Genomic DNA, 55974 nt, shown 5'->3' with positions numbered 1-55974 from the left:
TGACCGGCGTAAAGCCCTTTGTTGTTATCGTCGTATGAGCGGGTGTAATACTCATGATCGAAGATATTTTTCACCCCCAGTGCGAGATTGAGATTCGCCATCTGTGGGCCAAAGTCGTAGGCCACGCGCGCGCCCCACAGCATATAGCCAGGGATACGCCCGGTGCTGCCGTCGGCGCTCTCCTCCACGGTGTTGGCGTTATCCGCAAACTGGCTGGACTGGAAGTCGCTATTGAGGTTAAACGTCCAACTGCCGGGTTTGTAATCGACGCCAAAGGTACCTTTGTGCTTCGGCGAGAAGGGAACCTGGTTACCGTAGGTATCGCCTTTTTCACGGATTTCGGCGTTGACGTACGCATAGCTGGCGTAGACAGAGAGGTTATCCAGAGCCGGGGAAAACTCGCCGAGGTTGTAACGGGTTTGTGCTTCCAGACCGCTATGACGGGTTTTACCGCGTGCGGTAACCGTGTCATTGGTCTGGTTGGAGTCGTACTGATTATTGAAGTTAATCAGGAACAGCCCCATCTCGGCGCTTAACGCGCCGTCGTCGTAGCGGGTGCCGAGTTCCCAGGTGCGTGCTTTTTCCGGTTCCACATTGCCGCTTTGCACAGCCTTGCCAATTTGGCTGTACTGTACGGTGCCGAATGAGCCTTCTGTGTTGGCATAAAGATTCCAGCTGTCGGTGAGGTGATAAAGAACATTCAGCGCCGGGAGCGGGGCGTTATAGCTGACCTGTTCGTGGGTACCTTTTATATTGTTGTCCTGATAAGACTCGATGTGCTCAAAGCGCATACCCGGCGTAATCGTCCAGTTGCCGATATCAATACGATCGTCGATATACCAGGCGTGGGCTTCGGTGCCGGAGCGGGTATCGCGATCGTACGGGCTGGCGGTGCTGGGCAGTTCGCCGCTGGTGGTTGCGGTGTAATAACGCATCTCGTGGGTCGATTCGTTTACATAGCGATAGCCAACGCCGACTTCATGGGCAGAGGGGCCAATCATAAAGCTCTGGCTATAGCGCGGTTCGATGCCGCGGACCCAGTATTCGCGCGGAGAGAGGGTAATACGCTTGCCCTGTTCCAGATAACCGCTGCGCAGGGTGTGGGTATAGAACCCCTGAATATTAAATTTATGCTGCGCGTCCGGTTGATATTGGTAGCCAAGACTGGCGAGCTGGCGGCGTCCCCAGAAGCGGTCGTAAGGGCGGGTGGATTGCCAGCGGTCGGCGTTATAGTCGGCGCGGGAGAGGCCGCCGGGCATATCGGCTTCGCCGTCGTAGTATTGCAGCAGGCTGTTAAAGGTATGCACTTCGTTGGGCGCATATTTGCTTTTCAGCATCACATCGTCGATGCGTGTCGCGCTGTGTTCGCGCCAGTCGCTGCCGCGGGTGCCGGAGTAGAGCAGGGCGGAGCCGAAACCGTTATCCGCCGTGCCGCCGATCATTAAGTTATGCGTTTCTTTCGGATTGTTTTGCGAAGAGGTAGGGCTGAGTTGCCCCTCAATGCCGCCCTCTATACCGAAATCCTGAGGAATGGCGCGGGTCACGAAGTTCACCACGCCGCCAACGCTTTGCGGCCCATAGCGCACCGCACCGGCACCGCGTACCACATCCACCGCATCCATATTGCCGAGCGAGACCGGTGCCAGCGAAAGCTGCGGCTGGCCGTAAGGCGCAAAAGGCACTGGGATGCCGTCCATCAATACCGTGGAACGGCTGGCAAGGCGCGGATTGAGGCCGCGAATACCAAAGTTCATCGCCAGATCGTGACTGCCGGTACCGGTATTTTCCGGTGCATTCACGCCGGGAATTCGGTTCAGAACTTCGCGCATGGTGGTCGCGCCGGTTTTGGCGAAATCTTCCCGGCGGATAACATCACGGGCACCTGCGTGCTCAAAGACATCGTTTTCCCGGGCATCGCCGAGCCAGTCGCCCACTACGGTTAAGGTAGATTCGCTACTGATGGGCGCGGGTTCCAGCGTCCAGACGTTATTACCCAGCGCTTTTAACTGTAATCCGCTACCGTCCAGCAGCGTGTGTAATCCCTGCTCGGTTTCAAAACTGCCGTGCAGGCCGGGGCTGAGCTTACCGCGCGTCAGGCTGGCATCGGCGGAGAGCGTGATGCCGCTGCGGGCGGCATATTGGTTAAGTACGTTGTCTAAATCCCCGGCTGCAATATCAAACTGCGTGGCGGCAAATACCGGCACGGCAGTCAACCCCACTAACGGCAGCAGACTGATACGGATTGCCATCACCAGAGGCAGCGGTTTGCGTAAAACGCGTAAAGGCGTCATGAGTTCTCCATGATCGTTTTTGGTTGTATTCACCTAATAAGTCGAACGAGCAGGGGAAAAGGGACAATGGAGAATGAGAATTTTTTTGATTTTTTTTCTCAAGCCGGAATCACGGTGATCCAATAGCGGGTGACAAACTGCAATTTTATCGGCAGGGTTTGTGCGATGACCTTAAGGATGGCGTCAGGATCCCCTAACGGGAAGGTTCCGCTGAGGCGTAAATCAGCCACGGCGGGATCGCAGCGCAGTACGCCGGAGCGATAGCGGGCTACGCTGGCGACCACCTCGCTCAGTGGGGTATTACGGAAGGTTAATATTCCTTGCGTCCAGCTATCTTCACCGCCGTTAAGTGCGACCAGGGCGGCGAAGCTATCGCGGGTGAACCACAGGCTTTCTCCGGCGTTGACTCTTTGCTTGCTGCCTGATGCTAAAACCGCCTCTACGGCATGTTGCTGTACCGCGAGCTGCGTTCCGCCAGCAAACTGGCGTACGGTAAATTCGGTGCCCAGTGCCGTCATCATGCCTTCACGCGTTTGTACCCGGAACGGTCGCTGCTGGCTGTCGTGCGCGGTCTGAATGGCGATTTCGCCATAGCGCAGATGGACGAGGCGCTGATGAGCGTCAAAACGGACATCAGCAGCGCTTTCGGTGTTAAGTGTGAGCAGCGTGCCATCGGCAAGCCGCTGCTGGCGCGGCAGGCCCTTTGCCGTGCGGTAGTCGGCGCGTAGCCCATCAGCCAGTTCGGAATCCCATAGCTGCCAGCCGCCACCGGCAACCAGCAAAAGCAGCAGCCCTTTCAGCACCTGGCGGCGAGCCAGACGGCTATCGTGCAGCGCCCGGCTGGCCAGTCCGCCGGGCAATTGCCCCATCTGCTGACGCAGGTTTTCCACCTGTTGCCAGGCCCACTGGTGATCATTGTTCTGCTCATACCACTGTTGCCAGCGGGCTTCCTGCGTTGGGCTGACGTGACCTTCGCTCAGAACGGCGTACCAGTGCGAAGCCGAACGCAACGCCTGACGACGGGAGTCGCTCAACGCCGGGTTCACAGGCCGTTCTCCAGGCGAAAAAGCAGGCAGTGCTCGGTAGCTCTCGCCATATATTTTTTGACAGAGCTGACGGATACCGACAGACGGCTGGCGATTTCGGCGTAGGTCAGGCCTTCGAGCTGCGAGAATAAAAATGCCTCCCGGGTTTTTACATTGAGCCCATCCAGCATGGCGTCAATTTGCTGTAACAGTTCAAGCTGGCTTTGCCGCAGCTCGGGCGAGGGGACCAGCTCTTCCGGTAGCTGCGAGAGCATGTCCAGCCATGCGCGCTCCAGCGCATTGCGGCGGAACAGGTCGATCATCACTCGTTTGGCAATAGTGCAAAGGAAAGACTTTGGATCGCGAATCGTTGCCAGCGGCTCGCCGCCCATAATTCGCACGAAGGTATCCTGCGCGACGTCATCGGCGTCAAAGGAAGATTGCAGTTTATGGGTAAGCCAGTTTTTCAGCCAGCCGTGATGGTCGCTATAGAGCGAGGCAAGCGTCAGCGAAGAAGCGGTGGCGGAAGGTTGGGACATGGGCAGGTTCAAAGCAATTCATCAATATTTTGCATATTAATATGAGAATGGTTCTCATTTTCAATTAAAAGCCGATCGTTACAGCGCGGCACAGAACAATAGTCACAGTAAGTAATTGTTAAATATTGAATAGATTTTTTTGACCTGGGCACTACATTTTCTGCACCTGGAGCTTAATGCAAATGAAATTCATTATCGTTATTCCCTCTATGATTTTAATGTTGTATTTATAATGCATCTTAAGGTGATGGTAAGGGGATTATGATGAACGCAAGCGAAAAAGCCGGACATACGTTTTTGGCAAGCTTGGGGAAAACGCGCTTACGCCCAGGCGGCATAGAGGCCACGGAGTGGTTGTTTCAGCAGGCAGGTTTTACTGCACAGAGCAAAGTTCTGGAAGTGGCCTGTAATATGGGTACGACCTCAATCGAGCTGGCGCAACGTTTTCGCTGCAGCGTCTACGCCATCGATATGGATAAAGACGCGCTGGCGAAAGCGCGGCAAAATATTGTCCGCGAAGGGGTGGATAATCGGGTGATAGTGATGGAGGCTAATGCCAATCGGTTGCCATTTCCCGATGGAACATTTGATGTGGTGATAAATGAAGCGATGCTCACCATGTACGCCGATAAAGCGAAAGAGAAGCTGGTGGCAGAATATTTCCGCGTTCTTAAGCCCGGCGGTTGTTTGCTGACGCACGATATTATGTATACACAGGATGCGTTGGAAGAGGGGGCGCGACTTCAACTGCAGGGGGTGGTGAAATCCAACGTAAGCCCGCTGAGCGGTGCCGCCTGGCAGGCGCTTTTTCAACGGACAGGTTTTGATTCCGTTCGTTTTCATCATGGACCGATGTCGTTGATGTCGCCGCGTGGATTGATTAAAGATGAAGGATTTAAACAGGCGGTAAAAATTGCCTGCAATGGTTTACTGAAGAGCGAGAATCGTCCGAGATTTTTATCTATGATGCGTTTCTTTCAAAGCCAGAAAAAACGCCTGAACTTTATTGCCTGCTGCTCTATTAAGGGAATGGAGGTAAAAAGTCCGAAATAACGATAGCGATATGAATAACTGTCGATAAATATTAATTATTGTCAGGGAATTAAAATAAGGTGATTCTTATTTTGGCAATAATTTATAGTCTGTCCTTTCATATCAGCGCAGCCTGTAACCAATAGAAGAATATCGTGTCCTGAGCGTTGCTTATAAGATACCCGTAAGGAGAGGCTTCCCCGGTTTCCGGTGGTCGCATACCCATCCCGACACGTTGCTGGCCGCGGTGTGCAGGGTACCGCAGCGGCAGATTGGCTTGAAAACACACTGCTGCATCATGAATGATTAGCGTGTTAATCATTCTTGTTGTGGATGTCTGTAATTATTTATTCATTTTTATTTTACATTTTGTTACAGGTGTGCTGATAATGTGTTTTTTCCTTCTGGCGTAGTTTTTTACTTGCCGGAGGGAATTTACCAGGATTATTATTGTCCGAATTGCTACACGTACCGCCTAATGACAGATGAAGGGACTCGTTTTTTCCTTAAGCGTTACCTCATGTTCTAATGTTTACAGGAAAAAACATGTCTTGCGCTTTTAATAAACGTCTTCTCCATCCCCGCAATTGGGGGACCTGGTTTGGCCTGGGCATACTCTGGCTCATCGTTCAGCTCCCTTATCCTGTTTTGCACCTTATCGGCACCAGCGCCGGTCGCGCCTCACGACGCTTTCTGAAGCGCCGGGAGCATATCGCCAGACGCAACCTCGAACTTTGCTTCCCGGATATGTCGCCAGCGGCGCGTGAAAAGCTTATCGAGCAGAACTTTATGTCACTAGGGATGGGCCTGATTGAAACGGGTATGGCATGGTTCTGGAGCGATGAGCGGGTTAAAAAATGGTTTGATGTCGAAGGCATGGTCAATCTCAACAATGCCCTGAGCGCAGGAAAAGGCGTGATGGTAGTTGGCGTCCACTTTATGTCCCTTGAACTGGGTGGTCGCACTATGGGCCTGTGTCGCCCGATGATGGCAACCTACCGTCCGCACAATAGCCCGTTAATGGAATGGGTGCAGACCCGAGGACGTTTGCGTTCGAACAAGGCGATGATTGATCGCCGTAATTTATCCGGTCTGGTCCATGCGCTGAAATCCGGAGAAGCGGTATGGTTTGCTCCTGATCAGGACTACGGCCCGAAAGGCAGCGTATTTGCCCCGTTTTTCTCAGTACAGCAAGCGGCAACGACCAACGGTACCTATGTGCTTTCTCGTTTGTCTGGTGCGAAGATGCTCACTATCAGCATGGTGCGTAAAGCAGACCGCAAGGGCTACAGCCTGCACATCAGTGACGTGATGAGCGATTATCCGGGCGAAGATAAACAGGATGCGGCCAGCTATATCAATAAGGTTATTGAGAAAGAGATCCTGCGTGCTCCGGAACAATATCTATGGGTTCATCGCCGCTTCAAGACTCGCCCGCTGGGTGAAACCTCGCTGTATTAAGACATCCGCACTCTCAGTACTTTCAAAATGGTCCCGGTTGCGTTAACGTGCGCGGGATCATATTTTTTGTTGTAAGCGAAGGAGTGCGTTGTGTTCGCTGAGTTCGGTGTTTTGAATTACCTGACCTATCTGGTTGGGGCTATCTTTATCATCCTGGTGCCTGGTCCAAATACCTTTTTTGTCCTCAAAACTGGCGTCGCTCACGGCGTTAAGAAAGGGTATCTGGCGGCGGCTGGCGTGTTTATCGGTGATGCGGTGCTGATGTTTCTGGCTTTTGCTGGTGTCGCGACGCTCATCAAGACCACGCCGGTGTTGTTCAATATCGTTCGCTATCTGGGGGCAATTTACCTGCTGTGGATGGGCGGTAAGATGCTCTATGCGGTGTTAACCCAGCGCGATGGTCATTCGTCTTCTGATTCAGAACCGGGAAGCGCGATTCTGAAACGTTCGCTGACGCTCAGCCTGACCAATCCCAAAGCGATTCTTTTTTATGTCTCATTCTTTGTGCAGTTTATCGACGTCAATGCGAAAACGCCCGGACTGGCGTTCTTTATTCTGGCGCTGACCCTGGAAGCGATTAGCTTTATCTATATGAGCTTCCTGATCCTCTCAGGCTCTTTCGTGACGCGCTACGTGAAAACGAAAAAGAAACTGGCGAAAATTGGCAACAGCCTGATTGGTCTGGTTTTTGTCGGTTTTGCTGCTCGTCTGGCGACGCTTCAGTCGTAATCGTTGGGCCGGTACGCGCGACCGGCCCGATAGTGACCGTCACTGTTTCGTAACAAAATCCCTTCAATTTTGATTGCATTGGTGTTACATATACAGCCGATTATCGCTCAGAAAAAAGGGAACCCGGATGATTCTGCAGAAACTCACCAGCAATAAAAACAGCAAGAAGTTCTTCTTGTCGATAGCAACCATATTTGCCATCGCGCTTTTCGTGGTTGGACGGGCGACCTTTGGCGGCGTGGTAAGCGAATACAATATGCCGTACTCTGAATGGACGACCTCAATGTTCTTCCTGCAAGGGGCGATGGTCACGGTTTATAGCATTGTGTTTACGCTGTTGTTTTCTATCCCGCTGGGTTTTCTCTTTTTAGGTTCCGATCGTCGGGATTAGCCTAATGCAATAAGGCGAACCGAAGTTCGCCTTATTCCGCGTTCTGCCACCCGCCTTACCACCAGCCGAATTGCGTACCAGCCACCACCACAACGGCGACGATAAGCATAATAATGGTACTTTTTTTCATTATGCCCCGCCCGGTGACGCATAGCCGCCGACAAAAAACCAACCCAGAAAAACAACGGCGACGATAAAAATAGCCACCGGAAATAAAATACCCAGTCTCATTATTGAGCCCCTGTAGGTGCGAGTCGTGCTTAATATCATACGGTATTTCACCGTACATTAGTCAATATGAAAGAATGTCTCCTGACGGCGGGACTTCTTGTCCTGATACATCGCATCGTCGGCAGCCCGTAGCGCCTGTTCGACGCCCATCTGCTGCGGGTCAGCCTCAATCACGCCAAAGCTGGCGCCGGGATAGTTAATTCGGTGTCCGGCGAGGAAATAGGTCCCCATTAGCTCTTGGCGTAAAGCTGCGATATATTCCTGCTGCTCTGCCAGTTCAAGGCCTGGACCGACAATTAAAAACTCATCGCCGCCGAGACGACCAATGACATCGCCGCTGCGTACGCTGGCATTCAGTCTTTCGCCAACCTGAATCAGAAAACTGTCGCCGCACGGATGGCCGAACCGATCGTTTATCGCTTTGAAATCATCGAGATCGATAAAAATGAGCAACACGCTGCGCTGTCGTTTACGGGCCAGCGGAAACTGCGCGGCAAGATGCTTAAACAACGAGCGGCGATTTGGCAAGCCGGTCAGCTCATCGGTGTAAGAGTGCATCTCAAGCGCGACGTTGGCGGCGCGAAGCTGCTGCACCAGCGTCTCTTTCTCAACGTAGTGGGAGATGAGTTTGGCAAACAGATTCATGACCTGCTCGCCCTCAAGGTTATAGGGCTGTCTTTCCCGGCTGGTCGCGCATAGCGTACCGAATAATGAGCCGTCGGTCAGATGCACAGGAATGCTGAAAAAGGTGGCAATACCCAAATCTTGAGCGGCGATACAGGAACGCCAGCGCTCGGCGACATCGTTGCTGAAAAGGCAATGATCGTCCAGCGCACGCTTGCACAGGGAATCGTTCCACGGGACGGAGAAACCTTCCGGGATCTGCATTTCGCTGCTGTTGTGCGCATACATAATCAGCTGTCGCTGCGCTTCGAAGTCGATACGCGTCAGGTAGGTGGATTCCATTCTGGTGACCAGCTCCAGCATCTCAAGCAGCTGCCGCACCAATGTTTCCAGAGAGTGCTCATTGGCGAGCGTTTGAGAAACGCGGGCGAGAATAAAATCGGACATGAATAATACGGCTCCCGAACGCTAATCGTGACTACCAGCAAACTATGCGAAAAACGACAATCAGCGCAGAATAAACAGAGATACACAAAATTTAACACATCTGTCGGGAGAATACCTGCATTCGCGGCGGGAAAAAAAGCCCCGTCGGGTGCGTTGGAAACACCCGGAACAAGGGGCTTTCAACGGTACAATGCGGGGTTGCGCGGCACGCAAGACCATTGAAAGCCATAACTAATTACCCATCTGTGGACATTATGTGGACGTTTCACACATCAGCGCTACCTCTCAGCGGGTTAAGCGAGATCGCGTCCTGAAGATATTCCGGTGCAAAGTGAGCGTAGGCCATAGTTTGCTCAATTCGCGCATGTCCTAAGATCCTCTGTAATGTAATTATGCTCCCCCCATTAATCATAAAATGCGTCGCGAAACTGTGGCGTAGTGCATGCGTCGCCTGGCCGGTCGGAAGATCAGGTTTTACCTCCCTGAGTATCTGCCTGAAGTCAGAATATGACGCCTTACCAAATAACAACCCTCGCTTACCATCCGCTATGAGTTTTGCCACTTCCGCTGAAACTGGAACAGTCCGCTGCTTGTTACTCTTGGTTTTAACGAACGTCACACGGTTCTGTATGATATGTTCCGCCTTGAGTCGAGCCGCTTCTCCCCAGCGAGCACCAGTGCTTAAACAGAGAACAGCTATCTTCTTGTTGTCACCATCCAGTTTAAAGAGCAAGTGCTTGATTTCGTCCTCTGTCAGATAGCCAGTTTCGGGGACTTCTTCTTTCAACTTCTTCCGCCCTCTGATCGGATGTTCACCCGAAAACAACTCGGCCTCGATAAGCGCTGTGAACATACCACTGATGCTGTTGAGATCGCGGTTAATGGTGGAAGCTTTAATGCCCAGGCTTCTTCTTGCCGCGTAATACTGACTAATCAGTGCTTTTGTAATCTGAAAAGCACAAGGATCGTCGGTAATCCTGCAAAAAATATCTAACTTGTTGCGGTTTATCCGACCGTGCTCCTCATGCTTGCCTTTCAAATTCCACCAAAGCTGTATCAGTTCAGACAGATGCCGCTTATCCGTCGGCTTTGATAACCATTCTTTGGTGTGGTGGTTGAACTGCGTGTGCTTCTCGAAAGCTACCGCTTCACTTTTCTTATCAAACTTCCTGCGGATACGCTTTCCATTGCGACCAGCAGGCCTGATGTCCACTTCATATCGACCATCATCGAGTTTCTTAATAGTCATAAGAAAACCCTCCGATGGGTGCGTTTGCCTTTAGGCCTTAACGAGTTGCAATTATGTGATGAATACTTTTCGACCAATAATAGACATTTGAAATGTATGTAAGCCTGGTTAATTGTTAACCAGTCTTTTGGTCTGAGTGCTGCGAGGTTGTTAAGTCTTGCCCAAAGTGTGCGAGTGCCGGTGCGATTTGACCGGCTTCAGGCGAAACCTGATCGGTCATAAACCACAGTGTGTATTTCACAAATCTAGGGTGTTGGAAGATTTTCATGATTGGTTCAAGGCTCGCACTTTTTGTACCAGCCTCATAGCCAGAAAGTGTGCTGTAAATTACTCCTGTTAACTCGCTGAATTGCCTACGATTAAGCCGTTCTGACTCCCTGATAAGCTTCAACTTCTCTGAAATAGGGATTGACATAAAAACCTCTTTGGGAAAATATTACGCGTATGGATAATAAGTTTTCATTTGAGTAAGTGTCTTAACGGGCAATTAAAACCCATTAAGAGCAATTAATTACCTTAAAGGAGAATGTAACAGATGAGCAAACAGCTTGTAAGTAGCACGGATGCTGTGCCTTATCAGGAGTTCGCCAGACTCATCGGGAAAACCCCTGCTGCGGTGAAGGGCATGATCGAAAAAGGTAAGCTACCTGTAATCGAGATGACCGATCCCCAGTCTACTTCTGGCCGTGCGGGCGAGTACTGGGTTTACCTTCCAGCCTGGAACAACGGCATGAAACTGGCCTACGAAAGTCGTCCAAAGGAGATCAGGGAAGGGTGGTTGATGTGGCTTGGTCTCGGTGAGCCAGGTCGATAGCCGGTTTCAGGAGAGGAAACATGAAGAACGGTAGCCGCGGATCAGTATTACAGCTCAATAGCAAAACCAGCCTCTACTGTGGTTTTACTATTCTGAAACTCCCACGCAAAAAACCGTACAACCGCCAGCGCTATCAAATTACGCACACAGGCCATTATTACGGCATTGACTTTGCTTTATCAGAAGCATGCCGAACGATTGACAGAATCATGAGTAAAAAGCGGTTTATTGCTTTTTAATCTCTGGGGGCGAAAAATGAAACTCGAATATGCAGACAAAATTAACTCGCTTTTACAATGCTTCCATTTCAATAAAGAGTTTCTGGAATGGAATCATGATTACTCTCTCCAGCTTTTACGTCATGGCGTATCCCACCTTTATCATTTCGCAATGCTTCAAGGCGAGAATGATGAATGCACCCTTGAAGAACTCCGCAACATCATTATTTCCGTCACCGATGGTGAGATCCCTAAACCATATGACCTGCTATCTCTTGGCGCTGAGCAACTGAAGAGGGCTATGACGTTTGTTCAGCCGCAAGCGGTAACCGTAGAGGTTACACCGGAGATCCTGGAACACCTGAAACTGGGAGCTAGAGCCTCCTGGCGGCTGGAGCCCCCTCGCTTTAACTGATCATCGGAGTACGCCATGTTCACCGAAGAAAAAACATCTTGGGAACAGGAAATGCTGATACGCGAGGCGATAGAAAATGCTGAGCAGGGTTTCACTGTCCACCTGAGAAATGGTGCGCGTATTACAGTCAGCTCTAACAGCCCATCAATTGATATAATTATTTACGGTCTGGAGAGAGCAATTCGCGGTAATCACGATCGCGCGCGAATGACCTTTATTGATTTCATGTATTACTGGCATGAAAGGATATTTAAGCAGATTAAAAGAAAGCCGCGCCCTAACCACTAATTAACCAGCATTAAAAACAACGGCATTCATTTTGCCGGGGATTCGTTTTGCCTTTTTTAGGAGGTTGCATGTCGGTTACGTCAATAAAGCCGGAAGGCGGAATAAGCGATCCAGAGTTTATGGGTATCAGCACCAATGCGCGCAAAGGCGAGCGCGCCCACTTACTAGGATTGCTGCGCATCCGTATGGGCCTGCTGAAAGAGCAAGACCTTACCCCCGAAGAGATTTATTCAGCACTTGAGCAGTGGATAGCCAACCACGAAACAATCACCAGCGAGGGCAGTAGACCATGAATCACGTAATGATCGATTTGATTAACGTTAGTAAGAAACCGTCATCACCTCTGTGTGCCATTGAAGCTGTGTTTTTTGAACCCTCAACAGGGCAGATCGGAAAGGTTTTTTATTCTTCGATAGACATTCGTAAATCTGAAAGCTTGAAGGGCCGTATCAGCATTAGTACGGCATTCGATTGGATGAAAAAAGACTCTCACTGGCGCGCCGAAGTAATGAGCGCAACCGAAGCTGAAGAAGATGCACTTTGCAGCCTTGCTGCTTTCATCGCCGACAACACCTGTCCCCGGAACGCGGCGTTAGTCGTATGGTTCAAAGATGCCCCGGAAAAACTGGTTTCACTTCGTTATGCCGTGGATCGCTTAGAGGTGTCAGGCATTTTACCTGATGGCACAAAATACCGCTGCATTCGTTCACTTCTCGACCTTGCTGCTGCCACAGACTATGCGCCTCATGCGAGAAGCGCACTGGCACGTTACACGCTCACTGACGCGCGATATCACGCGGAGCAAGTCTGCGAAATCTGGCAGCGCTTGACCTCTCCACACATTGGAGCGCTGTGAGGGCCGCCATGCATTCGCATCTGTCTGTTGTTTGTAACGCGCCGTTGCCGGTTTGTAAGAGGGCGCTTGCCGCCCTGAATTGCTTTGCTCGTGGACAGCGTAATTACACCCGCGTCAAGCCACACGCCTATCTCGTGATCCGCATTGGCCTCCGTTGGCGTTTGCTCAGCAAAAACGGTGGTAAGCAGTGGCGACTGATGACCCATGAAACCTATAACCAGGAATGCCGCAAATGATTAAGTCACCTCTTAAGTGGGCTGGCGGTAAAACCCGCGTGTTGCCGGAGCTGCTGAAGCACTTACCTAAAGCCGATTGCTTGATTGAGCCCTTTGTAGGCAGTGGCACAGTCTTTATGAATACGGAATACCGCCGCTATGTGCTTTGTGACAGCAATCGCGCATTGATCAATTTCTTCCTCGCGCTCAGGGAAGACCCTGAAAGATTGATACTGATCGCCAAGAACGTATTCAGAAATGGCAATAACGAAGATAGCTATTACGAAGAGCGCAAGTTGTTCAACCACCTGTCGTGGGATGACGAGTGTGCAGATGATTACGTTGTACGGTGGGCTGCATCATTTTTATACCTGAACCGCCACTGCTTTAACGGGCTTTATCGCACCAACAGGGATGGCGGTTTCAATGTTCCATTTGGCAGCTATAAGGCGCCTTATTTTCCAGAAGCAGAAATGCGCCTATTTGCCGAAAAGGCGCGGGATACTCACGCGCTCTTTCTTTGTAATGATTTTCGTACTTCCATTCCGTACGTCGCCAGGAATCGCCTGGACTCCGTGATTTACTGCGATCCACCGTACATCCCGACTAGCAAAACAGCCAATTTTACCGCTTACGGCAAGCCATTTACCCTGGATGATCACCGCGCTTTGGTTACGGCGTTGCTGGACGTTAATCGCCAGCATGGAACGCGATCGGCCATCTCGAATAGCGACACACCAGAAACACGCCAGATCTACTCCGCTTTCAATCTCCACGCCTTCAGAGTTCGACGTTCCGTTAGCGCCAAAACCCGCGATATGGCCAGTGAAGTGATTGGCGTTCTTCGCGTGTGTGGTGGTTGCGGTCGTTCTGGTGGTGGAGGTTGCCCGGACTGTGGGGCGGTGATGGGTGATGCGACATATGCCGAAATGTTTGGCGCGCCGGCTTGTTAAAGCGTTGGCTTTGCAAAATAAGATTCGAAGGTGAGTTATGCCTGACTCCACATCCCTGGCATGGAGCTGGAATGCCAGAAAGCAGCCAGTAAACCCTTATGCTGTTGATGTGCCTGCACGGAAACCCTCTGCGCTGGCCGTCTGGATTGCGCTTTATGAGCAGGATAAAAGCGATCAACGCGAGCAGGCTGAAGCAATGAGTCGTGCAGCAGAAGAGTACCTCTTTTCTGTTGCACATTGCGATCCCTGGCACTATGACGAATTGAATGATGCGCTGATTGAGAAGGCTAAGCGACATGCAGAACTCCATCGTGTTGATCCTCTTACCCTGATTCGTGATGACGTCGCCAGCTTGCCTGGTTTCCTGCGCAAGCCGCTGGAAACCAGGATTAAGTATTTGGAAAAATCAGAAGATCCGCGCCATTTGCCTACCTATCTGAATGAGGTCATCACTCCCTCATTAGTGAGAATTGACAAGGTCCGTGCTAACCAGGCGTCGCTGTCATTCCAGGCTATGGCTGGCAGGGATAGCCTTGATCAACTCCTTCGACTTGCTGAACTGAATCAGCGGGAGGTTAAGCGGCTTTCAACGCTGGTCGCAGCGCACATTGATATGATTTTTATCCAGCTTTGCGGTGAGATGCTGACCGATGAATTAGATTCTCCCATCGTAATACTGGAGCTCTATCGTCGTGTGGCGGCCGAAGTGTCACGCCTTGATGTTATCCCGCCGGGTTATGAAGCGCTCCGCAGCAAACATAATCGCCGCAACCCGATTAATTACGAGCTGATACCGGGCGCGCTTGCCCGTATGCGTTGTGCTGACTGGTGGCAACGTAAGCTGTGGCAACTCCGCAACGAATGGCGGGAAGAGTTACTTCGGGCTGCGTGCCTTGTTCATCGGCACGCATCACCTTATGTCAGCCATGACATTCTGTTGCAGAAGCGGGAACAACGCCGTAAGGCGATGGATTTTTTCCGCAACCATGATCTGATTAACGAAGATGGCGACACGCTCAGCATGGAGGATGTGGTGCTTGCAAGTGCCAGCAATCCAGCGCACCGTCGTAATGAGATGATGGCCTGTGTCAAAGGCCTGGAATTGATAGCTGAAATGCGTGGCGACTGTGCCATGTTCTATACCATCACCTGTCCTTCTAAGTACCACGCCACACTGATGAACGGGAAGCCTAACCCTACATGGGATCACTCGACAGTTAGGAAAAGCAGCGACTATCTGGTTGATACGTTTGCGGCATTCCGTAAGGCAATGCACAAAAAAGAGCTGCGCTGGTACGGCGTCCGCGTAGCCGAACCACATCACGATGGCACTGTGCACTGGCATTTATTGTGTTTTATGCGCAAAAAACATCGACGTGCAATCACGGAGCTGCTGCGTCGTTTCGCTATCCGAGAAGATCGCGCCGAACTTGGCAATAACACTGGCGCTCGTTTCAAGTCAAAGCTGATAGACCCGCGAAAAGGGACTCCGGCCAGTTATATTGCAAAGTACGTCAGTAAAAACATCGATGGGCGTGGGCTGGGTGACACCGTCAGCAAGGAGACGGGTAAATCACTACGTGATAGTGCCGAGCACGTCACTGCGTGGGCATCGTTGCACCGTGTTCAACAATTTCGTTTTTTTGGGATTCCAGGCCGCCAGGCGTACCGCGAGTTACGATTGTTCGCATCGCAGGCAACTCGTGCAATGAAAACCAGCAAACCGGGTGCTCCGGTACTTATGGATCCAAAACTGGACGCTGTGCTCGCTGCTGCTGATGTTGGCTGTTTTGCCACTTACATCATGAAGCAGGGCGGTGTACTTGTTCCCCGCAAAAATTACCTCATTCATACCGCCTACGAGCCGACAGTCGAACCAGGAACCTATGGCGATCACGGGATTCGTATTTATGGCATTTGGTCGCCCATCACCGGTAAGGAAAACAAAATATGCACGCATGTCCATACCTGGAAGATGGTGAAGAAGGCTCCCGCTAACCCAGGCGCTGAAAGCGCCGCCCAGGGCGACCCCGTCGCCCCTTGGACTCGTGGCAATAACTGTCCCTTAAATTTAAAAAAAGGGGACGGAAGGGGAGCAATTGACACCATGGGATGGGGGCAACTAGAACAGGATGAAGAGTCGGGGCCGTTAGATGTGAGCTCTCTACCAACCAAAGAAAGAAAAGCCATTCTTCGACGTCTACGAGAAGTTTGTAGGGCGAAGAATTCGCCAATGAATAATACAAAAATGAGAGATACTTCAAGTGATTGTGTTTCCTTGCGCGAGTTTGCTCTTTCAATAGGGCTTGAGCTCTGCGAGTCTCAGGCTGAGCATTTACTTCAAGGAAAGCAATTACGAATAAACGATCGCATGATTTATCACACTAGTGATGGTGCGCTAAGCAGTACAAATGTTGGTAACTATGACATAACCTTAAGAAAATTAAGGTCATTTTTGATGGTAAAAAATAGGAGCTATGCCGAGAGCATAACTAGAAATCCTGTCGCTTTTTACAAAAACATGCTTAAGACATTGAAATCCAAAGCCTAGATTATGAACTTGCACTCTTTGCTAGTAGCCGTAGCAACAAATGTGTGGAAAAATCACGTCCAGATATTAACTTCAGATTGAGGGGGCGTTATGTCTGGTTTGCAGGAATGGCTACTTGATAAGGCTGGCAGGAATTTTTACCTTTATATAAAACGTCTTTCGGCAAACGATACCGGAGCTACGGGAGGGCATCAGGTTGGTTTATATATTCCTTCTGTTATTGTTGCCGAGCTTTTTCCGTCTATAGATCATATCTTGGAAAAAAATCCTTCAGTACTGCTACACGCAACATATTCTTCACATGCATGCGCAGATAGTGAGGCTCGTGCGATATATTATAACAATAAATATTTTGGTCAAACTAGGAATGAAAAACGTATAACCCGATGGGGTCGTGGAAGTCCTCTTCAAGATCCAGAGAATACAGGCGCCTTGACTATCCTCGCATTTGAGCATGAGCCAGGAAATGACAGTAGAAGTGTTGATGTTTGGGTTTGCTCGAATCCTGACGAAGAAGATGTTCTTGAATCAGTCCTTGGCGAGGTTATACCAGGTACATTTGTTTTTGGTCCTGCAAATGAAATGCTTGGAATATTGTTATCAGTTAGCCATACAAGGCGCAGAGAATATAAAATCCCTGAAAGTTGGGTAAGTCAATTTCCTACTGGTAGTGAGATTATTCAGTACGCAGCAGACTATTATAAAATTGGAACTTCTAACCCAGATGAACAACTTTTAGAGCGACGGAGTGTTGAATTCGATCTTTTCCTAAAAGTTGAGGAAATACACGTTCTCGATATTATCCGTAAGGGTTTCGGGTCCGTTGATGAGTTTATTGCGATGGCAAATTCAGTTAGTAACAGAAGAAAATCCCGTGCCGGAAAGTCGCTTGAACTTCATCTGGAGCAGCTTTTTCTTGAGCATGGTCTTAAAAGTTTTGAAACACAATGTATAACCGAAGGGAAAAAGAAACCTGATTTTATATTCCCCTCTTCAGAAGCTTATCATAACGATAAGTTTCCCGATGAGAAACTGCGAATGCTCGCAGTTAAAACAACATGTAAAGATAGATGGCGTCAGGTTCTAAACGAGGCGAATAGAATTACCTGTATTCATCTATTCACTCTTCAAGAAGGTGTATCTCTTACTCAGTTTAAAGAGATGCAAGAGGAGGGTATTAGGTTGGTTGTGCCCTCGCCTTTACATTCTAAATATCCCGAATCAATTAGAGGTGAGTTAATAACTTTAGGAGGCTTCATTGCTGAGTTAATCGGGATTTACCAAGGCTAACCATATAATCTCCGGCGAAAATACCGGAGATTATCTGTTAACTGGCTATCTTATTTTTACGTGCTACTACAGCTTTGAGAATGTATGGCTCTGTAAGACGAGCAACGGCTTCGAAGACCGGAACAACAACAGAGTTTCCAAACTGTCTGTAGGACTGTGTATCTGATACTGGAATTCTGAAAGGTTTTTCACCGGGTTTTTCGAATCCCATTAAACGAGCGCATTCTCGTGGAGTTAATCGTCTTGGACGTCGCTCTAAATTATCCTGATTAGCAAAATCAGTCTCCCCAACAGCTTTATCCCAACCGCGATCAATTAATATCTCTGACCCATCCTTGTGGTAACGCGCTGAAAGCGTGCGAGCAACACTATCAGGATTTTTGGGGTCAACTAGACCAAAACCAAAGCCATTTCCTTTAGCTGCATGCTTTTTGGCATAGTTATAAAGGTACTCCCATAACCTTGGTGTCAGAATGTACTTGCTGTCTACGACAGGCTCTAATAACTCACCAAATGTAGGCCTTTTCTGGGGATAAAAGCGATTAATGTCCCGTAATGAAAATCCTTCGTGGATGTTAAGATCTCTTCTAAATCCGACCAAAACAATACGCTCTCGGTGCTGCGGCAGAAAATGCTTACCGTCGATAATCTTCGGATCGTCTGAACCCGATGCCATCGAATCAGCAACTTCGTATCCCAGCTCATCAAGAGTTTCCATGATAACCTTAAAAGTCTTACCTTTATCATGACTTTTCAGGTTTTTGACATTCTCGAGAACAAAAATGGCTGGCCTTTTGGACTTGATAATCCTCGCAACATCGAAGAAAAGTGTTCCTTGAGCCTCACATTCAAAACCGTGGGCGCGCCCAAGGGAGTTTTTCTTACTAACACCAGCAAGGCTGAAAGGCTGACAGGGGAAACCTGCTAGAAGCACATCGTGGTCTGGAATGTTGTTGTCGATATGCTGATAGGCTTCAACTTCAGAAACATCGCTCTTATCACTGAGGGTTATCTCGCGAATATCAAGGTTAAATCGATGCTCATGTTCATCGTTATACCAGTTAGCTTTGTAGGTTTTAACTGCTTCTTTGTTCCATTCACTGGTAAAGACACATTGCCCGCCTATAGCTTCAAAGCCCTTACGTATACCACCGATGCCAGCAAACAAATCGATAAAACGAAAAGCATAGTTAGGGTGATGTTTAGGGGGTTCTGGAAGCATCTTTTTGAGTAAAAGCTCTTCTACAGATGTTAGTGATTTGGGACTGCATTTACCGTTTACCCAGCGGTTCAGTGTTTCTCTACTCCATTCACTTTTGCCGACTTTTCTTAACAATTCTGCAACGGTTTTTTGATCGTAAATTTCCAGAACCTTAGTAATCAGTTCCTTATCTTTCTCTTGCCGCTTTTTCTCATCTTCTTCTGATTGTTGAAGAAGACCTTGCGCGATTAATTCAAATTCTGACATAGCGCCTCCATTGGGTCTTGTTGGTGACACTCTATCACTCATTTGACCCAGATTAAATCATTTTTATCTGTTTATTTAAACAGTGGTTGTTGTTTGTTCACTAAACATGTGACAAGGAAGATCTGCGACAGATATCTTTAGGTGCGGGCGGGAGTATCCCGAAACATGATGCAGTCACGTACTGATCTGATAGTCAAAGTGTGATATTAGGTGGCTATCCGAGTGCCAGCTTCCGAAAGTTTCTACGGTTTTAATATTAATTAACGAAGTGATCAACATGATGAATTATAGTAACCAAGAATTTAAAAGTTAGCATGATTTATAATCTGCATTTTTACTTGCGAAACGATTGATTTTCAATTATATAATGTCAATAAATCAATTAACAAGAGACATATAGATGGTACAGCAGGCATGGTCATTTAAAACTATACGACAGGATGAATTAAGGTATTGGGGAAATGATGGTTACCATGATGACTCCTCCACATTTTATCGCTATGACAGTTTTGTAGCTAATCATAAAAATGTCAAAGCTGGAGATATCGTAATAATCACAAGCAGAGATAAAGTATTGGGTATTTCCATTGTTAAAGCAGTTTCTGAGAAGAATATAAATAAAAAACGTAACAAGTGTATTCATTTAGATTGTAATGCAAAGAAAATACTTCATCGGAAGACAATAAAACCCGAGTGGCGATGTGACAATGGCCATGAATTTATTGAGCCTCGGGTTATATATGAACCTGCTATAGAGTTTGTGGCAAATTATGGTGAAAGCTATAAGGAAATAGAAAATGTTTCTATGGATGAGCTTATGCATCAAACCCCACGCTATAATGGGCAAATGTCAATTCAAGAGGTTAATCTTGCTTGGGCAATGGGAATACTTAATTATCAGTCTAATATGGTAATAAGTATTGAGAGTAGAGCTGCTGATGAAGACACACCAATTTTGTCTGCTGAAGATCAGAGAAAAATAGTTGAGAGACAAATTAAACAGCGCCGAGGACAGCAGAGGTTTCGAAACCAACTTTTAGATTTAAATCCTGTCTGTGCTGTTACTGAGTGCAGCTTGGTTGATATACTTGAAGCAGCTCATATTGAAGCTTATCGAAATGATAGTCATAATCATATTAGTAATGGGTTATTATTGCGTAGTGATATTCATACATTATTTGATTTAAACTTATGCGCTGTAAATCCTGACACTAAATGTATTCACTTCTCGCAAGGCCCTTTGGAACATGGTTATCAACAGTTTGAGGGGGGCTCCATAAACGTAACACATAAAATATCGCTAGAGGCATTGAAGAAAAGATGGGGGGAGTTCAGTAAGTTATTTAATCATGCAGAATGCTGAAACAGTGGAAAGATTGAATAGAGAGAATTGCATATGCATAAACCTGCGCAAATCCGCACAATCTTGTCTTGTACCTCATCTTACAGTGTCACTCATAATTGAAGGCTTTAACGACTTTTGTTCATGCACGAAAAACGACATGATCGTTGCGCGCAGGTGACGGGGGGCAAGCCCCCGCAAACGGGTCTGGGTAGGGAAGGCGGCAGAATACGCATGTTCCTCTTTCCAGCGCCGGATGAACCAGTATTGATCGAGATCTGTGCTCCCACGCCGGGTGTACTTCGCAAGAGAGTGTTTGAAGGGAAGCGGGCCGCCCAGGCGATTACGCGGCAATTCGAGATAGGCATTGCCAAACGTGAACCAGTCCAGCGCAAACGCGGAAAAGGTCTGGCGATTGAGCAGTTTGTGCGGGATAAAACAGCCGGTGAGCACATTACGTTTGAAATACAACGCCGACTCATGCCAGGCGCTCTGACGCGGAGCTTTAGCCAGTCCGTAAAAGTCTACTGGCGTCTCATAGTATCGCCCGTTGTCCATGCAATAGAGATTGTCCAGCAAATCGGCCATATCCCGCACGGGATAAGGGCCGTCAAAGCTGAACGCTGTCAACGCGGGATCGGCCTTCAGTGACTCCACAATGTCAGGGCCGGCGGTGGTGGCTATCGGCTTTTTACCGTATTTCTTTTTCAAAGTTACCATCCCATTGCGAAACCACCGCCGCCACTTTCCTGGCCCAACGGTTCATTAATAATCGAAAGCATGGTTGCCCACGCCATATCACCATGGCTTACGCCGCGCGATCGGTCCGTTTCGTAAGTGATGAAACCGCCGGGCGTAACAACTTTGCGAACAGCGTTGAAGGCTCTGACCAGACCCTGCTCGCTGCGGTCATATTCCCAGCGGCCGGCGCGTATGACCTGCAACATTTTGAGGACAAGGGCGCGCTTGGAAGAGAGGCTCATCTGGTAGCAAATAGCCGCCGGGAACCAGTTTTTAACAATCTGCCAGACCGCCTCCCCGACGCCTTGACCGTCAATGGCGATGTGAGTGACGTTGTAGCGCTCGGCAGCCTCTTTGATGACCGCCGCCTGCTGTTCAAACTCAAGCCCTCGCAGTTGCTTCAATTCAACCGTGCGAAACCGGCCGCCGGCCACAAGGGGAGGGACCGTCACGGACAGAGCACCGGCATCACCATTGCCACTGCCGCCGTTGGCGTCGTAGCCCAGCCACACCTCGCGTTGCCCCATAGGGCGACTGGCGAACGGTTTCCAGTCGGGCCAGTCGTCATACCCGTCAGCGCCGCACCCCAGTAACTGGCTAAGATTGAACGCGCTTTCGCCGCCTTTGACGAACTCGCACATGTACAGGTTTTCAAATTCATCAGGGCTGTTTTCGTCCCGGATTTCATCAATGTCGGTGTAGTCCCAGCCGTTATTGATAGCGTCCTGAATAGTGACGATCTGCCGCCACGTTTTATCCGGGTAAAGCACGCCGCTATGGGTTTTCTTCCATGAAACGTCAAAGTCAACGCGCTGCGCTTTAGGCCGTTTCGCATTCCATCGATCGCCGGTCCAGAACTGATAGGCTTCATGGCTTTCGCTGGATGGCGTGGAGAAGTACGTGCGTGTTAAGCCTTTGAGCGTTGCCATGGCGCCGGCAACTTTGCGCAGGTTGATAAAGTTTCCTGTCCAGAAAAACTCATCAAATCGCAGGTGGCCGGTGTACGACTGCGCCGTCGCCGCCGACGTCCCGAGAAAATGCAGCTCCGCGCCGTTTGACAACGTGATTTGCTCACCGCCTTTAAGTTCGACGTCCACCTCTTCAGCCGCTTTACGGATGAAGTTGCGGAACTGGAGCGCCTGCTTGCGGGACGCCGACAGAAAAATTTGGTTGCGCTGATAGTCGTGCTTAACGTCCGTTCTCAGTGCGCCCAGTAATGCCTCGCGGGCAAAGTACCAGGTTGCCCCGATCTGCCGCGATTTGAGGATCATCCGGTTACGCTGATCTCGTTGTTCATACCAGCCGCGCTGGTGCCATGCGAGAGAGTCGAGAATTTTTAAGCGCAACGCCTCGATCTGCTCCTCGGAGAAGTGATTTTTCTTCTTGCGACGACTGGTTTTTTTTACGCCGGTGATAGTGGAAGCCTGCCCGGTATCTAGCTTTTTCAACTGCCGGGTTAACAGGTCAATCTCTTTGAAATCGCCACTGGTTTTATTGTCTTTCGCGCTCAGCTGGCAGAGACGGGTGTCAATGGATTGCGCCACCCGTTTGATGGGCGTTGTGTCATCCCATGCGTCGCGCTTTTTCCACGAATAAACCGTGTTTGAGTTGATGCCCATGAGTCGCGAAATTTCGGCGGGCGGGTAACCCTGCCAGTAGAGCTGTTTTGCCCTTAATCGAATAAACGCATCCTGAATCATCACTTCCCCCTTTTGAGCAGGGAGATTACCTGCGCGCGATCCCCGCGGCTCGGGCTTTCAGGTCTGGCCGTTCTCCGACAACAAAACCGCGTGGCGCCGGGCTTTCAGGCTCTGCGATGATGCAGCGACTGACATAAATCAACAGGATAAAACGACATGGCCAGCACGACTAAACCCGCCCGCAAAAAGTTTCGCGTTGCGGTTTCCGGCGCCACCGTTGACGGGCGCGAGATCCAGCCGCAGCACCTCCGCGATGCGGCGGCGAGCTACAACCCGGCCGTTTACGGCGCCCGCGTGAACGTGGAGCACTATCTCTCCATGCTTCCTGACAGCAATTTTGGCGCCATGGGGGATGTTGTTGCTTTAAGCGCGGAGGATATCACCGAAGGGCCGCTGGCCGGTCGTACGGCGCTCTATGCCGAGATCGACGCTTCGGCACGAATGAAGCAGCTCACCGATGAAGGAAAAAAAATCTATTCCAGTATTGAGCTGCATCCGCAGTTTGCCCTTAACGGTAAGGCGTATGTGGTCGGCCTGGCGATGACGGACACCCCAGCAAGTCTGGGGACTGAGCGCCTTAAATTCGCCGCCCAGCAGCGCGCGAAGGTGATGGCGTTCAATAACCAGCAGATCGAGGCGCCGTTGTTCTCCGATGCGCTTGAAGCTGAAGTGATCGAACTGGCCGCCCAGCGCAGCGAGGAGGGTGTCAACTGGTTCAACCGCGTGATGGGCATCCTTGGTAAAGGCCAGAAAACCGACGATCAGCGTTTCAGTCAGCTACATCAGGTTGTTGAAGCTGTTGCTCAATCTCAGGCAGACCAGATTGACCGGTTCAGTGCCCTGGAACAGGACCGCCAACAGGATAAAGCCACCATTCAGCAACTGACCAGCGAACTTAACGAGCTGCGCGGTCAGCTTCAGCTCCAGCCCGCAGAAAATTACAGCGCACGACCGGCGGCAACTGGCAACAGCAGCGCGCAGCTTGCAGACTTTTAAGAGGTAACCATGGAAAACCAGACCCGCGAACTATTTGATAATTACATTGTGCGACAGGCGCAGCTGAACGGCGTTTCACCTTCTGCCGTTGCGAACCGCTTTAGCGTTGATCCGACAATCCAGCAAAAACTGGAACAGGCCGCCATGGAGTCGGATGACTTCATGAGGCAGGTTAACCACTTTGGGGTTAAAGAGCAGGAAGGGCAGAAAGTAAAAATCGGCAGTAAAGGGCCGATGGCGAGCACCAATAACAGCTCGGACGGCACCAACCGCCGTAACCCTGCACCGAACCATAACAAAGAACCGCAGAACTACCATTGCCGCAAAACCAACTATGACTATGCGCTTTCGTATGCGGAGCTGGACGCGTGGGCCGGTCACCCTGAATTTCAGTCATTAATCAGTAATGCGATGGCTCGTCAGCTGGGGCTGGATCGCCAGATGATTGGCTTTAATGGCACGCATTACTCTGAAAACTCCGACCGCACGACCTACCCGTTATTGCAGGATTGCGGCGTCGGCTGGCTGCAAAAAATCCGCAATGAAGCGCCGCAGCGCATTATGCCGGGTATCACGCTGACCTCCCGTGATGAGAATAACGCGGTAATTGCGTCAGGCACCTACGGCAATATTGATGCCGCCGTGCTTGATGCGCGTCACAGCCTTATGGATCCCTGGTTCCGCCGCGCTCCCGGCCTGGTGACTGTGCTCTCGTCCGATCTGCTGCTGAAAGTGAACCTGCCAAAAGTGAACGCGCTCAGCCAGACCAATCCGAATACCGAACTGCTGGCCGCGCAGCTCATTGTCAGCCAGGAAAAGATCGGCGGTCTGCCGACGGTCTTTGTCCCGGGTATTCCTGAAGATGTCGTGCTCATCACCAACTTGAAAAATCTCTCTGTGTACTACCAGAAAGGCTCCCTGCGTCGCTCTATCCGGGAAGAGCCGCACTACAACCGCGTGGCGACTTACCAGTCCAGCAATGATGACTATGTCATTGAAGAGTACGGCATGATTGCCATGATCGACGGCGTGACATTCGCCTGATAATCCCCATCACATGGCGGGCAGCAAGCCCGCCCAGGAGAATGAACCCATGCTGACACCGGCACAAAGACACTTTCAGAAGGTCATGGCAGAGAGGCGAGGCTCCAGTGATGAGCGTGACGCGGAGACGCGCACCGCGCATGAGCAGATCCTCTTTCGCCTGCATATGCATAAATCCTCGCTGAGCCAGATCCAGTCCCGCCAGGCGAAGGCCGCTGTAAAGGCCAGCATCCTTCCTGAGTTTCAGGGATGGATTGACGGAACTATCGAGGGCGACAGCGGACGCGCCGATCCGGTTATCACTACGCTGATGGTTTGGGCGGTGGACTGCTCCGACTATGCACTGGCGCTGCGCATCGGGCGCTATGTCGTTAAGCATGGCCTGAGCATGCCGGATGACAACTATCGCCGCCCAGCACCCACGGTGCTGACCGAGGAAATCTGCAATCCCATTCTTAACCTCGCCACCACGGACGCCGGAGCCGATTTGTCAGTCTATATCCCCATGCTGGACGAGCTGGCCGAAATTGTGGCTGACAGTGATATGCCGGATGAGGTCCGCGCGAAGCTGTGCAAGGTGAGGGCGTTTTGCCGTCGCGACACGGAAGACGCGGAAACCAAAGGCGAAGCGCTGAAACTGTTCCGGGAAGCCATGAGCCTGAACCCGGGCGCAGGCGTGAAACGGGAGATCGCCTCTCTGGTCAGCGCGCTGAAGAAGGCGCCGCAGACCAGCACGGCGAGTGGTGATGCGGAAGATGAGCCTTCATCCAGTGATACAGCGGCAACCGAAACACCCGCAGCAGAAAAAACAACACGAACGCGCAAGCAGACGAAAACGGCGGCCGGCACTCAAAAAGCCACCCGCAAAACGGCGGCAAAAAAGACAACGAAAACCGCCACAAAGTAAACGCCTGAGCGTAATGAACTGGCCCCGCGCCACAGGCGGCGCGCCCGGCGATCTGCCCGTAATGCGGTCTTTTTACCGGACGCCCACCGCCTGACCTACCGGAGAAACGACGATGAGTTTTATCGCACAGCGCCCCGTCAGACCTGCTGAAAGTGATGTGACAGACGTGGACGACGGCGGCGCACAGATTGCCATCGGCACTTTCTGGCCGACAGTAAAACTCCACGATCTGCGCCTGGCTGCCCGCATCGCCGGTGACATTACAACATCCCGATTAATGCATATGGCAACGGAGGCCGCGCTGCATGTCGCGGATCAATTGAAGGACTGGCGCAAGCAAAGGGAAGCGGAAGGCGCGGAGTCACTGGTTTCTGTACTGCTGACTTCCGCCGGTGAACCTGTCGAGCAGATTAACGGCGAAAGCGCAAAAGTTTATCGCTTCCGACGCGCGGTCTACTCCTTCACGCGCGCCAGCGTACTGGAAGGTTACAGGGACGTCGGCACCACGCCAAAGGGCGACAAGGATGCGGAGGCCCTGGACAGGCAGATCGACGATCTATGGCGGGACGGGCGCTGGAGTATCGCTGACATTCGGGAAGAAGCCCGTATCTATGCGGAGCTGTTCTGATGAAAGTCAGGGCGTTGCAAAACGACACGGTTGATCAGCTCTGCTGGCGTCATTACGGCAAAACCGCAGGTGTCACGGAGAAGGTGCTCGAAGCCAATCCGGGACTGAGCAACCAGATATTTTTGAATGCCGGGCAGGAGATCGAAATGCCCGTGATAACCAGCGAGGTGGAACGGGTAACCGTCCAGTTATGGGAATGACTCTGGATCGTATTAACGAATATTTTGCGTTTGCAACATCCGCCCTGGTGACCGGCGTGGGCGTGATGACCGTCAGCGAAAAGCTGGCGCTGGCTGGACTTCTTCTGGGGATTGTTTCCGCCGTCCGTCTGGCTATTCACCGCCGCCGCATTGAGCAGGCCAGCCAGCGCCGCAACGATTTGATAGAGCAGATTCTCCGCCAGGCGGAAACCCGCAACCTGTCGGACCGCGAACGGCAACTGCTGGAGCAACTGCACGGGGATAACCCGACATGAAGAACATCATCAAAAAATGTTCGATTGCGGTGATTGTGGCCCTGGGCATTTCACTGGCACCCGGAAGCGTCAGAACGACGAAAGAAGGGCAGCAGAAAATTGCCGGTTGGGAAGACTGCCGCAGCACGCCTTATTACTGCACGGCGGGTGCTCTGACCATTGGTATCGGCTCCACGGGCGGCGTGGAAAACCGCGAATACAGCAACCAGGAAATAGCGCGGCGCTGGATCAACGATCTGCAACGGGCAGAAAACTGCATCAATAACAATTTCCACGGCGCCGACATGCCGCAGCTCACCTTTGAGGCCATGACGGATGCCGCCCTGAATCTGGGCTGCACCGGGCTGATGTGGTTCACCGATAAAAACGGACGCAAGCAGAGAACCACGATCTGGAAGCATGCTCAGGTCAGGCAATGGCCGCAGATGTGCAACAGGCTGACTGATTTTGTCAATGCGGGCGGTAAGCGCTCCCCCGGACTGGTTAACCGGCGCAACGATTTTAAAGCCTGGTGCCTGCTGGGCCTGAGTACGCCGTCATGAGGGCGGGCAGTGTGATTGTGATGCTTGTCCTTCTAGCTGCTGTCTGGTGGCAGACCGACCAGCTGAGCGAGGCCAGGACCCGCAACAAGTTGCTGACCGAAACGGCGACCGGCTACGACCAGGTTATCAAGGAAGTGAAGGCGACCGCCATACAAACCCATAAGTTACTGGCAGAGGTAAAAGTCCGTGAGCAACAGCGTAATGCAGAAGGGGAGCGCCGACGTGAAGCCATGCAGGCCGCGATCAATGGTGACACGTGCGCTGCTGCTCCTGTGCCTGACGTTATCAGCCGCAGCCTGCAAAAACGCACCGCCCGCGACGGTCATTCAGCTGAACCGTGAACCCGTCCCGGAGAGCCTGACCGAAGAGACGCCGCGCCCGGCGCTGGATGAGCCGGTGACCTGGGGCGCGGTGGCAATATTCAGCGACAGGCTGATGGATGCACTTGATGCCTGCAATGCTGACAAAGCGGCGATCCGCCAGTGGGACAGCCTGCGCCAGAACACCCGAAAGGAGCCATAAATGCTGAAGATAAACACACTCCGCGCCGCCATTGAGAAAGCAAACACCTGGTGCCGGGCGAACCCGGAGGCCTGGACGGTGTTTGTTGAAGAGGGTGGCATTGAAACCACCGGTGAAACGCCGTCATTCATGTACCGCTATTCTCTGGTTCTGTTCGTCATGAACTACGCCGGGAGTATTGACGACTTCACGCTGCCGCTGATGGCCTGGCTCTGGTTTAATCAGCCCGATCTGCTGCTGAACCCCGATAAAAACCAGCAGATTAAATTCACCACGCTGATTAACAACGACGACACCGCCGATCTGATGTTTGAGCTGCCGGTGCGTCAGCGGGTACTGGTGCAGCTGGATGAAAACGGCGTGCCGTATGCTGAGCATTTGCCGGAGCCGCGCCCGCGCGTGCTGGTCCCTCACGCCTCTGGCTGGGGACTGGTATTTGAAGGCATGCTTCAGGAGGCCAGAGCGTGAGCGATCGCATGTTCAGCGAGCTGGATCAAATCTTTCAGGACATTCTCGACGGCGTCAGCCCGGCGGGGCGCACCCGTACCGCGCGCAAAATTGGCCTGGCAGTGCGCCGCAGTCAGCAGCGCCGTATCGCGTCACAGAAAAACCCGGACGGCAGCGGCTATGCCGTGCGCCGCCGCAAAGTTTACCGCACCCAGCAGGGGATCAAGTTCTTCTGGAATAACGAGGTGCGGGCGCTGAAAAACTGGCGGGGCGGGCGCGGTAAATATGGCCGGACGATCACGGGATTTGATGAGAAGCGCCGTGATATACGTACCTTCTACCGGGCCGATATCGAGCGGTATCTGGAAATCAAAACGCAATCAGCGACGCAGACGGAGACAAAAAAAGCGCCGATGTTTACCCGCCTGCGCACCCTGCGTTTTATGAAGGTCAGACCGGACGCGGGCGGCGTCACTGTTGGATTTGACGGCATCGCTGCGCGCATTGCTCGTATTCACCAGTACGGCCTCAAAGACGAAGTTGGTCCGGGCGCTTACGCACAGTACCCGGTGCGCGAACTGCTGGGCATGACTCCGGCAGACCTGATCGCTACGGAAAACGCCGCTATCAGCAGTCTGGGCGGCGCGTCATGAATGCCGAGCTGATGCGCCTGCTGGAAAACATTCTGCGCCAGGGTGTGGTGGAGCAAATCAGCGCGGACAAGAAAGCGGTGCGCGTTCGCTCCGGCAGGCTGCTGACCACCTGGATCCGCTGGAATGTCACCCGCGCCGGGGCGTTCAGCATCTGGCTGCCGCCCTCCATAGGGGAGCAGGTCTGGATCGGTTGCCCGGGCGGCAACCCTGAAAACGCGTTTGTGATTGGCTCTGCATACAGCGCAGATAATCCGCCAACGGGCAGCAGCCTGCTGGAAATCATCATCACCGCACCGGATGGCGCTCGCCTGTATTACGACGCAGCCGACGATGCCGGAGCGCTGGCCGTGACCGGCATTAAAACCGCGCATATCCAGGCAGAAACCCGCGTCACGCTGGACGCGCCCGAGGTGGTATGCACAGAAAAACTTAAAGCGCGCACTTTCGAACTGACCCACGGCGGCACGATGGCCGGTGATGTGACTCACAGCAACGGTGCGTTAACGTCCAACGGTGTCCAGGTTGACAGCCACGGTCATGGCAGGGTTCAGACCGGCGGAAGCTGGACGGAGGGCACGCGATGACAGCCAGTTACACCGGGATGAACCCGGAAGGCACCGGCGCGCTGACCGATCACGATCAGCTCTGGCAGTCCGTGACAAAAATCCTGACCACGCCAACCGGCTCCCGTGTGATGCGCCGGGACTTTGGCAGCGCGATCCCTGATTTGCTCGATGCGCCGCAGAACGCCGTCACCCGCATGCAGCTGATGGGCGCCGCCGCCATTGCGCTGGCGCAGTGGGAGCCGCGGATCAGTCTGACCACCGTCAACGTGGTGTTTTCGGAAACAGGCGCAGTGACCGCCGAGCTGAGCGGCACCATCACGGAAACCATGACAGAAACCAGCAACACCATCAGGTTAAGGAGCTAGTGTGCAAACGTCCGTCGATTTATCTCAGATCCCGCAACCTGATATCGTCGAGGTGCCCGATTTTGAAACGGTGCTGACTGATATCCGGGCGCTTATCGTGGCGGCCATGCCTGCGGAACTTCAGGCTTCTGTGTCTGCTGCGCTGTTGCTGGAATCTGAACCGATGGCGGCACTGGCTCAGGCATTCACCTATCGCGAGATCCATCTGCTGCAACGTATCAATGAAGCCGTGCGCGCGGTGCTGCTTTCCAGCGCCCTGGGGGCGGATCTCGATCAGGTCTCGGGTAATTTTGACACTGAACGTCTGCTGATTACTGAAGCCACCGACGAGGCGGACGCCGTATACGAAAGCGACGAAGAGCTGCGCGCCCGCACGCTGCTCTCATGGGCGCGCTTGAGCACGGCGGGCGCCCGTAATGCCTATCACTACTTTGCGCGCGGCGCTGATGCGGATGTGCTCGACGTGCGCGCCTATGGCCCGGAGACGCATGATCAGGAGGGCCGCGTTTTCCTTTACGTGCTGTCACGCACCGGGGATGGATCCGCCTCGCAGGCGCTGCTCGATAAAGTCCTGTCGGCGGTAAACCCGGAAGACGTGCGCCCGATTACGGATTATGTGGCTGATTACGTCCGTTCCGCTGTGATTGTGAATTATCAGGTGGTTGCTGACATTTACGTCCCTTACGGCGTGGACACCGCCACGGTGCTGGAAAAAGCCACCGCAGCACTGAACGAATACACCGCCTCTGTGCATCTCATCAACGCCACCGCTGCGCGGTCGGGCATCGACGGGGCGCTGCATCAGGACGGCGTTGTCACTGTCGATTTGCATTCACCGGCAGCCGACGTCGTGGCGACGATGGGCGAAGCGCCTCATTGCACCTCTGTGAAAATCAATCTTGTGGTGATGGACTATGACCGCTAATTATCCCGCCAGCATTCTGCCACCCAACGCCACCGCCGTGGAGCGGGCCATCGACAGGGCCAGCGCCGCCGCGCTGGAGAGGTTGCCGGTATATCTGATCCGTTGGGTGAAAGATCCTGACAGCTGCCCGCTGGCGCTCCTGCCATGGCTGGCGTGGGAATATCAGGTTGATACCTGGAATATTAACTGGTCAGAGCAAAAAAAACGCGATGCGATCAAGCGCGCCCACTACATCCACCGCCATCGCGGCACGGTCGCCGCCGTCCGTCATGCCCTGGTGGACAGTCCTTTTGGGACGGATATTGTTGAATGGTTCAATCAGAACCCGAAAGGGGATCCGTATACCTTTCGTTTGAACGTTTATCAGAACGATTTGCCGGTGACGGAATACGACCAGCAGGATCTGAAACTGGCGGTGCTGCGCGCCAGGAACCTGCGCAGCTGGTTTTCCGTTCATGTATTTGGCCGACTTCAGGGAACCTCATATGCGGCCGGTTACATGTACGCAACGGAGAAAATCACGCCGCGCTTTGTCCCGTTGCAGGTGGTTTTATCCCGCTACGAGCTGAATCTGGCCCCCGGGGACGCAGAAACGGTCACGGTGACAATTCTCCCCGAATACGCGGAAGATAAAACCTTTACGGTAACCACGTCGGATAAAACAATTGCGACCGCCAGAATAGTCAACGGCGCTATTCTGGTTACGGGCGTAAAGCGGGGCACCTGTTCGGTCACCGTCACGACGACTAATGGCGTCAGCGCGGTGATCAACGTGAAAGTGGTCGCGGTGATGAAGTTCATCACCCGCATCGACAATGCAAGCCGTCCGTTGTTCTACGTGCGCATGGATGAGGATTTCACGATTGATTATGGCGACGGAACAGACAGCCGGGAATACCGTTTTGATGCTGCCAGTGCTGTGTACGGCTGGGTTATTCCGACGCGTGACGTTGTAGAGGGAGAAGAGTACACAATAACGGTTAAGAACACAGAAACCGCCAGTTTCCAGCGCACGTCGGGTAACGTTTCAGTCACGTTGAACCCTGTGCAGGAAATCATTCTCCTGACAGGAGAAAGGGATAATCTTGTTTCTTTCGCGAGTGGCGCAACCGGTCTTAACAAGGTCCATGCAGGGGCTTTTGACGATCTGCCAAATATCCAGAAATGTACCTCTGTTTTCCGGGGCTGCACGTCGCTGACTGAACTACCTGAGGGTTTATTCGCGCGGTTTACTGGTGTCACAGATTTCTCAGCGGCGTTTTATGGCTGCACGGCACTGGCTGCTGTTCCTGATGGGCTGTTCAGCGAATTATCTCAGGTGACGCTATTCACCTCAGTGTTTGAGAACTGCACGCGGCTGCTGAGTGCTGGCAAAAACACATTCCGGAGCTGTGCTGCTGCGACGAATTTCACCAGTGCGTTTTCGGGATGTATATCCCTTATCGATACCGGGACGGGCATTTTTGACGGGTGTGTCAGTGGAAATGGCTTCGGTTATACCTTCGATGGATGCCGCGCGCTGACAACATTGTCACCAGATTTATTCAGCGATGTGCCTGGTGGCGTCTTTACGGCGATTTTCAGGAGTTGCACGGCGCTGACGCAGCTACCGCCGCGCCTGTTCCGCAACTGCCTGAAAGCCACGCATTTCGGCGGGGCATTCAGTGGATGCACACAACTGCTTTCTGTGCCCGATGAGTTCTTTAAGGATTTACCTCTGGCTAACTATTTTGGAACGGTTTTTTCCGGCTGCTCTTCACTGGTAAAAGCGGGAAAAGCCGTGTTTTCTGGCTGTGCACTTGCGCAGACATTTTCCTCCGCTTTTTACTATTGCCGTGTTCTGGAAGAAGTGGGCGATGATATTTTTGAGGGGTGTGTCAGTGCAACTACCTTTGCCAGCGTCTTCCATAGTTGCACAGCATTAAAAGCGCTACCGTCGTTTGTGGACTGCAACAAGGTAACGAGCTTTGACCGGGCTTTTTATGCCTGCTCTTCCCTGACGACCGTCAGAGCAGAGGCCTTTGCAGGTAAATCACTGGTCACGACGTTCTATTATGCATTCACCCAATGTACATCCCTGAAAAGCATCGGGGCCGGGGCATTCCGTGACTGTAGTTCACTGACTAACCTGACCTATACATTTACGGGCTGTACGGCGCTGGTATCGCTGGCCGGGGATATGTTTGCAGGATGCAGCAAAGTGACGAATGTCACCGGCCTGTTTAACCAGTGCTCCAGCCTTGCCGTACTGCCTGAAAAGCTGTTCAGCGATCTGACTGCTCTGACGGCAATGGGGAGCACCTTCCAGGACTGTACCGCGCTGGCCGCGCTGCCGTCCGATCTGTTTGCGGGTTGTGTCAACCTGACTTCCCTGACGCTGACGTTCTCCGGCTGTACTGCGCTGGCGGTATTGCCTGCTGATTTACTGAAATATAACACCCTGCTGATCAGTGCCGGTTCTACGTTCTACGGCTGCGCGGCACTGGTGAACATTCCGCCGTCGCTGTTTGCATCGTGCCCGCTTATCACCGCATTTGGCGCAACGTTCCAGAATACCGGCGTGGTGGAAATACCGGAAAATCTGTTCAGTGGTAACCCGCTGGTGACGGCATACGGCCAGACCTTCAGGGGATGTAAAAACCTGCGCTCAGTGCCTGCCGGTCTTTTTGTCGCCAGTATCAACGCCACGACATTCACTAATGTGTTTGCCGAGTGCGTCGCACTGGAAGAGGTCGGGGCCGGTCTAATGAATAACTTACCGGCCACGACAATCGGCTATCTGTTTGATGGCTGCGTGCAGCTGAGAACCAACGTCAGCACGATATTCAACCTCAGCAGTTATTCGACGATTGTCACCACGACGGCCACATTCAGGGGATGCTCTGCCCTCACAGGTAAGGGCCAGGTATTTATGGACAAAGTGCCAAATGTCACAGCGCATTATTACGCGTTCTACAACTGCACAAGCCTGGACGATTTCACAGATTTACCCGGTAACTGGATAACGAATAAGTTATGAAAACATTCAATCAAATTAAAAGCCTTATCGGATTTTGCCAGACCGATGAGTTTTTCCTGGAATACCTGCAAATGCTCCAGGCTGCGGGAGTTATTCATCCCGTTGAAAGTGATATTGATGCCGACAGCAAAACTGTCAGTGAAGATTTTTATGATCGTCTTGCTAGCGTGTATGGCATTGAAGCAGAGGAAAGACTATGGCAACAGGACTGACACTAACCACGGCAGGCGCCGCCGAAATTGAAGCTGCATATCAGGCGGGAGAAGTCGTGGATATTACCGCCGTGCTGATCGGTGATGGTGGCGGCGTGATTTTACCAAACGATCCCGACGACCTAGCGGCGGTGACGGCGCTTTTTGGTCAGTTTGGCCGTGAAACCTTTGATTCTGATTCAAGCTATGAGGGGTTTATCAGCGGTCAGATTGTTATCAACTGCCGGGATTATCCGGGTAAGACGCTCAGAGAGGCGGGGCTGGTCAGTGCGAAGGGAACGCTCATTGCTTACGGCGCTTATCCGGCGACATACCTCCCGGCGCAATCGGATTCAATCATCAAAGAGATCATTTTGACGCTGGTGCTGACACTGACGCACAGCTCAAGTGTGCAGCTCATTATCGATCCGGCGCTTGCCACTCTCACGCAGGAAACGGGTGATAAACGCTATCTCCGCCGTGCCCTGAACCTGTTAGATTTAGCCGACATTGGCGAGGCGCGGGAAAATCTGGAACTGGGAAACTCAGCCACGCGGGACGTTGGAACAGAGGTGGGAACGGTAGCCGCAGGAAATGACTCGCGCATCACCGGCGCACTTCTGAAAGAAAATAATCTTTCCGATCTGAGCGATACATCCGAAGCCCTCAAGGTGCTGGGACTCAACAGCGACGGAGCAGCCTACAGAGCTATTGTTGACGCCATTTTTTACGTTGGGATCGTTATCTCAGGTGAGCAAAGTCCGGCTGTGCGGTTTCCCTGGCAGACATGGACTGACTTAAGCGAAACCTTTGCGAATAGGGTTGTTAGGATTGGCTCTCATTATGGTGTGACCGGCGGCAGTAATAAGGTCAAAATTGAAGCCAATAATCTCCCGCCGCACTGGCATCGGTCTGGCGACCGATCGCCGGGGGCTACATGGGATCCAAACACGACACACGGCACAGATAACCAGAAAAGCGGTCCGCTAGCCCTCACTGATGGGACTTACACTGATATGAAGGGCTTAACGGAATCCACAAATGAGTCGATTGATGTGACTAACGAATATGTTAGCCTCTGCATGTGGATACGCTCAGCATAACAAAACACGGTCAGTAATGACCGTGTTTGCCGATATCTGCTAGTATCAGACATGTATCCTTACAAACTTAACCTGAAAGTTTTCACATATAGCACACAATAGAAAGTGACATTCTATGTTTTTTAATTGGTATAATAATATAATTCAGCTAATATTATGCTTGTGGTTATCGAGTGATTTTTTAATAATCAATATTATAAAATAAGATAGGCGCTCAATTGAGCGCCTATGATTTAAGCAAGATAAGGTCGATCTTTATTAACATCAAATAAGTTCAAAAAAAACGAATCTTCTATCCGAGTATTAGAGCCAATCTTCACATTTGTTGAATTATTACAGAAGAAATCGAAATGATATCTTGGATGTATTTTACCATTAACCCTTATTGGATCATCATCAAACCTAAAATATCCATGGTCTAATAATAGTAAGGCTGAAATTGCATCAGAGTAATGTATAGCTTGTTGCATGTCTCCATCAAAGTTATCACATAAATCAACAGCTATTGCCTCGTGAGAAAAGAATCCATTATCGCAAGTTGTAATAACATTCCTGCATCTAGAAATGAACTCGGCATTAACTGCTAATCCATAGGCGTCATAATTAAAGCTGATGTTTTCTTCAAACTCTATTACCTGAAAGGGAAGGTTCATTGTAAAAAAACCATCTGGTTTTCTTATAAGTATTCTTTTGTGAGTGCCAGTTGTTATTAGTAAATCAAAATCATTTGTTTTTTTATTCCATGAACTATGGCAAGTGTTCACGATTTCCGCAATCACAAGAAGGTTTTCTAAATTAGAAAACACATCTCTAACAGGGCGAAATTTATCAAAATATTCGCCGGGTATGTTATTGAATAGATATTGGCTCATTTTTTTCTATTCCTTTCATATTCTAGTCCAATCAGGCTCTTAATGTATTCTCCATCAACGTCATCATCATCTTCTGAAATCATTCTTTCAACCTTGTCAATTATTTTGGCAATTAATAAAGGTGATGCTCTCTTGTCTGAGCAATAGGCTTTTACTAGTTTAGGTATAGAAATAGACTCATCCAACACAATGAAATCTTTTTGATTTCTTATTTCTTCTTCAGAGGGTAGTCTTACATTCATGTAATTATTGTTATTTAGGAAATGTAAGCCTTCAAGAATAGTTGGCATCGATGGATTTTCTTTATCATCATTTAAAACTAGATGGCTTTCGAGAAATGACCGTGCCATCATAGTATAGAGTGCATTTCGGAAGTTTGATCTTTTAACCAGTTTCATGGCAAAACAAACTACAAAAGGGAACTCTAGACCTTTAGCGTTATTAATGTTCGAAATGAACAATTTACCATCTTGTTTGGCTTTTGTTTCATGTGAGATATTAGAATCCCAGCCAAGTTGTTGCTTAATTTTAAATTTTAGAGATTGAATGTAATCATATATATATCCACTGGAATCAAGGAATATAACAGCTATGTCGCCTTCTGCTAAGGTAGGATTGCGGTGTTTAATATCTTTTATTATTTCAATTATTTTATCTGGTCCATTATCGGTCCTCTCCATCAAATGTAGAGTTGTGCTTTTATAATCTTTTGGAATATCTTCAAAGCGCCTTAGCGGATCTCTTGACAATTCAACTCTATTGCCTATTTTGTTATATTTATAGCCACAAGAATCCCACTCAGCCTCTTTTAACCATCGTAGAACAGGCTCTTCATAAAGACCCATTCCCAAAGCATGTGAAAACATTAAATTTTTTGGATCTGTGCGATAACATTTTTTAAGAACGATATCGGCCCGATTTACATTATCATTTATTGGCATGAAAATATTTTGAAAAACATCTCCGGCAACGTACAGCTTTTTAGATGTTACCATTTCACAGAGATCAATGAAACTTTGCGGGAAGTCTTGACTTTCATCGATAAAGATATAATCAAGAGCCTTTTTATCTGAGCGTCCGCTATTATTTATATCTGCAATGGCTTTCTTGCAAAGGAAGTCAAAGTCTCCGTTTCCAAAACCACCAAATGGGATTTCATAAAAATGGCAAATGTATCTATACATTCCAGAGAGAGGATCTTTAGTCAAACCCCAAGAGTTGAAGCAAAAAAGTTTTGTGCCCCATTCAATCTGTTTTTCAACTCGCATAAAATCGAAAAATTCAGGAATCCTTGTTCTCATTGTCGATGCGAGGATTTTATTGAAACATGTAAAGGCAATTTTAGAATCCGGATTTTTAGAATAGATTTCTTTCAACTTATGTAATAATAACTCTGTTTTACCAGAGCCAGCTAATCCCTGAATTACACTTTTTTTCCCAAATCCACTTTGGAAAACAAATCTCGTTTGATCGGTGTCAAATAAGATAATTTTAGACTTAATTGTATCTAACAGGTTACTCGCTTCCAGATTTATTCTAGAGGTGTCATTAATACTTCCAACGATGAGTGAAATTATTAGGTCAATCACTCGACTTTCTTTAGTTTCAACTTCTAATTTACTGAAGTCAAGATCATCTATGGGAAGTGAAACGAATAAGCTTTGCCATGATTTTTTCCTACCAATTTTTTCTCTATATTTGAATTTCTCAGCTAAGAATGAAACATCCTCAAGAAAATCTTCCTGATATTCTTCAAATAATTCTAAATTGTTGCCAATATCTATGAAAAAAGGTTTTATGCCAGACGAAAATACAGCTATTGCCTTATCGTAATCATATATTACATCCTCATTAGATAATGGTCTGCAAAGAATGTATGTTTGTTTTTTGTGCTGCTCTGCATAATCATTGATAAGCACATCGATCCCAGAACTTTGAGCGAGTGCTAATGCATCTTGAGAGTAAAAGCAGTAGCTGGACATAAAATTTCCTTTTGAGTGATTTATATACGCATCATTGATAGGATTATAGGTATGCTGTGTTGTAAAATCATACCTTACGTATAGTGAAAAAAAAACATTAGATTCAATGCTACCTACTGAGTCCTTGAGTTTGATTCCTCTCGAAAGGACTTTCCAGGCTAACTATTTTTAACATTAGTTGCATTTATCCAACTTTTTTAGTTTTTCACCCCGCTTGGGTATGGAACTGTTGTAAGATTATGTTTGGCTTAGTGTTATACCTCTTTGCTATGGATGTATTAGGCCGAATCTTATCTAAGGCATGCATAAATGTTCTTGCTGCTGCTTAAGACGTTTGGCCATCAAGCTTCACCTGGGCTTAATTCAACGCAGTTTCAACCCCATCCTTTATGGTTGCCATCAGCTCGCTGACAGAGGAACTTTGCAGCCGCTCCCGGATATCCTCATCAACCCTCTGCAACGAAAGCGTGAACTCAATTTTTTTCGCCTTACCATAGCGATCAAACTCCTGATGCGTTTCCTGCAACCCCGTAATGACATACATCCCGTAAATTGAGCCGACGCCATCAATCAGCGGCCAGGCCAGTCCGGTGTAAGCCATTGTCGAGACCGCACCCAATGACAGGTTGCCTCCAGTGATTTCAGGATACAGTAGTCCGCCAAGCGTCAGCTGGTTCTCACCAGCGCCAACGTACTGCCATTTTGCACTACGGCCCACACGATCATTTTTAACGTGCCGCCAGTTACGAGACAGCTGCAATTGCTGATAGGGCAGCGTCCTGAGTTCAAATACAAAAAGTCCGAACACCATCATCATAGCTATAACTCCTGTTAATCATGGTCCCGGAACGAACCCCGGGCAGCGCGTAGCTGTTTGTCAATTTCTGCGCGGACCGCTTCGCCAACAAGTCGCGCCAGTTCGCGCGGATTGCTGTTCTGAATGCCATGCAGATGAACATGAATATCACCGGAAAAACTATAACCTGAAGCCGCAGCCGCCGTATGGGTGCTTTGATTTCGGCGTACCGGTTGCCATGCCTGCGTCTGTTTTATCAATGGTTCGCCAGCGGCAATAACCGGGCGAGCACTGACAGACTGGCGGACAAGCTTCGACTCCTGCCATTCACCACGTACTGCAAGGGCTGGAGGGAGATTTTTAAATACAATGTCACCCGGCCCGATACGTTTGCGCTTTTCCTCATCTAAAAGGCCTTTGGTGTTATCCGCGATTTGGCCCAGCCGCCGCTCTGTTCCAGAGTTGCCCCCGAGCACATTGGGCGGCGGGGCGCTGCCTTTGCTTGCAGGCTTTTCAGACGACCATTGCCACTCCCTTTTAACCATGCGTCCGGATTTTTCATCCCATTCCCACATAACCGGAATAGCCCTGAGTCTGGCTGCTTCCAGCCTGGCTCTTTCAATGCCATCGGGGATGAGATCGAGCTTCTCCAGTAACCAGCCAACACCTTCCATTAACTTCTGAAGCGGCCAAAGCAGTACGCTAAGTGCAGTCCCCAGGACCTCTCCAAATATCTGCCCGGCGCTGGCGCATTTGTTTAGTGCCTCGCGACTCTCCTCAACGGGCGTTAATACTTTTTTAAACCAGTTCCAGACGTTTTTGACGCCATCCCCAATGACCCCGAAAACGGGCGCCAGCCGGGAAAATGCGTTATAAACTGGCGCTAACCCCTGGATGACGCCTGTAAAAAAACCGCTAAAGAAGGCCTTAATTGGTCCCCAGTATTTCCAGATCAGTACTCCCGCAGCTACAAACGCAGCACCCACTAAACCGATTGGGCTCAACAGCATTGATAATCCGCCGCCCAGCGCCGCAATTCCGCCTTTTACAATGCTGAAGAGAGCAGGGATCCCCGTTAGTCGGATCGCCAGCCCGCCAATGCTTTTTGACAGGGCGCTGATAGCAGTCCCCGGAGAGGTAAAGGCGCCAAGTAACACGCCGCGCAGTGGTACCATCAATCTGGTTAATACGCCGAGGCGTCCGACCAGGCCGCTGAGTAAAGAGCCCCATCCACTCATTTTTACCAGTGAGCTACCGCCCGCAGCACTCAATATGCGGAACGCTGATACCGTACCTCCGATTCCACTCCCGCCGGACAGCAGCGCAAACCCCAGCCTGAGCTTTGCAAGCGGCCCCATCAGCAGACCAGCAGCTAATGACAGACCGCCAATTACTGCGGTTAATGCCAGTGCAGTACCACTGGCGAGTAACAACGTTCGTGAAAGTCTGGGGTTTTCTTCTACCCAGCTTTGAACAGTGCCAATAACCCGGCTAAGCCCCTGTGTCAGTCTGCGCAATGGGCCGTCCACTGTCTCAGCTACAGAAATGCGGAACGCCTCCCACGCGCTGTCCAGCTCCTTCAAATCGCCGCCCAGGTTGTCTTTCTTCTTGTTAGCGACGGCGAAGGCCTCCTGATTTTTATGTGCTTCAGCAATTTGTTCATAGAGTGACAGGAGGTAGCCATCCCCTGCGCCGTTGACCAAGGACTGGAGGCTTGTAAAACCCTCTTCTCCGGCGATATCTTTGAAAAATGAAACCTGATCCACCTCGCCAAAGCGGGAAACGCGTTTTTGTAGATCGAGAAGAATATCGAACGGACGTCGCATTTTTCCGCTCGCGTCGGCAGTTTCCACTCCCAGCTCTCTGAGTGCCTTTTTGGCTGCCGTAGTAGGGGAGGCCAGGCGGGAGAGTGAGCGACGCATTGCCGTACCGGCCTCGCCACCGCGAATACCCACGCGCGCCAGCGTGCCGGTCATGGCTGCGGCTTCTTCCAGGCTAATCCCAAGCCCCGCCGCTACCGGCCCGACAACTTTCATTGTCTCGCCGAGGCTGCTAAGCGTGGTGTTGGTACGGGTAAATGTACCTGTCAGCACATCGCTAACGCGGTCCATTTCTCCGGCATCAAGGGAAAACTGAGAAAGAATATTTGAGCCGATGTCTGCCGTTTCACCCAAGTCCATACTGCCTGCCAGCGCCATATTGAGCACGCCAGGTAGTGCGGCACGGATAGCTTCTGGCGTGAAGCCAGCCATTGCCAGAAAGGCCTGGCCGCTGGCGGCGTCACGTGTGGTGAAGGCGGTTTCAGCACCGAGTTTTTTTGCCTGAGTACGCAAGGCTGCCAGCTGCGAATCGCTTTTATCGAGCCGCGTCAACGCCTGGACGTTTGACATTTCCTCATCAAAACCAACCGCAGGCGACAGGAAGCGTCCGGCGCCATACCCGGTAGCGGTTGCTGTACCTAATGCTATGGCACCGCCAGAGCGCAACTTCCCGGCCATCTGCTGTGCACCCTCGTAACGTTTACGAGCTTGAGTGACCGCAGCAAGTTGCCGTTTTTCCCGTTCAAGGGATTGGTTGTATTGTTCTGTGCGGCGTATCGCGTTACCGATGGTGGCGCTACTACCGGAAAGCATGACGCCATGCTGGCGCAGGGCTGATGCACTCTCACGGAGGCGGGCCACTTCCGTCACGCGTTTTGCGGTCAACCGATCAAGCCGCTCACCCAGTCGTGACATCAGTATTTGCTGTTTTTCCGTCAGCGTTCCGTTTTTACGTTGCGCTTCTGACAAACCATCAAAGCGGGCGCGGGCACGTGAGATGGAACGATCGGTTTTGCCGACGGCCGCGGTCATTCGCTGAAAAGTGGCACTGCTCTTATCGAGCCCTTTCAGGGTGGATTGTGTTTTTCTGAGGGAGTCGGAAAGGCCGCCCGCACTCTGGCGGGCAGCATTAACGGGGCGGGTAAATCTGTCGATAGCGCTGAAAGCAACACGTATATCAAGACTCTTCATCACTGGCACCACTTCGAAGCGCCGCCCGCTTGCGCCAGGCTATCACCTCGCCAAGATCCATGCCGAAAACTTCAGAGGGCGGCCAGTTAAAAATAACGGCAATATCAGCAACCAGATCATCGATCTGGTCAAACGCGACGGTGATTACTCGCTCTCCGTCTCCGCCACGTTCGACGCTCCAGGCTCCGGCGGATTCAAGAAAGGGACCAGAAGCTCTGCCAGCCCGATAAAGTCCAGAGTGTGCATTTCGTTGATTTCTTTTTGTGTCAGCGCAGGCGCGGTGACTCGCGTCAACAGCGTGGCAATTGAGTCTGCATCCATATTGGCAACGCGGATAAGATTCAGGCCGCGCAACGATCCGGCCTGACTGATAGCGCCGGTGATTTCCACCTGACCGATCTCACTGTCTTTACGAACTACCGGCTGCATCAGCGTGAACAGGTTTTTAGTTTTTTTAGCCATGTTTAAAATCTCCGGGCGGCATCTTTGCCACCCTCTGAAAGGTTATCAATTGCCCATGCCAAGGGCAGAGGTGATGCGGTCCGGGAACATGTTCTGACCGTTCTTTTTGTAGATGAAATTCAGCAGATCGATTTCGATAATGGGATGATCATCTATGGAGAATTTGTAGTAGGTGGATTTAAAGGTGTAGCTTTCCTCGGTGTCTTCTCCCTGTTTTGAATCTCCACCGTCAAGTTCAGTAAATCGCCCGCGCAGCTCCACCTCGACAAGCTGGCTTTCGCCATCAGTGAAATATTCACCCGCAAAGCGCAGCCGCGTGCCGTCAATTTCTGCTCCGTATTCGAGAAACAGAGCCTTAATGACGCCGCCAAAAACAATGGTGGAATCCAGCGCGCCGGCCTCAAGGCCGAGATCAACCCCGACCGCACCCAGCATGCCACCGCCCTGATAGTCCTCTACCTTTCGTGACAGTTTGGGGCGAGTGAAAGAGGTCACTTTTCCCAGATAGTTGTCGCCGTTAACAAAGCAGCTAAAAAGCCGCAGTTTGTGAGGAATAGCCATTATTCACCCCCGAGCGACGCGAACGCCGGTTCGTAAAAATCATCAGTAAAGGTCTGGTATAGCGTCAGATCTTCAAGCGGTGGGACCGGGCTGTAGCTATAGCGCACAATCAGTTTTCCCTGGCGCAAATCCGTGGTGCCGTTGTCCTGCGTGTCATACCAGCAGTCAGCGCCGATAAGCTGGCCGGCAGTGACTTTTTTGCTGAGAGCAGAGCGGATGCCGCTTACCACATCTTTCACGTTGGCCGGAGTTAGCGGGCTGTCAACAGAGGTAAATTGCGCCTCCGCAATACTGTCCGCCAGGATCTGCGCGGTACGGGTGAAAACCTCGAAAGTGTAGGTTTCGGTGTCCGTGGTGCGGTTACCCCAGAAGCGGAAACCGTCACGCTTGATAAGCGTTGTGATTTCGTTGTTGTTCAGCTCGTTGGCGTCGCTGTCTTCTGCCTGCAATGCCCAGAACACATCTTTCGAAATACCCAGAACGTTATTCACTACAACGTTGGACAGTGATTTGTGCCAGCCCTGGCTGTTATCAATAGCGGCGCGCAGGCCGCAGGCGTATGCCGGGGCAGGAAACGTTTCGTTATCATCCGTCAGGGGGTTGTAAGCGATGAAGTCCGGCCAGATCAGCATCAGCTCGCGGTAAGCGAAGGTTTTGCGATAAGCAATAGCCTCCGCCATGGTCGCGCAGCCGTTACAACCGGCATAAACAAAAGCCCGAAGATTCTGGGCAATCACGCAAAGCTGTGACGTTACCTCCTCGGTGTCGTAGTCCGGTACCGCCAGGATGCGCGGACGATAGCCGGTTTTGGCTTCCGCCGTCAGCAGGGCATACATTCCCGTATAGCTGTCGCCATCTGTTCCGCCAATAACGGCCTGGGACTGGCTGGCGCCGTTACCGGAAGCCTCTTTCACTCGGACAATCACAACGCGCGGGCTGCACTGATCGGAAATGGCTTTGAGGGTTTTGTAAAGTGACCCGGTTTTACCTGCCTTACCGAGGACGTTACGCACCCGTGTCAGCAGTACCGGCGTATTGAGCGGGAAGGTTTCCGGATCGGCGTCATCAGCAACCGCAATAATACCGATTACGCTGGAATCAATGTCATTGATTGCCTGCTGTAGGTCGGTATTTTCGCGAGAGCGGACGCCGTGAAAACGAGTTTCAGACATAAGTTCACCATCATGTTGCTCTTTGAGTTCAGGGCAATATTCAACGTTAAGTCTGCTGGCGTCGCCTGGTTGCCGGTCTGCCAGTTCGCTGACAACAAAAAGGGATTCAGCCCCGCGCGCGGGCATGGAATCATCAGCAAAAAACGGGGGAGTTATGTCGATAGCAGACACGCTGACAACAGCAGCCGAAGCGTATGTAGATAAATTAAGTGAGGTCGTAAAGACACCGGATTTTAGCATCACGCTGGGTGGGGTTGCCCTGACCGAACTGGCCGACCGCATCACCTCGCTATCTGTTACAGATAACAACGGTTTTGATGCTGACCAGCTAACCCTGTCAGTAGATGACTCTGACGGGGTAACAGATTTACCCCCACGTGGTGCGGAGCTGGCGGTGTCCATCGGCTGGCTGGGTGAGGCGTTGATCTACAAAGGTCTCTACACCGTTGACGAGGTGGGGCATAGCGGGCCGCCGGATGTTATCGACATCACCGCGCACAGCGCTGATTTTCGCGAAGAGATGAACGTCAGGCGGGAGGTGTCCTGGCATGATGTGACGGTAGAGCGGGTGGTATCGGCCATAGCCCGGCGCTATGACCTGAAGCCGATGATTAGCGAGGCCCTGATCGACATTGAGATCGACCATGCGGATCAGACCGAAGAGAGTGACATGTCATTTTTAACGCGCATGGCGGAGATGTTGGGGGCCATTGCCACCGTGAAAAATGGCTGTCTGCTGTTTATCCTGCCTGGGGGCGGTGTCAGTGCATCTGGTAGGGCGCTGCCATCGGCTGAGATAACCCGTGCCAGTGGAGATCGCCACAGGTTCCGCATTGCCGATCGCGATGCTTACACCGGCGTGCGGGCGTACTGGCTGGATCTTAATTTCGGTAAGAAAAAACCGGTCAAGGTCACTAAGCGCAAAACAAATACTGCCAGAAGAAAGGCTGAGGAGAAAAGCAGCCGCCCGGAAGGGGATTACATGGAGGGCGCTGAAGGTAACGTGTATGTTTTGCGTAAAACCTATCAGAACGAAACGGCGGCCAGGCGCGCAGCTGCGGCAAAATGGATACAGCTCCAGAAAGGCGCAGCACAGTTTTCGATAACCCTGGCGCGCGGCCGCGCCGATTTATATCCGGGTATGCATCTGAACGTGTCGGGCTTTAAGCCTGAAATCGATACTCAGGATTGGATCATTGCCAGAGCGGAACATGTGATCGGTGATAGCGGATTTACCACGAAAATGGAGCTTGAGGCGAAAATAAGCGACTGGATTGCAGAAACTGAACAGTAGCGGCCATAATAGGCGTGAGTTCAACTCCCTATGGGAGATCATCATGTTTGTTTGTCCCTACTGCGGCGCAAACGCCCGCACTCGCACCAGCCGCCGGTTAAGCGAGTTTACCATCCGGCAATACCATCAATGCCAGAATCTTGAATGCAGCGAGTCATTCACGACACTTAACACCGTAGAGCGCAGAGTAACGAAGCGCTCAACCAGCGCAGATCCTTTGCCGCCAGGATTTATCCCCGGCGATGCTTTCCCGGCTTCTCATTACGGGAACAGTCAACTTAGTCTTGCAGTATAAAAATAGCCCCCTGGAAAGGGGGCTATTCTTGTCAATGTGGTCGATATGTGGACATTTTTGAAATAAATCCTTTTATTTCAATTTATTAAATCCCAAAAAAAAGCCCCGTCGGGGGCGACGGGGAAAACTCATTGATTATGGAATGATCTGTTCTCTGGTCAGTTCGAGAACAGGGGCTACTCTACGATGCAAAAGTGCAGCTAAAATGGAGAAACCGTGGAGATTCAGGGCGAAAGAGCGATTTGATCAACTAAGGAGTAGAAATGAAGTGGATGACTATCATGCTGCCTCTGGCGCTAGCCGGATGCGTGCAGACTCAACCAACACAACCTGCGCATCCTGTGGGGATGGCTAACCCGGCTTCGGTTTATTGCGAACAGTTGGGAGGCACGCAGGTTCCCATCCAAAGCCCGCAGGGCGTCCGTACTGACTGCAAACTGCCCGGTGGCGAAACGATAGACGAATGGGAGCTCTGGCGACGCGATCATCCGGCTAAATCGTAGCGCTTATTCCAGCGCTTCCAGCCAGGCGGCAAGCACCTGAGCATGGTTTTGCCGGGTGTTTTTCGCCCCATAGAGCAGCGTCAGCGGCTGCTGACGGGCCAGGGCCGCGAGGCGCGCACCTTCATCGCGGTGGGCATCCAGCTCCTGACGATAGAGCTGGCTAAAGTGGGCAAAATCGATAGTCTCGCTATGAAACGCTTTACGTAAATCGGTGGACGGCGTCAGCGTTTTACACCACTCATCGTAGTTCAGCGCCTCTTTTTTGATCCCGCGCGGCCACAGACGGTCTACCAGAACGCGATAGCCGTCGCTCTCTTCTTGTGGATCATAAACGCGTTTACATTGAATCATCGTCATACTCCCTTTGTTCCATCCAGACCAGCAGTTGCGAAAGCTGTTGATCGGAAAATACCGTTATTCCGTGCTCGCGAAGCAGGGCTGCTGCAACGCCAGCCCCAGCTTTGCGCTGCCCGTTAAAGGTTCCATCATAGATAAACTGGCTACCGCAGGTTGGGCTACCATCGGTGAGCAGCGCTGCGGTACAACCTTCTTCCTGCGCAGCTTTTAGCGCCAGCCACGCGGCTAACTGATAGTGCGCGGTGACGTCCTGGCCGTCACTCTCGACGATTTGCGCACGATTTTTCATGACGTCGGCTCCCTGCGCGTTGAGGATCTCCGCCGGTAGCCTGGGAATGGGTAATCCGGCGGCCAGTTCTGGACAGTGGATGACCAGCCGCCCCTCACGCTGCCAGCGCGCCAGGGCATCAGCCAGCTGCGCTTTGTTACTGCCGTTATAGCGAACCTGAAAGCCCATCAGGCAGGCGCTAACCAGAATCTTGTCCTTCATCATGCATCCATCGCCATTCATCTGTCCTATACCATAGCGCCAGTCGAAGCAAATTGCCCGTCTTCAGGCGCAGAGAAAATAAGGATTGTGTTCCATCGCTGAGATCGCTAACCTGAGGCTCCTTGTGTTGCCTGATAATCGCTCTGACATAAGGATCCTGCTATGAACTCCTCCCCCTTGCGTATTGCCCTGGTTGGTGACTACAACCCTGATGTAATTGCCCATAAAGCGATTCCGCTGGCGATTGATGATGCCGCTGCCGTACTGGAGCTTCCGTTGCGCTACGACTGGCTGGCAACCCGCGAGATACGCTCCGCCGACGATCTGGCCGACTACGATGCTATCTGGGTCGTTCCCGCCAGTCCTTATCAAAATGCCGAAGGCGCGTTTATCGCCATTCGCCACGCGCGTGAAAACAGCATTCCGTTCCTTGGCACCTGTGGTGGGTTCCAGCACGCGATTATTGAATACGCACGTAACGTCATGGGCTGGCAGGATGCTGCGCATGCCGAAACCGATACTGAAGGCCGGATGGTGATTGCGCCGCTAAGCTGCTCGCTGGTGGAAAAGACTGATGGCATTGAACTGCGTGCCAATACCCTGATCGCTCGCGCCTATGGGCGTGACAACATTGAAGAGGGTTACCACTGCAACTATGGGATTGCTGAAGATTTTGCCCGCGAACTGGAGCAGGGCGATCTGCGGGTGACCGGCTGGGATGATGATGGCGAGATTCGGGCGGTGGAGCTGATAACGCATCCGTTCTTTGTCGCCACGCTATTCCAGCACGAGCGCAATGCGCTGGAAGGGCGGCCTGCACCGCTGGTTCATGCGTTTTTACGCGCCGCAAGCCAGTAATTAAGCGCCCGGCAGTGAAGGTTGCCGGGCGTTGATAGGGTTAGCTGTTGATCTCCCGATCGCGACCGGCCAGCGCGCCACACACTGCCATGGCAATAGAAATCAGCGCTACGGCGATCAGCGGAATATGCCAGTCGCCGTTGGCATCATGAATTTTCCCCATCACTGGCGGTCCGCAGGCAGCCAGCAGATAACCCACTGCTTGCGCCATTCCCGACAGCGCGGCGGCCTGGTGTGCTGAACTGGCCCGCAGGCCGATAAAGGTCAGCCCCAGAATCATGGTTGCGCCGGATCCGAAGCCGAAGATAAGCGTCCACAGCACCGCCTGACCAGGTAAAAACCATAATCCGAGCGCGCTGACGGCACACATCAGGGCGACCAGAACGGCAATACCACGCTGATCTTTCAGCCGATGAAGTATTAACGGGATAGCCAGCCCCGGCGCGGCGGTTGCCAGTTGAAGCAGCCCGTGCAGGGAGCCCGCCTGCGCTTCGCTGTAGCCAATGCTTTGCAAAATAGCGGGCAGCCAGCCGATGATAACGTAATAGACCAGCGAGTTAATCCCGAGAAACAGCGTCACCTGCCAGGCCAGTGCCGAGCGCCAGATCCCGCGGTTATGGATCGCGCCTGAACCCGTCAGCGGCGCGGTGGCCTGTCGGCGCGACTGCGGCAGCCAGACAAACAGCGCCAGTAACGGAAAAACCATTAACATCAGCAGCGCACCGCGCCAGCCCAATCCGGCAAGCGCCAGCGGAACCACCATGGCCGAACCCAGCGCCGCTGCACCGCCCATTGTCAGAGAGTAAGCGCCGGTCATTTTGGCAACATGCTGCGAGAAATCGCGCTTGATTAACCCCGGCAGCAGAACGTTTCCCAGGGCAATACCGCAGCCGATAATTGCGGTGCCTATAAACAGTAGCGCGACGGAGGGCAGGGAACGCAGACCAATACCCAGGCAAATCAGGAGCATGGCCAGAAGCAGGCTGCGTTCAATGCCGAAGCGACGCGCGATGCCCGCAGCCAGCGGTGAAACCAAGCCAAAGGCCAGCAGCGGCAGGGTGGTTAGCAGACCGGTTTGCGCGGTAGTGAGACCATATTCGCTGCGAATGGCGTCAAGCAGCGGCGCGGCGCCGGTAAAGGCCACGCGTAAAGTGGTGGCTATCAGCAGAATACCGGCAATCAATAACAGATTGCGTTGACCGGCAGAAGGTGAAACAGAATTCATGGCTATCTCAAACAAGAATACGAGGCGTTTACAATAGCCTGTTTGCCGCCTGTTTAAATCAAGCTAAAATGACAGATTATCGCTAAAATCGGACAATATTATGATCGGACTCGGTCTGGATGGCTACGACCCGGACAGCGGGCATGAGGCGGCGCTGGCTTTTTGTATTCAGGTTGTCGCGGACGAGCAGTACATTCCGCGCCATCAGCACCGCAAAGGGCAACTGATCCTGGCGCTGCACGGGGCGCTGACCTGCGAGGTGGAAAATGCCATGTTGATGGTGCCGCCGCAGTACGCGGTGTGGGTGCCGGGACAGGTGGATCACAGCAACCGGGCAACGCCGGGAGCGCAGATCTGCTTTTTGTTTATTGAACCCGGCGCGGCCCCGATACCAGATTTCTGCTGTACGTTAAAGATTTCACCGCTGGTGCGCGAGCTTATTCTCACCATGGCTCAGCGCGGCAGGGCGGAGCTGGAATCAGCGGCGATGCATCGGCTGGTTCAGGTACTGTTCGATGAGTTACCGCAGCAGCCACAGGAGCATCTGCAGCTACCGGTGTCAGGGCATCCTAAAATTCGTCAAATGGCGGAAATGATGGCCGTCGACCCGGCCCGCTGGCAAACGCTGTCGCAGTGGGCAGCGGAGTTCGCCATGAGCGAGCGCAATCTGGCGCGGCTGGTGGTGCGCGAGACGGGGTTGAGCTTTCGCCGTTGGCGCCACCAGCTGCAATTAATCCTCTCCCTGCAGATGCTGATTCGCGGGCAGACGGTGCAGCAGACGGCGCAGAGTCTGGGCTATGACTCCACCACCGCCTTTATTACCATGTTTAAAAAGGGCTTAGGACAAACTCCGGGGCGTTATCTTGCCAGCCTGACTACGACTTCCCAATAAACAGCGAGATGATCCCGGCGGCGATCAGCGGGCCGACCGGTACTCCGCGGAAGAGGGCGACGCCGAGTACGGTGCCGACCAGCAGTCCGGCAACCAGCTGCGGCTGCGAGCCCATCAGCGCCACGCCGCGGCCGCCAAGCCAGGAAACAAAAACGCCGACGGCAATCGCCAGCAGTGACTTCCAGTTGACGAAAGAGTGAAGCAGCGTTGACGGCGGCAGCGTGCCGCTGGCGATGGGCGCCATTACGCCAATGGTGAGAATAATAATACCGATGGTCAGGCCCTGCTTTTCAATCCACGGAAAGAAAGCATTGAGCGGGGTGACGCGGACGATAATTAAAACCAGGATCGAAATAGCAACGGTGGTGTTATGGCTAATAAAGCCGAGCGCCGCCAGGCCCAGCAGTATTAACAGGGTGGTGTCGAGCATGTGCAGAGGTCCTTGCCAGAATACAAAAAAGAGAAGCCTGTTTACTCTACGCATAATCGCGTGAGTAAACAGGCTTTTTTTATCGTATGTTTGCTATTTCAGGCATCTGCCTGATGGGTATTGTTTGTGGATAGTGTCTTGTCAGCACGACTTCAGGCTTCGCGATGAAAAGCTGTCAGTTCCGGATGGGCAATGCGCAGGTAGTCGGCGGTATCGAGGATGATTGATTTATCAAGCTGCCCGGCATTAAAGGCGATTTCCGGAAAACGCTCAAACAGCAGTGGGTCGGCGACCAGCCGTAATGCCGGATGGAAACTAAAAGGGGGAATAGCGCCAAACACGCAGGCGGTGAGGGTATCGACTTCTGCCGGGCTGGCCAGCGAGGCTTTGCTGCCGCCGATATATTCAGCCAGACGGACTAAATCAGCCTGCAGGTCGGCAGCGAGAATAGCCAGAACATGTTGATTAACGCCATGGCCTTTGACTTTACACACCAGCGCTTTTGCGCCCTGCCCGAGCGCGGTACCGCGGATCTCCGATACCGCCTCGCATTTGCCGACGGCCTCATGCTCCATTACCCGGTAGCGCGCCTGGTGGGTGTCAAGCAGATCGAGTAGCCGCTGGTGGGTATTTTGCCTTGCCGGTGTGTTCATCTTAAACTTTTCCTCGTACATAAAACCGTGAGTTTAGTCCTCTCAAGGTCAGATGAAAACCCGAAGTCACGATCTGTTTTTTGTATAAAACTATGAGTAAATTCTGATACCTGGCATCTGATTAGTCTCTCTGTCTTTGATGAATATGCTCACTCTGTATATGGTTAGTGCTGTTAAATTCTCCACATTAACTCCTTGTTTAACTCATTTTGTCTTCAATGAGATATGCTCGAATGTCAAAAAGCATTACTATTCTGTCCGTGCCAATAAAATGATTTTATATATCAAGAGAACTTTTCTTATTTTTATTAGTCATTAGGATGGCTAACAGAGGTGTTATTGATTGTGGTAACGAGGTTATGATGATGGAGAACGCAGCGGTGCAGGTATCCCCCCGGAAGTTCAAAAAAATAAGGGAACTGAACAGACGCCGTAATTATTTTATTAAGAAAGTCCGTAACGTTGTGCGGGTTCATATCGCGAAAGCGTTTTGGGATAACCGGACTCGTTGCGAGGCGGATCTATCGTCAGCAAAAACGGTGTTGCTGATGCGCAATGAAGGTGCTATCGGCGATGTTGTTGTGGATTCGGCGCTGGTTAAATGCCTCCATGAGGCGGGAATGACCGTTGACTTTTTGTTGACGAAGTCGAATAGCCAGGTGATGCGACATAATCCGTGCATCCGCCATATCTACGAAGCGGAGAATGTCGACTCGGCAGATTACCTGCGTAAATTCACTCATAACGTTCCCAAGTCCGTCATTAATGAGCTTGCGAATAATAAGTACGATATTGTTATTGATCCTTCGCTGTTTGATATACCGGTGCACAGAATGCTGCTGTTGCGCCAGATAAAAGCGAAATCGGTGCTGGGGTTCAATAAATGGCCTTCGATTAATCACTATACCAGGTCTTTTGATTTTGATTGTGAAAACTGGCACGTCAGCAAGACGTTCGCCTTTATCGCTGATTATCTGAAGCTGGATAAAAGATATCTGCAGTCTTATGACCTGCATATCCCCCAGGATGTGTATGAGCAGGTTCGCGATTATCTGGCTACGCTGGACGGGGTTAAGGTGGTCATTAATATTTTTGCCGGGCATCAGGACCGCAGCATGTCACAGGAGCAACTGGCAACGCTTATCAACAGGCTGCGTACAGATCATCCTGATGTGAACATCATTTTGCTCGATCATCGCAACGAAATCCGAATTCCCCTGGCGGAAAAAGTCAGCGTGAATCCATTTAAAACGTTGCACCACTGCATGGCGTTAATTGCGCAAGCTGATTTAATTATTTCGCCGGATACCTCCGTGGTACATATGGCGGCCGCATGGAAAAAACCGCTTGTCGCAGTCTATAAAGATGTGCGCATGAACAATCGGCTTTGGGCTCCGGGGTACGAGAACGCGCAACAAATCATCGTCAAATGCGGCAAGGTGCATCAAATGGGCAATTTGCCCGACCTTATTATGTCTGCGATTCCCCCTGAAGTGCTACAGGAACCGGCTCTGGAGCAGGTGGCTAGCTAAGAGAAAAGCCAGCGATGGGTCATCGCTGGCTGTGGTATTTCGGTTAGGCTTCAGATTTTGATGTTTGCTTGTGAAATAGTTCGCGGAATACCGGATAGATATCTTCCGGATCGCGAATATGCTGCATGGCAAAGTTTTCGAACGTTGACTGCAGGTGCTCATACTCCCGCCACAGCGTCTGGTGCGCCCGACGGGTTATCTCGATATAGCTGTAGTAGCGCACCACCGGCAGAATTTTCTTCGCCAGTAGCTCGTGGCATAGCGGTGAGTCGTCCGCCCAGTTATCTCCATCCGATGCTTGCGCGGCATAGATATTCCACTGTGCAGGGTCATAACGCTCTTTGACCACTTCATCCATTAATTTCAGGGCGCTGGAGACAATCGTGCCGCCGGTTTCCTGCGAATAAAAGAATTCGTGTTCATCGACCTCTTTAGCCTGCGTATGGTGGCGTATATAAACGACATCAACGTTTTTATAGGTCCGGCTGAGAAACAGATACAGCAGGATGTAAAAGCGTTTCGCCATATCTTTTGTTGCCTGGTCCATGGAGCCGGAAACGTCCATCAGGCAGAACATGACCGCCTGACTTGAAGGCTCCGGCCGCTTTTCGTAGTTCTTGTAGCGCAGATCGAAAGTATCAATAAACGGTACGCGGTCGATTTTTGCCCGTAGCTCAGCTATCTCTTTACGCAGCCGCTCCTCTTCCAGCAGCTGTGCCGGTTCGCTTTTGCTAATGATATCCAGATCTTCTTCCAGCGCATGGAGTTCACGCCGTTTACCTGCGGTCATCGCCGTGCGTCGAGCCAGCGAGTTTTGCAGCGAGCGAACGACGCTGATATTGGCCGGAACCCCGTTGGCGGTGTAGCCTGCACGGTGAGTTTTGAACTCCGTTAGCTGACGCTGCTGGTTTTTCTTCAGATTCGGTAGGGCGAGATCTTCGAATAGCAGATCGAGATATTCGTCTTTTGAAATCTGGAAGACAAACTCATCTTGTCCCTCACCGTCGGCGCTGGCTTGCCCCTGACCGCTGCCTCCGCCGCCGCCTCCACCCTGCGGGCGTTCAATACGGTCGTTTTGTACAAAGTGGTCGTTACCGGGGTGTACGCGGTTGCGTAGGCCGCCGCGACCCTGATGAAACATCGGTTCGTTAATATCGTCCGTTGGGATGGAGACGGACTCTCCGCTCTGAATATCGGTCACCGAACGCTTGTTTATGGCCTCGGAGATCGACTGTTTTATCTGCGCTTTATAACGGCGCAGAAAGCGCTGCCGGTTGACTGCGCTTTTGTTTTTCCCGTTCAGGCGTCGGTCTATGAACCAGGTCATATGCCCTCCTGTACTGCATTTGCCAACAATACCCGTCATAATTCAAGTTGCATGTGCGTTGGCTGCACTCGCTCACACCGGTCACTTACTTTAGTAAGCTCCCGGTGATTCACTCCCTTGCCGCCTGCCTGAAACTTGAATTATTTAGGGTAATACCCTTAATTATTCGGGCTTCAGTACTATCTTTTCCCGCAACCCGAGTTAACGGAGTCCGCGCAGTTATTATTAGCCCGGCAGTTATCGCCTGCCGGGCTGGTCTATCAGGATGATTTACGGACTCGCAGATACCATTCGCACAGCAGACGAACCTGCTTGCGGGTATAGCCTTTCTCCATCATGCGGTCGACAAAGTCATCGTGTTTTTTCTGCTCATCGGTTGACGTTTTGGTATTGAAGGAAATCACCGGCAACAGCTCTTCGGTATTGGAGAACATTTTCTTCTCAATAACCGTGCGCAGTTTCTCGTAGCTGGTCCAGTTTGGATTACGCCCGCTGTTGTGCGCTCTGGCGCGCAGCACAAAGTTCACTATTTCATTACGGAAATCTTTCGGGTTACTGATCCCGGCAGGCTTCTCGATTTTTTCCAGCTCGGCATTCAGCGACTCGCGGTCAAACAGCTGTCCGGTATCCGGGTCGCGGTACTCCTGATCCTGAATCCAGAAGTCGGCGTAGGTGACATAACGGTCGAAAATGTTCTGCCCATACTCCGAGTAGGATTCGAGATAGGCGGTCTGGATCTCTTTACCAATAAATTCGGCATATTTCGGGATCAGATAGCCTTTCAGGAACTCAAGGTAGCGTTCTGACTGCTCCTGCGGGAACTGTTCACGCTCGATTTGCTGCTCCAGAACGTAGAACAGATGCACTGGGTTGGCGGCGACTTCCGCATGATCAAAGTTAAACACCCGAGACAGGATCTTAAAGGCGAAGCGGGTAGACAAGCCGTTCATTCCTTCGTCGACGCCAGCATAATCGCGATACTCCTGATAGGATTTCGCTTTCGGGTCGGTGTCTTTCAGGCTTTCACCGTCATAAACGCGCATTTTTGAGTAAATGCTCGAGTTTTCTGGTTCTTTCAGGCGCGACAGAATCGAGAAACGGGACAGCGTTTCCAGCGTTCCTGGCGCGCAAGGGGCATGAGTCAGCTCGCTGTTATTGAGCAGTTTTTCATAGATGCGGATCTCTTCCGAGATGCGCAGGCAATAAGGCACCTTAACGATATATACGCGGTCGAGGAACGCCTCATTGTTTTTATTATTGCGGAAGGTGACCCATTCCGATTCGTTGGAGTGGGCGAGGATGATTCCGTTGAACGGCAGGGCAGAGATCCCCTCGGTGCCGTTATAGTTGCCTTCCTGGGTTGCGGTCAGCAGCGGATGCAGCACCTTAATCGGCGCTTTAAACATCTCCACAAACTCCATCAGCCCCTGGTTGGCCCGGCACAGGGCACCGGAATAGCCGTAGGCATCCGGGTCATTCTGCGCATAGTGTTCCAGTTTACGAATATCTACTTTACCCACCAGCGCGGAGATGTCCTGGTTGTTCTCATCACCCGGCTCGGTTTTAGCGATGGCAATCTGTGCCAGAATTGACGGCCACACTTTCACCACGCGGAATTTAGTAATGTCGCCGCCGAACTCGTGCAGACGCTTCGCAGCCCACGGTGACATGATCGTACCCAGATAGCGGTTTGGGATGCCGTACTCTTTATCGAGGATTTGCGCATCCTCTTGCGGATTGAACAAACACAGCGGGTGGTCGTTGACCGGGCTGCGCTCTCCGTTTGCGCTAAGCACATAAATAGGCACGCGCTGCATTAAGGATTTCAGGCGTTCGGCAAGCGATGATTTACCGCCGCCCACGGGGCCCAGCAGATACAGAATCTGTTTCTTCTCTTCCAGCCCCTGAGCGGCGTGTTTTAAGTAAGAAACAATTTGCTCGATGGCATCTTCCATACCGTAAAACTCTTCAAATGCCGGATAGCGCGCAACGACCCGGTTTGAAAAGAG

Annotated in this window: 62 protein-coding genes and 1 pseudogene (2 of these 63 cut by a window edge); 37 read left to right on the top strand and 26 right to left on the bottom strand. The window is 51.5% G+C overall.

The window, feature by feature from the left end:
* The 3 genes from fecA to fecI form a co-directional block, all read right to left on the bottom strand.
* Window positions 1–2291, bottom strand: the 5' portion of a protein-coding gene (fecA, locus tag FN082_RS29700; RefSeq protein WP_142982883.1) for a TonB-dependent Fe(3+) dicitrate receptor FecA. Its footprint begins 40 nt before the window's first position; 2291 of the gene's 2331 nt are visible here — the first part of the coding sequence; it begins with the start codon at window positions 2289–2291; the stop codon falls past the left edge of the window.
* Between the two features lie 98 nt (window positions 2292–2389).
* Complete coding sequence (gene fecR / locus FN082_RS29695; protein WP_142982882.1) at window positions 2390–3337, bottom strand: ferric citrate uptake sigma factor regulator FecR; 948 nt, start codon at window positions 3335–3337, stop codon at window positions 2390–2392.
* Window positions 3334–3855, bottom strand: a complete 522-nt coding sequence (gene fecI, locus FN082_RS29690; RefSeq protein ID WP_142982881.1) for a ferric citrate uptake sigma factor FecI — start codon at window positions 3853–3855, stop codon at window positions 3334–3336. The genes fecR and fecI overlap by 4 nt, the downstream gene beginning before the upstream one ends.
* Before the next feature lie 264 nt (window positions 3856–4119).
* Between fecI and FN082_RS29685 the strand changes: the two genes are divergently transcribed.
* The 4 genes from FN082_RS29685 (at window position 4120) to FN082_RS29670 (ending at window position 7468) form a co-directional block, all read left to right on the top strand.
* The gene (locus FN082_RS29685; protein ID WP_142982902.1) at window positions 4120–4908 is read left to right on the top strand and encodes a class I SAM-dependent methyltransferase; all 789 of its coding nucleotides are present in this window, start codon (window positions 4120–4122) and stop codon (window positions 4906–4908) included.
* A 525-nt stretch (window positions 4909–5433) separates the two neighbouring features.
* The gene (gene lpxP / locus FN082_RS29680; protein WP_139537883.1) at window positions 5434–6348 is read left to right on the top strand and encodes a kdo(2)-lipid IV(A) palmitoleoyltransferase; all 915 of its coding nucleotides are present in this window, start codon (window positions 5434–5436) and stop codon (window positions 6346–6348) included.
* Between the two features lie 90 nt (window positions 6349–6438).
* Complete coding sequence (gene leuE / locus FN082_RS29675) at window positions 6439–7077, top strand: leucine efflux protein LeuE (protein ID WP_142461448.1); 639 nt, start codon at window positions 6439–6441, stop codon at window positions 7075–7077.
* Between the two features lie 127 nt (window positions 7078–7204).
* Window positions 7205–7468 (top strand): DUF2534 family protein, encoded by a 264-nt coding sequence (locus tag FN082_RS29670; RefSeq protein ID WP_139537885.1) that lies wholly within the window; start codon window positions 7205–7207, stop codon window positions 7466–7468.
* A 55-nt stretch (window positions 7469–7523) separates the two neighbouring features.
* Here the strand turns inward: FN082_RS29670 and yoaJ are convergent, their stop codons facing one another.
* From yoaJ to FN082_RS29645, 5 genes are all read right to left on the bottom strand, one after another.
* Window positions 7524–7598 carry a protein YoaJ gene (gene yoaJ, locus FN082_RS30530; protein WP_139538230.1) on the bottom strand — a complete coding sequence of 25 codons (75 nt, stop codon included), beginning with the start codon at window positions 7596–7598 and terminating at the stop codon, window positions 7524–7526.
* Window positions 7598–7699 carry a YoaK family small membrane protein gene (locus tag FN082_RS29660; RefSeq protein WP_142461450.1) on the bottom strand — a complete coding sequence of 34 codons (102 nt, stop codon included), beginning with the start codon at window positions 7697–7699 and terminating at the stop codon, window positions 7598–7600. The genes yoaJ and FN082_RS29660 overlap by 1 nt, the downstream gene beginning before the upstream one ends.
* A 57-nt stretch (window positions 7700–7756) precedes the next feature.
* Complete coding sequence (locus tag FN082_RS29655) at window positions 7757–8770, bottom strand: sensor domain-containing diguanylate cyclase (RefSeq protein WP_142982880.1); 1014 nt, start codon at window positions 8768–8770, stop codon at window positions 7757–7759.
* Between the two features lie 265 nt (window positions 8771–9035).
* Window positions 9036–10019, bottom strand: coding sequence for a phage integrase (locus FN082_RS29650; RefSeq protein ID WP_048261627.1), 984 nt, complete (start codon window positions 10017–10019; stop codon window positions 9036–9038).
* Window positions 10020–10134: 115 nt separating this feature from the next.
* A complete protein-coding gene (locus FN082_RS29645) occupies window positions 10135–10434 on the bottom strand; it encodes a helix-turn-helix domain-containing protein (RefSeq protein ID WP_004213095.1) in 300 nt (99 codons plus the stop codon).
* A gap of 120 nt (window positions 10435–10554) precedes the next feature.
* On the opposite strand from FN082_RS29645, the gene FN082_RS29640 reads away from it, so the two are divergent.
* From FN082_RS29640 to FN082_RS29595, 10 genes are all read left to right on the top strand, one after another.
* Complete coding sequence (locus FN082_RS29640) at window positions 10555–10833, top strand: regulatory phage cox family protein (RefSeq protein ID WP_020806130.1); 279 nt, start codon at window positions 10555–10557, stop codon at window positions 10831–10833.
* Between the two features lie 20 nt (window positions 10834–10853).
* A complete protein-coding gene (locus FN082_RS29635) occupies window positions 10854–11072 on the top strand; it encodes a hypothetical protein (RefSeq protein ID WP_024359506.1) in 219 nt (72 codons plus the stop codon).
* Window positions 11073–11088: 16 nt separating this feature from the next.
* Window positions 11089–11466: a hypothetical protein gene (locus tag FN082_RS29630; RefSeq protein WP_004131517.1), complete on the top strand. Its 378-nt coding sequence runs from the start codon at window positions 11089–11091 to the stop codon at window positions 11464–11466.
* Window positions 11467–11481: 15 nt separating this feature from the next.
* Window positions 11482–11754: a hypothetical protein gene (locus FN082_RS29625; RefSeq protein WP_142982879.1), complete on the top strand. Its 273-nt coding sequence runs from the start codon at window positions 11482–11484 to the stop codon at window positions 11752–11754.
* Between the two features lie 68 nt (window positions 11755–11822).
* Entirely contained in the window at window positions 11823–12047 is a 225-nt protein-coding gene (locus FN082_RS29620; RefSeq protein ID WP_142982878.1) for a hypothetical protein, read from the top strand.
* 8 nt (window positions 12048–12055) lie between these two features.
* Entirely contained in the window at window positions 12056–12610 is a 555-nt protein-coding gene (locus tag FN082_RS29615) for a 3'-5' exonuclease (RefSeq protein WP_235892165.1), read from the top strand.
* Between the two features lie 8 nt (window positions 12611–12618).
* Entirely contained in the window at window positions 12619–12846 is a 228-nt protein-coding gene (locus FN082_RS30575) for a ParE family toxin-like protein (protein ID WP_004131528.1), read from the top strand.
* Window positions 12843–13778 (top strand): DNA adenine methylase, encoded by a 936-nt coding sequence (locus FN082_RS29605; protein ID WP_142982876.1) that lies wholly within the window; start codon window positions 12843–12845, stop codon window positions 13776–13778. The genes FN082_RS30575 and FN082_RS29605 overlap by 4 nt, the downstream gene beginning before the upstream one ends.
* A 37-nt stretch (window positions 13779–13815) precedes the next feature.
* Window positions 13816–16329, top strand: coding sequence for a replication endonuclease (locus tag FN082_RS29600; protein ID WP_142982875.1), 2514 nt, complete (start codon window positions 13816–13818; stop codon window positions 16327–16329).
* 90 nt (window positions 16330–16419) lie between these two features.
* Window positions 16420–17619, top strand: coding sequence for a type II restriction endonuclease (locus tag FN082_RS29595; RefSeq protein WP_123551254.1), 1200 nt, complete (start codon window positions 16420–16422; stop codon window positions 17617–17619).
* A 37-nt stretch (window positions 17620–17656) separates the two neighbouring features.
* On the opposite strand, the gene FN082_RS29590 is transcribed toward FN082_RS29595, so the two are convergent.
* On the bottom strand, window positions 17657–19087 hold the full coding sequence (locus FN082_RS29590; protein WP_123551255.1) for a DNA cytosine methyltransferase: 1431 nt from the start codon (window positions 19085–19087) through the stop codon (window positions 17657–17659).
* Window positions 19088–19487: 400 nt separating this feature from the next.
* On the opposite strand from FN082_RS29590, the gene FN082_RS29585 reads away from it, so the two are divergent.
* Entirely contained in the window at window positions 19488–20450 is a 963-nt protein-coding gene (locus tag FN082_RS29585) for an HNH endonuclease (RefSeq protein ID WP_142982874.1), read from the top strand.
* Window positions 20451–20657: 207 nt separating this feature from the next.
* Here FN082_RS29585 and FN082_RS29580 read toward each other — a convergent pair.
* Together FN082_RS29580 and FN082_RS29575 are read right to left on the bottom strand one after the other, a co-directional pair.
* A pseudogene (locus FN082_RS29580) lies at window positions 20658–21149 on the bottom strand (phage portal protein); the annotation flags it as partial.
* The gene (locus FN082_RS29575) at window positions 21143–22870 is read right to left on the bottom strand and encodes a terminase large subunit domain-containing protein (RefSeq protein ID WP_142982873.1); all 1728 of its coding nucleotides are present in this window, start codon (window positions 22868–22870) and stop codon (window positions 21143–21145) included. The pseudogene FN082_RS29580 and the gene FN082_RS29575, both read right to left, overlap by 7 nt.
* 156 nt (window positions 22871–23026) lie before the next feature.
* On the opposite strand from FN082_RS29575, the gene FN082_RS29570 reads away from it, so the two are divergent.
* The 16 genes from FN082_RS29570 to FN082_RS29490 all read left to right on the top strand — a co-directional run bounded on the left by FN082_RS29570 (window position 23027) and on the right by FN082_RS29490 (window position 35253).
* Window positions 23027–23866 carry a GPO family capsid scaffolding protein gene (locus FN082_RS29570; RefSeq protein WP_142982872.1) on the top strand — a complete coding sequence of 280 codons (840 nt, stop codon included), beginning with the start codon at window positions 23027–23029 and terminating at the stop codon, window positions 23864–23866.
* Window positions 23867–23875: 9 nt separating this feature from the next.
* The gene (locus tag FN082_RS29565; RefSeq protein WP_142982871.1) at window positions 23876–24910 is read left to right on the top strand and encodes a phage major capsid protein, P2 family; all 1035 of its coding nucleotides are present in this window, start codon (window positions 23876–23878) and stop codon (window positions 24908–24910) included.
* A 49-nt stretch (window positions 24911–24959) separates the two neighbouring features.
* Window positions 24960–25817: a phage terminase small subunit gene (gpM, locus tag FN082_RS29560; protein WP_142982870.1), complete on the top strand. Its 858-nt coding sequence runs from the start codon at window positions 24960–24962 to the stop codon at window positions 25815–25817.
* A 112-nt stretch (window positions 25818–25929) separates the two neighbouring features.
* A complete protein-coding gene (locus tag FN082_RS29555; protein WP_142982869.1) occupies window positions 25930–26445 on the top strand; it encodes a head completion/stabilization protein in 516 nt (171 codons plus the stop codon).
* Window positions 26445–26645 (top strand): tail protein X, encoded by a 201-nt coding sequence (locus FN082_RS29550; RefSeq protein WP_004131559.1) that lies wholly within the window; start codon window positions 26445–26447, stop codon window positions 26643–26645. Before FN082_RS29555 ends, FN082_RS29550 begins: the two co-directional genes overlap by 1 nt.
* Window positions 26636–26920 carry a hypothetical protein gene (locus tag FN082_RS29545; RefSeq protein WP_032432781.1) on the top strand — a complete coding sequence of 95 codons (285 nt, stop codon included), beginning with the start codon at window positions 26636–26638 and terminating at the stop codon, window positions 26918–26920. The genes FN082_RS29550 and FN082_RS29545 overlap by 10 nt, the downstream gene beginning before the upstream one ends.
* Complete coding sequence (locus tag FN082_RS29540; RefSeq protein ID WP_142982868.1) at window positions 26917–27462, top strand: lysozyme; 546 nt, start codon at window positions 26917–26919, stop codon at window positions 27460–27462. Before FN082_RS29545 ends, FN082_RS29540 begins: the two co-directional genes overlap by 4 nt.
* 246 nt (window positions 27463–27708) lie before the next feature.
* Entirely contained in the window at window positions 27709–27984 is a 276-nt protein-coding gene (lysC, locus tag FN082_RS29530; RefSeq protein WP_052698708.1) for an Rz1-like lysis system protein LysC, read from the top strand.
* Window positions 27985–28452: a phage tail protein gene (locus tag FN082_RS29525; protein ID WP_142982866.1), complete on the top strand. Its 468-nt coding sequence runs from the start codon at window positions 27985–27987 to the stop codon at window positions 28450–28452. It abuts the gene before it with no gap.
* Window positions 28449–29084 (top strand): phage virion morphogenesis protein, encoded by a 636-nt coding sequence (locus tag FN082_RS29520; protein ID WP_142982865.1) that lies wholly within the window; start codon window positions 28449–28451, stop codon window positions 29082–29084. The genes FN082_RS29525 and FN082_RS29520 overlap by 4 nt, the downstream gene beginning before the upstream one ends.
* On the top strand, window positions 29081–29668 hold the full coding sequence (locus FN082_RS29515; protein WP_142982864.1) for a phage baseplate assembly protein V: 588 nt from the start codon (window positions 29081–29083) through the stop codon (window positions 29666–29668). The genes FN082_RS29520 and FN082_RS29515 overlap by 4 nt, the downstream gene beginning before the upstream one ends.
* Entirely contained in the window at window positions 29665–30015 is a 351-nt protein-coding gene (locus tag FN082_RS29510; protein WP_024359484.1) for a GPW/gp25 family protein, read from the top strand. Before FN082_RS29515 ends, FN082_RS29510 begins: the two co-directional genes overlap by 4 nt.
* Window position 30016: 1 nt before the next feature.
* Window positions 30017–30940: a baseplate assembly protein gene (locus tag FN082_RS29505; protein ID WP_142982863.1), complete on the top strand. Its 924-nt coding sequence runs from the start codon at window positions 30017–30019 to the stop codon at window positions 30938–30940.
* Window positions 30930–33959 (top strand): phage tail protein I, encoded by a 3030-nt coding sequence (locus tag FN082_RS29500; RefSeq protein ID WP_142982862.1) that lies wholly within the window; start codon window positions 30930–30932, stop codon window positions 33957–33959. Before FN082_RS29505 ends, FN082_RS29500 begins: the two co-directional genes overlap by 11 nt.
* Window positions 33956–34171 carry a hypothetical protein gene (locus FN082_RS29495; protein WP_142982861.1) on the top strand — a complete coding sequence of 72 codons (216 nt, stop codon included), beginning with the start codon at window positions 33956–33958 and terminating at the stop codon, window positions 34169–34171. The genes FN082_RS29500 and FN082_RS29495 overlap by 4 nt, the downstream gene beginning before the upstream one ends.
* Window positions 34156–35253 carry a phage tail-collar fiber domain-containing protein gene (locus FN082_RS29490; RefSeq protein ID WP_142982860.1) on the top strand — a complete coding sequence of 366 codons (1098 nt, stop codon included), beginning with the start codon at window positions 34156–34158 and terminating at the stop codon, window positions 35251–35253. Before FN082_RS29495 ends, FN082_RS29490 begins: the two co-directional genes overlap by 16 nt.
* Window positions 35254–35486: 233 nt before the next feature.
* Here FN082_RS29490 and FN082_RS29485 read toward each other — a convergent pair whose 3' ends face one another.
* The 8 genes from FN082_RS29485 to FN082_RS29450 all read right to left on the bottom strand — a co-directional run bounded on the left by FN082_RS29485 (window position 35487) and on the right by FN082_RS29450 (window position 44109).
* Entirely contained in the window at window positions 35487–36125 is a 639-nt protein-coding gene (locus FN082_RS29485; protein WP_009486476.1) for a hypothetical protein, read from the bottom strand.
* A complete protein-coding gene (locus FN082_RS29480; RefSeq protein ID WP_075648441.1) occupies window positions 36122–38107 on the bottom strand; it encodes a DEAD/DEAH box helicase in 1986 nt (661 codons plus the stop codon). Before FN082_RS29480 ends, FN082_RS29485 begins: the two co-directional genes overlap by 4 nt.
* Window positions 38108–38465: 358 nt before the next feature.
* Complete coding sequence (locus tag FN082_RS29475; protein WP_142982859.1) at window positions 38466–38924, bottom strand: phage tail protein; 459 nt, start codon at window positions 38922–38924, stop codon at window positions 38466–38468.
* Window positions 38925–38938: 14 nt separating this feature from the next.
* The gene (locus FN082_RS29470; protein WP_142982858.1) at window positions 38939–41914 is read right to left on the bottom strand and encodes a phage tail tape measure protein; all 2976 of its coding nucleotides are present in this window, start codon (window positions 41912–41914) and stop codon (window positions 38939–38941) included.
* On the bottom strand, window positions 41901–42059 hold the full coding sequence (locus FN082_RS29465; protein ID WP_032440702.1) for a GpE family phage tail protein: 159 nt from the start codon (window positions 42057–42059) through the stop codon (window positions 41901–41903). The genes FN082_RS29470 and FN082_RS29465 overlap by 14 nt, the downstream gene beginning before the upstream one ends.
* The gene (locus tag FN082_RS29460) at window positions 42059–42376 is read right to left on the bottom strand and encodes a hypothetical protein (RefSeq protein ID WP_004131585.1); all 318 of its coding nucleotides are present in this window, start codon (window positions 42374–42376) and stop codon (window positions 42059–42061) included. Before FN082_RS29460 ends, FN082_RS29465 begins: the two co-directional genes overlap by 1 nt.
* A 45-nt stretch (window positions 42377–42421) precedes the next feature.
* Window positions 42422–42937 (bottom strand): phage major tail tube protein, encoded by a 516-nt coding sequence (locus FN082_RS29455; RefSeq protein ID WP_142982857.1) that lies wholly within the window; start codon window positions 42935–42937, stop codon window positions 42422–42424.
* On the bottom strand, window positions 42937–44109 hold the full coding sequence (locus tag FN082_RS29450; RefSeq protein WP_142982856.1) for a phage tail sheath subtilisin-like domain-containing protein: 1173 nt from the start codon (window positions 44107–44109) through the stop codon (window positions 42937–42939). The genes FN082_RS29455 and FN082_RS29450 overlap by 1 nt, the downstream gene beginning before the upstream one ends.
* A gap of 154 nt (window positions 44110–44263) precedes the next feature.
* Between FN082_RS29450 and FN082_RS29445 the strand changes: the two genes are divergently transcribed.
* The 3 genes from FN082_RS29445 to FN082_RS29435 all read left to right on the top strand — a co-directional run bounded on the left by FN082_RS29445 (window position 44264) and on the right by FN082_RS29435 (window position 46201).
* Window positions 44264–45403, top strand: coding sequence for a phage late control D family protein (locus tag FN082_RS29445; RefSeq protein WP_142982855.1), 1140 nt, complete (start codon window positions 44264–44266; stop codon window positions 45401–45403).
* Between the two features lie 43 nt (window positions 45404–45446).
* Complete coding sequence (locus tag FN082_RS29440) at window positions 45447–45698, top strand: ogr/Delta-like zinc finger family protein (protein ID WP_004213128.1); 252 nt, start codon at window positions 45447–45449, stop codon at window positions 45696–45698.
* Between the two features lie 263 nt (window positions 45699–45961).
* Complete coding sequence (locus FN082_RS29435) at window positions 45962–46201, top strand: putative hemolysin (protein ID WP_139537887.1); 240 nt, start codon at window positions 45962–45964, stop codon at window positions 46199–46201.
* Window positions 46202–46204: 3 nt separating this feature from the next.
* Here FN082_RS29435 and FN082_RS29430 read toward each other — a convergent pair whose 3' ends face one another.
* Both FN082_RS29430 and FN082_RS29425 read right to left on the bottom strand, forming a co-directional pair.
* Window positions 46205–46552 carry a DUF488 domain-containing protein gene (locus FN082_RS29430; RefSeq protein WP_139537888.1) on the bottom strand — a complete coding sequence of 116 codons (348 nt, stop codon included), beginning with the start codon at window positions 46550–46552 and terminating at the stop codon, window positions 46205–46207.
* Window positions 46539–47048 (bottom strand): DUF523 domain-containing protein, encoded by a 510-nt coding sequence (locus FN082_RS29425; protein ID WP_139538231.1) that lies wholly within the window; start codon window positions 47046–47048, stop codon window positions 46539–46541. Before FN082_RS29425 ends, FN082_RS29430 begins: the two co-directional genes overlap by 14 nt.
* Before the next feature lie 162 nt (window positions 47049–47210).
* Here FN082_RS29425 and FN082_RS29420 point away from each other — a divergent pair, with 162 nt between their 5' ends.
* Window positions 47211–47906, top strand: a complete 696-nt coding sequence (locus FN082_RS29420) for a CTP synthase C-terminal region-related (seleno)protein (RefSeq protein ID WP_139537889.1) — start codon at window positions 47211–47213, stop codon at window positions 47904–47906.
* Window positions 47907–47946: 40 nt separating this feature from the next.
* Here the strand turns inward: FN082_RS29420 and FN082_RS29415 are convergent, their stop codons facing one another.
* Window positions 47947–49131 (bottom strand): CynX/NimT family MFS transporter, encoded by a 1185-nt coding sequence (locus tag FN082_RS29415; protein ID WP_139537890.1) that lies wholly within the window; start codon window positions 49129–49131, stop codon window positions 47947–47949.
* 97 nt (window positions 49132–49228) lie between these two features.
* Here FN082_RS29415 and FN082_RS29410 point away from each other — a divergent pair, with 97 nt between their 5' ends.
* Complete coding sequence (locus tag FN082_RS29410; RefSeq protein ID WP_185932176.1) at window positions 49229–50023, top strand: AraC family transcriptional regulator; 795 nt, start codon at window positions 49229–49231, stop codon at window positions 50021–50023.
* Here the strand turns inward: FN082_RS29410 and FN082_RS29405 are convergent.
* Window positions 50007–50453, bottom strand: coding sequence for a DUF441 domain-containing protein (locus FN082_RS29405; RefSeq protein WP_004138309.1), 447 nt, complete (start codon window positions 50451–50453; stop codon window positions 50007–50009). The two genes, FN082_RS29410 and FN082_RS29405, sit on opposite strands and share 17 nt — an antisense overlap.
* A 152-nt stretch (window positions 50454–50605) precedes the next feature.
* Entirely contained in the window at window positions 50606–51106 is a 501-nt protein-coding gene (locus FN082_RS29400) for a YbaK/prolyl-tRNA synthetase associated domain-containing protein (protein ID WP_139537892.1), read from the bottom strand.
* 362 nt (window positions 51107–51468) lie between these two features.
* Here FN082_RS29400 and FN082_RS29395 point away from each other — a divergent pair, with 362 nt between their 5' ends.
* The gene (locus FN082_RS29395; protein ID WP_142982901.1) at window positions 51469–52638 is read left to right on the top strand and encodes a glycosyltransferase family 9 protein; all 1170 of its coding nucleotides are present in this window, start codon (window positions 51469–51471) and stop codon (window positions 52636–52638) included.
* Between the two features lie 43 nt (window positions 52639–52681).
* Here FN082_RS29395 and FN082_RS29390 read toward each other — a convergent pair whose 3' ends face one another.
* On the bottom strand, window positions 52682–53965 hold the full coding sequence (locus FN082_RS29390) for a YeaH/YhbH family protein (RefSeq protein WP_139537894.1): 1284 nt from the start codon (window positions 53963–53965) through the stop codon (window positions 52682–52684).
* 260 nt (window positions 53966–54225) lie between these two features.
* Window positions 54226–55974 carry the 3' portion of a protein kinase YeaG gene (yeaG, locus tag FN082_RS29385; protein ID WP_139537895.1) on the bottom strand. The gene runs 186 nt beyond the window's last position, so only the last 1749 of its 1935 coding nucleotides appear in the window; the start codon falls outside the window, past its right edge — the gene reads right to left on this strand; its stop codon occupies window positions 54226–54228.

The organism is Klebsiella spallanzanii, assembly GCF_902158555.1.
Classification (GTDB): domain Bacteria; phylum Pseudomonadota; class Gammaproteobacteria; order Enterobacterales; family Enterobacteriaceae; genus Klebsiella; species Klebsiella spallanzanii.
The sequence above is the reverse complement of the archived record's forward strand: the minus strand, read 5'-3'. Positions and strand labels throughout refer to the sequence as shown.

Bases quoted from the DNA above. Each gene is read 5' to 3' on its own strand.
- FN082_RS29525 (WP_142982866.1), top strand. From the start codon at position 27,985: ATGCTGAAGATAAACACACTCCGCGCCGCCATTGAGAAAGCAAACACC.
- FN082_RS29545 (WP_032432781.1), top strand. From the start codon at position 26,636: ATGGGAATGACTCTGGATCGTATTAACGAATATTTTGCGTTTGCAACA.
- FN082_RS29400 (WP_139537892.1), bottom strand. From the start codon at position 51,106: ATGAACACACCGGCAAGGCAAAATACCCACCAGCGGCTACTCGATCTG.
- FN082_RS29635 (WP_024359506.1), top strand. From the start codon at position 10,854: ATGAAGAACGGTAGCCGCGGATCAGTATTACAGCTCAATAGCAAAACC.
- FN082_RS29390 (WP_139537894.1), bottom strand. From the start codon at position 53,965: ATGACCTGGTTCATAGACCGACGCCTGAACGGGAAAAACAAAAGCGCA.
- FN082_RS29540 (WP_142982868.1), top strand. From the start codon at position 26,917: ATGAAGAACATCATCAAAAAATGTTCGATTGCGGTGATTGTGGCCCTG.
- FN082_RS29585 (WP_142982874.1), top strand. From the start codon at position 19,488: ATGGTACAGCAGGCATGGTCATTTAAAACTATACGACAGGATGAATTA.
- FN082_RS29415 (WP_139537890.1), bottom strand. From the start codon at position 49,131: ATGAATTCTGTTTCACCTTCTGCCGGTCAACGCAATCTGTTATTGATT.
- FN082_RS29515 (WP_142982864.1), top strand. From the start codon at position 29,081: ATGAATGCCGAGCTGATGCGCCTGCTGGAAAACATTCTGCGCCAGGGT.
- FN082_RS29420 (WP_139537889.1), top strand. From the start codon at position 47,211: ATGAACTCCTCCCCCTTGCGTATTGCCCTGGTTGGTGACTACAACCCT.
- FN082_RS29405 (WP_004138309.1), bottom strand. From the start codon at position 50,453: ATGCTCGACACCACCCTGTTAATACTGCTGGGCCTGGCGGCGCTCGGC.
- gpM (WP_142982870.1), top strand. From the start codon at position 24,960: ATGCTGACACCGGCACAAAGACACTTTCAGAAGGTCATGGCAGAGAGG.
- FN082_RS29575 (WP_142982873.1), bottom strand. From the start codon at position 22,870: ATGATTCAGGATGCGTTTATTCGATTAAGGGCAAAACAGCTCTACTGG.
- FN082_RS29595 (WP_123551254.1), top strand. From the start codon at position 16,420: ATGTCTGGTTTGCAGGAATGGCTACTTGATAAGGCTGGCAGGAATTTT.
- FN082_RS29455 (WP_142982857.1), bottom strand. From the start codon at position 42,937: ATGGCTATTCCTCACAAACTGCGGCTTTTTAGCTGCTTTGTTAACGGC.
- FN082_RS29640 (WP_020806130.1), top strand. From the start codon at position 10,555: ATGAGCAAACAGCTTGTAAGTAGCACGGATGCTGTGCCTTATCAGGAG.
- FN082_RS29615 (WP_235892165.1), top strand. From the start codon at position 12,056: ATGATCGATTTGATTAACGTTAGTAAGAAACCGTCATCACCTCTGTGT.
- FN082_RS29470 (WP_142982858.1), bottom strand. From the start codon at position 41,914: ATGAAGAGTCTTGATATACGTGTTGCTTTCAGCGCTATCGACAGATTT.
- FN082_RS29550 (WP_004131559.1), top strand. From the start codon at position 26,445: ATGAAAGTCAGGGCGTTGCAAAACGACACGGTTGATCAGCTCTGCTGG.
- FN082_RS29495 (WP_142982861.1), top strand. From the start codon at position 33,956: ATGAAAACATTCAATCAAATTAAAAGCCTTATCGGATTTTGCCAGACC.
- FN082_RS29590 (WP_123551255.1), bottom strand. From the start codon at position 19,087: ATGTCAGAATTTGAATTAATCGCGCAAGGTCTTCTTCAACAATCAGAA.
- FN082_RS29685 (WP_142982902.1), top strand. From the start codon at position 4,120: ATGAACGCAAGCGAAAAAGCCGGACATACGTTTTTGGCAAGCTTGGGG.
- FN082_RS29660 (WP_142461450.1), bottom strand. From the start codon at position 7,699: ATGAGACTGGGTATTTTATTTCCGGTGGCTATTTTTATCGTCGCCGTT.
- FN082_RS29430 (WP_139537888.1), bottom strand. From the start codon at position 46,552: ATGATTCAATGTAAACGCGTTTATGATCCACAAGAAGAGAGCGACGGC.
- FN082_RS29500 (WP_142982862.1), top strand. From the start codon at position 30,930: ATGACCGCTAATTATCCCGCCAGCATTCTGCCACCCAACGCCACCGCC.
- FN082_RS29490 (WP_142982860.1), top strand. From the start codon at position 34,156: ATGGCAACAGGACTGACACTAACCACGGCAGGCGCCGCCGAAATTGAA.
- FN082_RS29570 (WP_142982872.1), top strand. From the start codon at position 23,027: ATGGCCAGCACGACTAAACCCGCCCGCAAAAAGTTTCGCGTTGCGGTT.
- FN082_RS29435 (WP_139537887.1), top strand. From the start codon at position 45,962: ATGAAGTGGATGACTATCATGCTGCCTCTGGCGCTAGCCGGATGCGTG.
- FN082_RS29485 (WP_009486476.1), bottom strand. From the start codon at position 36,125: ATGAGCCAATATCTATTCAATAACATACCCGGCGAATATTTTGATAAA.
- FN082_RS29510 (WP_024359484.1), top strand. From the start codon at position 29,665: ATGACAGCCAGTTACACCGGGATGAACCCGGAAGGCACCGGCGCGCTG.
- lpxP (WP_139537883.1), top strand. From the start codon at position 5,434: ATGTCTTGCGCTTTTAATAAACGTCTTCTCCATCCCCGCAATTGGGGG.
- FN082_RS29425 (WP_139538231.1), bottom strand. From the start codon at position 47,048: ATGAAGGACAAGATTCTGGTTAGCGCCTGCCTGATGGGCTTTCAGGTT.
- FN082_RS29475 (WP_142982859.1), bottom strand. From the start codon at position 38,924: ATGATGATGGTGTTCGGACTTTTTGTATTTGAACTCAGGACGCTGCCC.
- lysC (WP_052698708.1), top strand. From the start codon at position 27,709: ATGGTGACACGTGCGCTGCTGCTCCTGTGCCTGACGTTATCAGCCGCA.
- FN082_RS29555 (WP_142982869.1), top strand. From the start codon at position 25,930: ATGAGTTTTATCGCACAGCGCCCCGTCAGACCTGCTGAAAGTGATGTG.
- FN082_RS29440 (WP_004213128.1), top strand. From the start codon at position 45,447: ATGTTTGTTTGTCCCTACTGCGGCGCAAACGCCCGCACTCGCACCAGC.
- FN082_RS29645 (WP_004213095.1), bottom strand. From the start codon at position 10,434: ATGTCAATCCCTATTTCAGAGAAGTTGAAGCTTATCAGGGAGTCAGAA.
- FN082_RS29620 (WP_142982878.1), top strand. From the start codon at position 11,823: ATGTCGGTTACGTCAATAAAGCCGGAAGGCGGAATAAGCGATCCAGAG.
- FN082_RS29650 (WP_048261627.1), bottom strand. From the start codon at position 10,019: ATGACTATTAAGAAACTCGATGATGGTCGATATGAAGTGGACATCAGG.
- FN082_RS30575 (WP_004131528.1), top strand. From the start codon at position 12,619: ATGCATTCGCATCTGTCTGTTGTTTGTAACGCGCCGTTGCCGGTTTGT.
- FN082_RS29625 (WP_142982879.1), top strand. From the start codon at position 11,482: ATGTTCACCGAAGAAAAAACATCTTGGGAACAGGAAATGCTGATACGC.
- FN082_RS29630 (WP_004131517.1), top strand. From the start codon at position 11,089: ATGAAACTCGAATATGCAGACAAAATTAACTCGCTTTTACAATGCTTC.
- FN082_RS29450 (WP_142982856.1), bottom strand. From the start codon at position 44,109: ATGTCTGAAACTCGTTTTCACGGCGTCCGCTCTCGCGAAAATACCGAC.
- FN082_RS29395 (WP_142982901.1), top strand. From the start codon at position 51,469: ATGATGGAGAACGCAGCGGTGCAGGTATCCCCCCGGAAGTTCAAAAAA.
- FN082_RS29670 (WP_139537885.1), top strand. From the start codon at position 7,205: ATGATTCTGCAGAAACTCACCAGCAATAAAAACAGCAAGAAGTTCTTC.
- fecI (WP_142982881.1), bottom strand. From the start codon at position 3,855: ATGTCCCAACCTTCCGCCACCGCTTCTTCGCTGACGCTTGCCTCGCTC.
- FN082_RS29565 (WP_142982871.1), top strand. From the start codon at position 23,876: ATGGAAAACCAGACCCGCGAACTATTTGATAATTACATTGTGCGACAG.
- FN082_RS29480 (WP_075648441.1), bottom strand. From the start codon at position 38,107: ATGTCCAGCTACTGCTTTTACTCTCAAGATGCATTAGCACTCGCTCAA.
- FN082_RS29460 (WP_004131585.1), bottom strand. From the start codon at position 42,376: ATGGCTAAAAAAACTAAAAACCTGTTCACGCTGATGCAGCCGGTAGTT.
- FN082_RS29655 (WP_142982880.1), bottom strand. From the start codon at position 8,770: ATGTCCGATTTTATTCTCGCCCGCGTTTCTCAAACGCTCGCCAATGAG.
- FN082_RS29445 (WP_142982855.1), top strand. From the start codon at position 44,264: ATGTCGATAGCAGACACGCTGACAACAGCAGCCGAAGCGTATGTAGAT.
- FN082_RS29600 (WP_142982875.1), top strand. From the start codon at position 13,816: ATGCCTGACTCCACATCCCTGGCATGGAGCTGGAATGCCAGAAAGCAG.
- FN082_RS29605 (WP_142982876.1), top strand. From the start codon at position 12,843: ATGATTAAGTCACCTCTTAAGTGGGCTGGCGGTAAAACCCGCGTGTTG.